The sequence below is a fragment of the Rhizorhabdus sp. GW822-FHT03C02 genome (assembly GCF_058801765.1).
The window spans coordinates 1-56,286 of record NZ_JBXANN010000008.1 but is presented as its reverse complement, the minus strand read 5'-3'; the positions used below and the strand labels follow the sequence as shown (position 1 = coordinate 56,286).

Here is a 56,286-nt window from a genome sequence, read left to right as displayed (position 1 = left end):
GAGACCCACAAGATGATGCTCGACCATTATCAGCAGACCAAGAATCTGCTAGTCAGCTACAGCCCCAAGGCGCTCGGCTTCTTCTGATCGTCCGGACTTCCCCGATGTGACGGGCTCATTCTCTTGCCCTTCACAAACTCGCGGCGGGCCTTCGGGTCCGCCGCACCCCTTCCGGGAGATCGTGATGGAGCTGCCACCCCGCGTCCTGGCCCGCGTCCTGGCTACCCCCGCGGCCGAGGCGCTGATGGCGACCCTCGCCGCCGCGCATGGACCGCTGATGTTCCACCAGTCGGGCGGCTGCTGCGACGGGTCGGCACCGATGTGCTACCCCGCCGACGAATTCCATGTCGGCACCCAGGACGTGCTGCTCGGTCATGTCGGCGCCGCGATCCCGGTGTGGATCGGCGCGGCGCAGTTCGAATATTGGCGGCATACCCAGGTGACGATCGACGTCGTGCCGGGCCGCGGCGCCGGCTTCTCGCTCGAGGGCCCCGAGGGTTTCCGTTTCATCGTCCGCAGCCGGGTGTTCAGCGACGACGAGGCCGCCCGGCTCGAAGCCGCCGGCCCGCCGGCGCGCGGCGCCTGACCGCCGATGCTCGACAACCATCCCTTACGCGAACGCGTCGTGCAGGAGATGTTGTTGCGGCGTTTTCCCGCGATCGAGCCGCCGGCGCGGGTCGTCCAGATCGTCCGCATCGTCGATCCCGCCGACCGCGCCGCCGAGACCATGCGGGTCGCGGCGATGCCCGATGCCGATATGATCGACGGTGGCGAGCGCCATGTAGCCGGCGTCTCGCGCACGGGCACGACGATGCTGTGGGAACGACACAGCGAAGCGAGCACCGCGACCCTGCTGCTCGCCGGCGATGCCGCCGACGAGGCCGCGATGGCGTGGGTCGAGGGATTGCCGGGTCGGGTGGTGCGCGCGATCGAGATCGGCATCGCCGCCGACGAGGCGGCCGCCCAGCCGGCGATCGAGGCGGCGTGCCTCGACGGCAGCGATCTCGTCACCTGCCATGTCGGAACATGCCGAATATGGTCGGATTTCCGCATGTCGCCCGACGGCTATGGCCGGATCGTGATCGCCGCCAATCGTTGTCCGCCCGCCGATCTCGGCCGGATCGTCCAGCGCCTTCAGGAACTCGGCAATTATCGCAACCTCGCCTTGCTCGGCCTGCCGATGGCGCAGCTTCATGCCGGCCGGCTCGACGCGCTCGAGGCCCTGCTCGCCGATCATGCCCAGGCGATCGCCGCGGTCGATGGCGACGACGAGGCGCTGCTCGACCGATTGTCCGACCTGTCGGCGGAGCTTGCGCATATCTCGGCGCTGACCGCGTTCCGGATGGGCGCGACCCATGCCTATGCGGCGATCGTCGCCGACCGTCTGGCATCGCTCGCGGTGGCGCCGATCGCCGGGCATCAGAGCCTCGCCGACTTCAACGACCGCCGGCTGGTGCCCGCGGTCAGGACCTGCGCCAATTTCTCGGCGCGGCTCGAAACCCTCGGCGGCCGCGCGGCGCGAGTGACCGCGCTGCTGCGCACCCGGATCGAGACCCGGATCGAGCGGCAGAATCGCGACCTGCTGCGCTCGGTCGAACGCGGCATCGGGCTGCAGATCCGCCTGCAGCATCTGGTCGAAAGCCTGTCGGTGCTGGCGATCAGCTATTATGCGGTCGGGCTGATCGCCTATCTCGCCAAGGGCGCGGCGAAGGCGATCCCCAGCTTTTCCGCCGAACTGGCGACCGCGGTCGCGGTGATTCCGGTGACGGCGGCGATCGCATTGTTCATCCGCCGCCGGCGCGACGGGCTATTCGCGCGTGACGATGGTCATGCCGCATGACATCATGACCGGCATGACGATCATCAGAGAGGATCGCGCCAGGCAGACCGCCCCGATAAGAGTGGCTGCGACGCGGATCGACGACCCCGAACTGGCCGCGCAGCATCTGTTTCGCGAACTCGATCCGCCGACGCTGTCGGGGATGCTGATCTTCGCGTCGAGCCGCTACGATCTCGCCGCGCTCGCCGATGCGATCGGGCGGCGCAGCGAGGGGGTGACGGTGGTCGGCTGCACCTCGTCGGGCGAGATCACTCCCGACGGCTTCGCCGAAGGGACGATCACCGCGATCGGGTTTCCGGCGAGCGATTTCACGCTGCAGGCGATCCGGTTCGAGGATCTCGATAATTTCGATCCCGGTGGGGCGCAGCGCCGGGTGCGCAGCCTGGTCGCCGAGGCGGCCGAGGCCTCGCACGGTTTCGGCCCGTCGCCGCACCGCGCCGCGCTGTTCCTGGTCGACGGGCTGTCGCACCGCGAGGAGATGCTGACGATCACCGTGCAGGACGCGCTGGGCGAGATCCCGCTGATCGGCGGATCGTCGGGTGACGGCCTTGCCTTTCGCGAGACCTTCGTCTTCCACGAAGGGCGGTTCCACCGCGATTCCGCGCTGGTCGCGATCCTGTCGACCTGGCGGCCGATGAAGGTGTTCCGGTCGCAATATTATGCGCCGGGATCGGTCAAGATGGTGATCACCGGCGCCGACCCGGCCAACCGGATCGTCACCGAGATCAACGCCGAGCCGGCGGTCGAGGAATATGCCCGGCTCGCCAATGTGCTGGTCGCCGACCTCAAGCCCACCGTCTTCGCCTCGCGGCCGCTGATGGTGCGTGCCGGCGGTGAATATTATGTGCGGTCGATCCAGAGCGCGAATGCCGATGGCAGCCTGACCTTCTACTGCGCGATCGACGAGGGGGTGGTGCTGACGCTGGGCGAGGCCGAGGATGTCGTCGGCGGGCTGCACGGCCTGTTCGACGGGCTCGACGCCGCGGTCGGCGGGATCGACCGGATCATCGGTTTCGACTGCGTGCTCAACAGCGTCGAGATCGAGCAGCGCCAGCTCAAGCGCATCGTCTCCGGCCTGTTCGCCGAGCGCCATGTCGTCGGCTTCAACACCTATGGCGAGCAATATCACGGGCTGCACGTCAACCAGACCTTCAGCGGCCTGGCGATCGGCGGCTGATGGCGAGCCGGTCGCACCCGATCGCCGACGACAGCGTGCGGATCGCCGAGCTCGAACGCGAGCTGGCGAAGATGAAGCGGATCAACGCCGCGCTGATGGACCGGGTCGAGCGGTCGACCGACCTGCAGGGCAACGCCTTCTCGCTGTTCGAGACCGCGATCGCGCTCGAGGGCAAGGTCCGCGAGCGCACCGTCGACCTCGAACAGGCGCTCGGCGAGCTGGCGACCAGCAACGCCGCGCTGTCGGTGGCGCGCGACGCCGCCGACGAGGCGCAGCGCCGGCTGCGCGACGCGATCGAGAGCATCAACGAAGGCTTCGCGATCTTCGATGCCGAGGACCGGCTGGTGCTGTGCAACCAGACCTATCTGAGCCTGTGGCCACAGGTCGCCGATCGCATATTGCCGGGGATGACCTTCGACGAGATCACCGCGATGGTCCGCGACGACGGCGGCGCGCTCGCCGAGATGATCGCCCCCGATCGCTGGCTGTCCGAACGGATGGCGCAGCATCTGGTGGCGTCGGGCGGGCATGTCCATGCGCTGGCCGACGGCCGCTGGATCCAGATCAACGAGCTGCGCACCAGCGAGGGCGGGATCGTCGGGGTCTATACCGACATCACCGAGGCCAAGGCCGAAGACGCCCGCGAGCGCGCCCGCGAACTCGCCGAAAAGAGCGTGATGCTCCAGTCGACCCTCGACAATATCCCGCACGGGGTGTGCGTCTATGACGGCCAGCGCCGGCTGGTCGCGTGGAACGATCCGCTGATGGCGCTGCTCGACCTGCCGAGCGACGTGATGGGGACGATCGGCGACCATGGCGCGCTGGTCGCCCGCCATGGCGAGACGATCGCCGGCTGGCTCGGCGAGGGATCGCCCGACGCGGTGGTGCGTCGGCTCGAGGTCGGCGACCATATGCTCGAGGTGCGGCGTTCGGCGATGCCGGGTGGGGGCATGGTGCTGAGCTTCAGCGACGTGTCCGAGGCGCTGCGCGCGGCGCAGGTGCTGCGCGAGGCGAACGAGACGCTCGAACGCCGGGTCGGCGAGCGCACCGCCGACATCGCTTCGGTCAATGTGAAGCTGCAGGAGGAGATCGCCGAGCGCCTGCTGGTCGAGGAGGCGCTGCGCGACGCCAAGACCGTCGCCGAACAGGCCAATATCTCGAAGACTCGCTTCCTCGCGGCGGCGAGCCACGACCTGCTGCAGCCGCTCAACGCCGCGCGGCTGTTCGTCGCGGCGCTCGCCGACCGGCGGCTGGCACTGCCGACCCGGGCGCTGGTCCACCAGACCGGATCGGCGCTCGATTCGGTCGAGGACCTGCTCGAGGCGCTACTCGAAATCTCCAAGCTCGACGCCGGGGCGATCGTGCCCGATGTCGGCGATTTCCGGATCGCCGACCTGCTCAGCAGCATGAAGGCCGAATTCGCGCCGTTCGCGCGCGAGCGCGGGCTGTCGCTGCTGGTCGAGGAAAGCGGGCTGTCGGCGCGCAGCGACCCGCGGTTGCTGCGCCGTATCCTGCAGAATCTGATCTCGAACGCGCTGCGCTATACCGAAGCGGGATCGGTGACGGTGACCTCTTCGGCGCGCGACGGGCAGCTGAGGATCGAGGTCACCGACACCGGACCGGGAATCGCGGTCGAGCATCACCAGGCGATCTTCGAGGAGTTCCGCCGGGTCGGCGACAGCGGCCGCGAGCGCGGCATGGGGCTGGGGCTGGCGATCGTCCAGCGCGCCAGCCGGATGCTCGGCCACCGCCTCGACCTCGCCTCGGCGCCGGGCCAGGGATCGCGCTTCAGCATCACCTTGCCGCTCGGGGTGGCGCACGACCTCGCCTCGCCGGTGGCCTGTCCGAGCCGCGGCGCGCCGACCGCGGGCAAGCTGGTGATGGTGATCGACAATGAGGCGTCGATCCTCGACGGCATGGCCGCCCTGCTCAACGGCTGGGGATGTCGGGTGCTGATCGCCGGCGACGAGGCGGCGGCGCTGCGGCTGCTCCATCAGGAGCGGCGCGCGCCGAATCTGATTATCGCCGACTATCATCTCGACGACGGGGTCACCGGCAGCGACGTCGTCCATGCGCTGCGCCGTCATGGCGGCTGCTCGACCCCGGCAATCGTGATCACCGCCGACCGCACCCCCGAACTGCGCGAGCAGATGCAGGGCGAGGGTTTCCATGTGCTGACCAAGCCGGTGAAGCCCGCGCAGTTGCGGGCCTTGATCAGCCGGCTGTCGACCTGATCGCAGACAGCGAGCCGAGCGTTAAAGGCCGAGTTGGAATTGGTGTTGGATGGTTTCATCAGGCGGTGGCCGATGCGATCGTCACCGTAAAAATTCGGGACTTCGCGCCAGCCGGGTGCCTATATATCGGGCTGAGCCGATCGAGCCTAACCGCCTCGAACGAGGAACGATGAGATGAGCAACTATCCTTTGCGACTGCCGGACCATGTGATGGCCGAGGCCAGGGCACTGGCCGAATTAAATGGTACGTCGCTCAATCAGTTCCTGGCATCGCTGATTGCCGAGCGGGTCGGGGAATTGCGCGCGACGGCCGAAATCCAGACGCGAGCGCAAGGCGCCAATCCCGCGGCGGCGCTGGCGATCCTCGCCCGCGCGCCGGATCGTCCGCCGCTTGCGGGCGACGAATTGCCCGGCTCGCATTGACAGCACGCGGCGTCTATCGCCGGGCGCCGCCCTTGGGCGGGCGCGCCACCGCGTACATCGCGTTCGCCATGTCCTTCCACAGCGCGGTGCGATCGCCGTTTCGGGCATATATCTCCGCCATCGCATGGGTCGCGTTCGGCACATAAATGAAGTCGGCGCGCCCGCCGACCTTGCGAAACGCGGCTTCGAGCCGGCGCGCCGAACCGTCGAGATAATAGGAATCGGCGGTTCCGACCGTCAGGTGGATCTTGCCGTCGAGATCGCGCCTGAGCCGCGGCCAGTCGGTTTCGATCCGATGGCCGATGTCGTAATGGTCGCGCCAATAGGCCGCCACCACGGGATCGACCGCGCCGGTTTCGCGATCGAACAGGAAGGCGGGGGTACCGTCGACGCGGCGTGGCGAGAACACCCAGTCGAACGAACGAAGCTGTCCGCCGTCATGGCCGAGCACGGTTTCGAGCCTGGCGGCCTGTTCGATGCCGGTCACGACCTTGTCATGGTCGCGTTCGAGCGGGCGCGGCGCGCCATGGGAATCGCGGTACATGTTCGCGCCGGGGGCGTAGAGATCGACGCCGATGAAGTCGTGGAAGTCGGCCGGGTCGGGCGAGGTCGGCCAGCTCCCGCCGAACAGCGCGGGATAGCGTGTCATCGCCCATAAAGCGAACCAGCCGCCCGAGCTGTGGCCGGTCAGGAAGCGGCCCGACGGTTTCGCGTCCATCCGGTATCGCGCCTCGATCGTGGGGATCACCTCGCCGACCAGCGCCTGGCCCCAGGGGCCATTGTTGACGCTGTCGGCGAACTCGGTGGTACCGGTCGACGTGCCATGGCCGAGCGCGACCCAGATCATCGGCGGGATCGCGCGGGTCTCCATCAGATGCCAGATCTGCGACAGCCTCTGCCCTTCGAGCTTGTGGGTCGTGCCGAAGGCGCCGGCGGTATAGACGGTCGGATAGGTGGTGCGCGCCTTCGGATCGTAGCCCGGTGGAGTCAGCACCCAGGCCGCGACCATTTGCGGGGTGCCGCGAAAGCGCGTCAGCACGGCCGAAGCGATGCGCTCCTCGTGCAGATGCGGCCGCGACGCGGCGATCTGTTCGGCCGCCCGTGGCGGCAGCCCGGCGACGTCGAACTGGTCGGGTTCCGCCGGGACGACATGGTCGAGCGCGATCGACGGCACCGACCCGAGCGGAAAATGGACGGTCATGATCTTCGAGACGAGATCGCCCGGTCCCCGGCCGCCATAGGCATAGTCGCCATCACGATCGAGCACCGCCTGCACGCGATAGTCGCCTGGGGCCATTGCCCCGAAGCCCGTCGGAAAGGCGGTTGCCTGCGTATCGATCGTGACCGCGCGCCCGGTGCCGAATCCGGCGACGTCGCGCGCCGCGATCGACAGGCCGGTCGTGCCGGACTCGTCGAGGTCGACCGCATCGGCCTTCGCATTGGCGGGCGTCGCGGGGGTGGCGAAGATCAGCAGCCGCCCGGCGGCGGCGTCGTCCAGGCCGGTCGGCAGCGACACCGCGAACCGCGTCTCGGGCATCGTCGCGCCGAGCAGGAATATGGCGGACAGGGGGACGAGGAGGCGGTGCATCATGATATGTTAGCCGACGCTGTCGGCATGGGGAAATGCGGCCTGCTCACAGCGAGGCCTTGTTCGTGGTGCGCCGGGCGTCGCCCACGGTGAGCCAGATCGCCGAGACGAGGAAATAGAAGGCGCCGAAGGCCGCATAAGGGGCGATGTCGGCGATGCCGACCGGAGCCGGTCCATAGGCTCCCTTGATCATGAAGAGTCCCGCAAGCATCGACTGGGCGCCGCTGAGGATCATCGCCCATTGCGCGCCATGAGCACGCCAGCGCCTTATGCCGGTGGCGAGCTGGAACAACCCGGCGAGCGCGGCCCAGACGCCGAATATCGCGAGGACGGCGTTCATGCTGCGGCCGAGCGCGATGCCGACGGCCATCGCGGTGAGGATGCTGACGACGACATTGAGCGCCTGGCTCGGGTTGCGGGCGAGGCCGCCGCTGCGACCGGCGTCGACATAGTTCGCGACCGCGTCCCATGCCGGGTAGGCGACGAACAGGATCGCCGCGAACGGCGGTGCGCTCCTGCCGATCATGAGCGCGGCTGCCACCCATGCCGCGGAGACCGCGAAACGGAGAAAATAATAGGCCTTGAGCCAGTTTCGGTTCGATGCGGGACTCTCGATGGACATGGTCATGGCGATTTCCTTTGCGGTGATGGAGGCGTGCGGGCCCGATCCCGGAATCCGGGGCGAGCGGGTGGCGAGGAAGATATCGGCGATGCCGGCGGCGGGTGATGCCGCCCGGTCGGTCCAAATGGCTTATAAGAGGAAGCGTCTGGGCAGGAACCATCGCGCGCCGGCGATCACCGCGGCGCATCCCGCCGAATACCAGACGACGATATAGAGCGGGTCGTTGATCGGGCAGCAGAAGGCGAAGACGAAGGCGCCGCACGTGCCCGCGGCAAGCCCTGCGGCGAGCGCGCTGGCTTCGGGATGGGTGGGGGCGGCGCCGCGCATCAGGACCGCCAGCATCGCCACCATCGGCATCGACAATAGAGCGATGGAGAAGGCGCAGAGCAGGCCGTGCACCGGTGACAGCCGATCGAGCAGGCCATGGGCGGTTTCGCCATCGGGGACGACCAACGCGCCGCCGATCATCGCCGCGGCGCCGAGGAGTGACGCGGCGGTCAGCCCCCGGCGAGGGCGCGCGGTCGGCGAAAAGGAGCGGATCGCGACCGCGCAGCCGACAATGGCCAGGATCGCCAGGCTGCCCAGCTTCCACAGCATATAGGGCGAGCCGATCATCCGCGCCATGTCGGGCCGCATCAGTCCGAGCCCGAGCAGCAGGCCGAGTTCGGTCGCGCCGAGCGTCAGCAGCAGAGCATATTCGCGCAGCAGGCTGCGCCGCCGGACCGGAGCGAGCCCGGCCGACAGGTTCAGGATCAGGCTGTCATTCGACATCATGGGTCTTCTCGATAAAGGCGGTCAGGCGGGCGAGCCCGCGATGGATGTTCATTTTCACGGCGGAGATGGACAGGCCGGTCTCGTGCGACGCGTCCTCGATGCTGTAACCCTGCAGCTTGACCAGCATGATCGCCTGCGCCTGTGCCGGCCGAAGCTCGTCGAGCAGGCTGGCGAGGACCGAGGCGCTCGTCACCGCCGCCTCATGATCGCCGACCGAAAGATCGTCGGACAACGCCTCGGTCGGGCGCCGTCCGAGGCTGCGCAACTGGTCGATCCATTTGCGCCTTGCGATCGCCGCCAGCCACGGCCCCAGCGGATATTGCGGGTCATAGGTGTGGCGCCGGCGGTGGACCGCGAGCAATGTCTCCTGCACGGCATCGTCGACGTCGCCATGGGGCAGGCGGCGCTGGAAATAATGCTGCAGCCACGTCGAGATCTCGCCCAGCAGGCGGCGATAGGCGCCGCCATGCCCGTTCTGGGCGGCGACCATCAATCCGCCCCATGCGTCCGGCCCCGCCGCGAACGGCGGTTGTGCGCCGCCATGTCGTGCCGCGCCCGGCGACGGCTTCGAAAAGAGTTTCGCGATGAGGTTGGAGCGCATGCTCTCCTATTCGCCGGTGATGCGGGCCGGGTCACCTCCGGCGAAAATATTTTCTATCGCATCGCCGTTTCTTGCCGGTCCACCGTCGAGCGATCATGGTGGCACGCGGTCGTCCGCGCGAGCGGCGCAGCGACCGTAGGGCTTCCGGGGGGATGATATGCTGATTTCCGATGCACAGCGCGATCTGAGACGCGCCTATGTCGGGGGTGGCCCCGGCGTCATGGTCTCCGGGCTGATATGGCTGGTGGCCACGGTCGTTCAGCAAAAGCAGGGAATCGGTGCCGGTTTCACCGCGCTGTTCTTCGGTGGCATGCTGATCTTCCCCATCACCAAGCTGCTGTGCCGTTTCCTGTTCCGTCGCGACAATGAGACCCCCGGCAACCCTTTCGGCCTGACGGTGCTCGAATGCACGATCGCGATGATCGGCGGGCTGTTCGCCGCCTGGCTGTTCCTTCCGTCGAAGCCGATGCTGACATTCCCGCTCGCGGCGGTCGCGGTGGGCACGCATTATTGCGTCTTCGCCACGGCCTATGGGAATCGCTGGTTCTGGCTGATCGCCGGGATCGTCACCGCGATCGGCTGCGGCGATATCTTCGTCGCGCAGATGCACGGCGCGACCGCGCTGCTCGTCACCGTCACCGAACTGGTCTTCGGGTTGGCGCTGACGATCGGCGCAACCCGTTCGGCCGGGGCGGCCGTCGCCACGACAGGATAGAAGAACGGCCGCCCTCGATCGTCGTTATCGCAGGGGCAGGAACAGGTCGGCGACCGTCTCATGCTCGGCCACCTCGGGGAAGAAGCTGAGCCGCTGACAATAGATCGGGAAGTCACGGGCTTCCTCGCCGCTCGCCGGAAGCCAGTCGCGATAGAGGAAGAGCGCGGCGGGTTCGAGATTATCGGTGTTGCCGACGACGCGCAGCACCGCGCAGCGGCCGCCCGGGATCTCGCCGGCCTTGACCCGCTGATCGGTCGCATCGATCGGCCGGTCGGTGCCGACGCAAAGATCGATGCCGTAATCGGCCGGCGAGGCGGGATGCCGCTCCGAATGCCAGACATTGAAGGTCGGGCTGGTGCTGGGATGGAGGCCGGCTGCCCGGCGCCAGGCGATGAACCGCTGGATGGTGGCGCCGAGCGTCGCCGGGTCGCCGCGATGCTCCATGATCGCCACCGGCGTTGCCGGCACGTCGCGGATCGTCACGTCGTCATGGGTAAAGATCGTCTGCATGAATCTGCTCCTCGCATTGTCGAGAGGCCCGAAGGCCGCGAGCCACGGCGCCCAGTCGGGCGACGTCCGGAACGACGACGGCGATTGCCCGAACCTTCGCCGAAAGGCGCGGGCGAAGGCATCGGGCGCGTCATAGCCGGCATCCATCGCTATGTCGGTGACGCTGTGGGCGTCGATATAGGCTAGCCGATGCGAAGCGCGCTTCATCCGGGCCAGCTGGACATAGCGATGCACCGACAGCCCGAAGGCCGCGATGAACTGCCGGTGGAAATGAAATTTCGAAAATGCGGCGACGCCGCTCACCGTCTCCAGATCCAGATCGTCTTCGAGATGCCGGTCGATATAGTCGAGCGCCCGCCGCATGCGAATCTGATGCTGTCGTACCGCCGCCTTCATCGTCCTTCCTCCGTGGCGGCTCCAGCTACGCGTTCACAGCCATGACGCGCTCGACCGATATTGCGGTTTTGCATGGAAATGGCCGTAGATCGTCAGCCTATCCTCCCAAATTTCAGCGCCTGCCCCGAAAAAATGCGCGCAGGTCATCCACGAACAGTTCCGGTTCTTCGGCGGGCGCGAAATGTCCGCCGGCGGGCATCTCGGTCCAGCGCTCGAGGGCATAATAGAGCTCGGCGCCGCGACGCGGGGCGAAGGTCAGTTCGGCAGGGAAGATCGCCAGCGCGGTGGGCGCCTCGACGACCGGGGTTCGTCGGTGCGACGGCCGCCAGGGGATATGGGCGCCTTCATGATAATAGCGCGCCGATGTGTGATAGCTCTGGGTCACCCAGTAGAGCATGACCGTATCGAGCAGATCGTCCTTGGTGAAACGGCGTTCGACCTCGCCGCCGCAGTCGCTCCAGTTCCGGCGCTTGTCGACGATCCAGGCGAGCAGCCCGGCGGGGGAGTCGTTCATGCCGATCGCCAGCGATTGCGGCTTGGTCGCCTGGATCGCGAAATGGCCGGACTCGCTCGCCCGGACTTGGCGCATGCGTTCGACGAAGCGCGCCTCCGCCGGCGCATAATCGGCCTCGTTCCATCCGCCGCCGGCCATGAACTCGAGCGTACCGGGGGTATGAAGATGGACGCCGATCACCCGGTCGGCATATTTGTGGCCGAGCTGTGCGGAGATGAACGAGCCGACGTCGCCGCCGGCGCACGCGAAGCGGGCATAGCCGAGCCGATCCATCAGCTCGACCCACAGGTCGGCGGTCTTCCACCAGTTGATGCCGGGGACGGTGAGCGGGGTCGAGAAGCCGAAACCGGGAAGCGACGGGACGATCACATCGAACGCGTCCGCTGGATCGCCGCCGTGCGCGGCAGGATCGGTCAGCGGGCCGATGACCTTGCGATAATCCCAGAAGGTCCAGGGCCAGCCATGGCTGAGGATCAGCGGTGCGGGTTTCGGTCCCTTGCCGCGTTCATGGATGAAGTGGATCGGTACCCCGTGCAGATCGGTGCGAAACTGTGCATGGCGATTCATCAGCCGCTCGCGCGAGCGCCAGTCATATCCGTTCCGCCAATAGGCCGCGAGCTCGCGGACATAAGCGGTGCTCGCGCCATATCGCCAATCGGCATTGGCGAAGTCGTCGGGCCAGCGCGTGTCGTCGAGCCGCCGGTGCAGATCGGCGATCGCGCTTTCGGCTATGTCGATGAAGAAGCGTTCCAATCCTGCTCTCCATGGCCGCGTCTTGCCGGTCGGGCTTCGCTGCTCAGCCGGCGGTCACGCCACCGTCGGCGGTCCAGATCGCGCCATGGACCGCGCCGGCGAGAGGCGACGACAGGAAGGCGACCACCGCCGCCACCTCGGCGACGTCGGCCGGCGGGCGCTCGCCCGAATAGCGCTTCACCTTGGCGTAATCGATGCCGGCGGGGCGGCTGGCTTCGGCGGCGATCTCGGTCAGCATCGCGCCGGGCGCGACGGCGTTGATACGGACCGGCTTGTCGACGAACTCGACCGCGAGCGATTTGGTGAGCTGCAGCAGGGCCGCCTTCGACATCGAATAGGGCACGAGATAGGGCGTGCCGATCAGCGCGCTCTGCGACAACACGTTGACGATATTGCCCTCGCTGGCGAGCAGGTGCGGAAGCGCCGCCTGGGCGAACCAGAACGGTGCCGCCATGTTGACCTGCATGATCCGCCAGAATTCCTCTTCGGGGACCTCGGGCGCATGGTTGAAGCGCATCAGCCCGGCCGCGTTGATCAGGATGTCGAGGCGTCCGAAACGGGCGACGGTCGCTTCGATGGCGGCCGTGCAATGGGCCTTGCCGGCAATGTCGGTGGCAAAGGTCGCGCAATCGGCGCCCCGGGCGCCCAGCTCGCCGGCGGTCCGTTCGAGCCGGTCGGCGAGGATGTCGACGAGCATCAGCGCGACGCCCTGTTCGGCCAGCGCCTCGGCGATCGCCCGGCCGAGGCCGCGGGCCGCGCCGGTGATCAGCGCCACGCGCGGCGCCGGTGTGTCGGTCATTGTCATGTCTCCCGGCTCAGTCGATTTCCGTCCGCCGCACGCGGGTCTGCGGCACGCCGGCCCCTGGCGCGCCGATGATCCGGCAGATCAGCGCGCCGCGTCGGCGGCCGAGCGTGTCGATGCGGTTGGCGGCGTCCCCGCCGGCCGAGGGACCGATCGCGATCCGGATGCGCCCATCGGCGTCCGCTATGCAACGATCGTCGCCCATTCCCGCGCCGGGGAGCGCTTCGCACCAGTGATTATAGGCATGAAGCGACCAGTAGCCGGGGATGCCCGCCGGCATCACGACCTCGAGCCACTCGTCATCGGCAAGATCATAGCCGCCGAGGAAATAGACGGTATCGGGATCGCCGACGACGCCTTGCGCCATCGCGGGCGCCTCCGCGTGGAAGCGGTTGGACGCGGCGCTCGTCACCGCGCTCCATTCGAGAAACTGGCGGACCGATCCGAGCAACGCCGTGGCCACCTGGTCGAGCGCGCCCTGCACGCTGCCGCGGGCGAGGGTCAGGTCGTGCGCCGCCGAGCCGCCGGTCAGCACCAGCCGGGCCGGGTCGCTGGCCGGATCGCGGTGAAGCGTGCGCGCCATGACGACGCGGGTCCCCGGCGGGATCGCCAGCGCGCCCTCGGTCGGCGCGTCGCCGGCGATGTCGAGGGTGAAGCGCCCGTCGGCATCGGCCGAGGCGCGGTCGAACGCCGCATAGCCGGTAAGATCGGCCGATCCGCCCGGGCCGAAGCGGTACAGGCCGATGCCGACCCGTTCGGATCCGTTGAGGCGGCCTTCGACGCGGTAGCGCCCGGCCGGATCGATGCCGGCATGGCCCATCCGATAATCGGGGTTGGGGCCGCCGCGGGTGGGCAAGGCGCGGGTCCAGCCATTTTCGGCGAACAGATGGCCGAGAAAGGCATCGTTCATGCAACCGGTCAGCACGCGCAGGACATAGGCTTCGCCCTCGGCGGCGGTGGCGGCATCGGGGGCCGCGGCGGCGACTTCGGCCTGCGCCGTCGCGAGCGCCGCACCGACCGCGTCCCAGCCGCCGGTCATGCCGCGGTCCTGTGCAGGCCCGCCTGCTCGCGGGGGATATCGAAGCGGCGCCTATAGTCGTCGAACCGGTCCGCTACGGCCGCGTCGTCGAGACCCCATTGCTCGAGCGTGTAATCGTTGCGCCCGCGCGCATTTTTGGGGTTGCCGCGGTGCCAGTCGCCGACCGCCTGCGCGACCTCGTCGGGCGTGTCGATGCCGATCCCCGCATGGATGCGGCGCATCTCCGCGACCGGATCGGCGACCAGCGCATAATAGTCGACATGGACGATCCGCCCGCCATGCGGGCCGCGGTCGAACGCCATGATCCGATCGATATGGCGCTGGATGAAGTGGAGCATGTCGCGCCCGACCTCGGCGGGATCGACCGATCCCCCGGCGCGGATGCCGCGCAGGTTGAAGCTCATCTTCGCGATCGAGGCGACGACCTGCACCGGGTCGCGATGCGTCATCACGAAGCGCGCATCGGGATAGACCGCCAATATCGCATCGAGCGCGATCACATGGTTGGGATATTTGAGCGCCCATGGCTTGCGCCCGGTGCGCCATTGCAGGAGCCGGAGCTGGCGCTTGTGGATCCGGTAGGTCTCGACCAGGTCGGCCTCGTCGAGCAGATAGTCGAAATAGTCGGGCACCCGGAAGAGATTGTTGAGGCCAGCCGCACCGAAGCTCTGCTCCAGATAGGCATGGCATTCGTCCGAGCCGTCCTCGTCATAGAGGTGCAGCGCCTCGAACCCGTCGAAGCTCGGATGGGTGTGGCGGCGGCGTTCGGCCCATCCGGCCTTTCTCACCCGCGCGGCCTCCGGATCGAAGCCGGGCGGGGGCGACGGCAGCAGCGATTGCCAGGTGCGGATGAGCCGGAAGCGGGGATCGCGATCGAACAGATATTGGAAATAGGTCGTTCCCGATCGCGGCAAGCCCATCAGGAAGACCGGGGCAGTGATAGGCTCGTCGGCGATCTCGGGGAAATCGCGCACCCATTTCAGGCCTTCGAGGCGGTTCGCGGTGTCGTGGATCAGGTGGTTGCGCGTCAGCTCGATCCCCGCATCGGTCAGTCCGCCGTCGCGATCGAGCGCGTCGACGAGCCGTTCGAGATTGGCCCGCACCGCGGGCTCGCTGTCGCGGATGCCGACGCGGCTTTCGGCTGCGGCGATGATGTCGGCGGCCACCAGCATGGACCCACTCTCCCTGTCGCGGGAAGCTTCGCGGCGCCGACGGTATCGGCACTTCGGCTTCCCTTCGGGCCTGTCATTGCATGGTCCCCGAAAAGCGTCCAATGCATATGAAACTCGATTTTCATGCAAATGGCGCCGATGGAATTCCGCAATCTCAGGCATGTCGTCGCGCTCGCCCGGCACCGCAACTATATCAAGGCGGGCGAGGAACTCGGCCTGTCGCAGTCCGCGCTGACCCGCAGCATCCAGGCGACCGAGCGCGACGCCGGCGTGCGGCTGTTCGATCGCGATCGCGGTGGCGTCCATCCGACGAGGGCGGGGCGCGCCTTCCTCGACCGCGCGGAAGCGCTGCTGGCGGATGCCGAGGAATTGCGGGTGGTGATGCGGCAGACCGCCAACAGCGAAGAGGGCGTGGTGGCGTTCGGCATCGAGGCGATGCCGGCGCGCGCCTTGCTTCCCGGCGCGCTGGCGGGGTCGATCAACCGGGCGCCGCGGCTGCGGACCCAGGTGATGATCCGCAGCATCGAAGCCCTGTCGGCCCGGCTGATCGATGGCGAGATCGAATTCTTCGTCAGCGCCGAGGGCCGCATCCCCGAAGATCGGCGCCTGGCGATCGCCCGGCTCGGATCGTTCCCGCTGTCGCTGCTGGTGCGTCCCGGGCATCCGGTCCTCGGGGGCATCCCGGCCGCCGATCCCTATCCGGTCCTGCTGTCGGGACCGGCGGGGAGCTTCGCGTTCCTGCCGCAGGATCTCCAGCGCTGGCTGTCCGGTCCGCGGCACATCGTCGAGGATTACGACCTGCTCGGCAAGCTCGCCCAATCGTCGGACGGGATATTGGTGACCTCGTCGCTCGCGATGGAAAGGGAACTTGGGGAGGGGCGTCTCGTCGAGCTTGGTTCGGCGACATCGCGCGCGCCGCTGCAGATCCCGATCGCGATCTACAGCCTGGCGCGCCGGTCGCTTTCGCCGGGCGCGGTCCGCCTCAAGGCCGAACTCGCGCGCGAGATGCAGGGCATCGCGGCTCCGCCGAAATCGGCGTCATGACCGTCGCGAAGCTCGCGCGGGTTCGCGCGGGGATTCCGTCAGCCGTGCGGCCGGCTCAGCAGCGGCGGCGCGGTGAAATTGACCTTGTTGACGAGGATCACCGCCTGGGTGCGGCTGTAGACGTTGAGCTTGCCGAGGATCGCCGAGACATGCGCCTTGACCGTCGTCATCGAGACATCGAGCTCATAGGCGATCTGCTTGTTGAGCTTGCCGCCGACGATGAAGCCCAGCACGACCTTCTGCTGCGGGGTCAGCAGATCGATCCGGCGCAGGATGTCGGTCTCCTCGCCATCTTGTTCGTCGCCGGCCTCGTCGAGCATGTCGGGGGCGAAGATCTCGCCGGCGAGGATCGATTTGAGCGCGTCGACGATCGCGCTTCGCCGCAGCGATTTGGGGATGAAGCCGGCGGCGCCATGCGCCAGCGCGGTCTTGACCAGGCCGCGTTCCTGCGCGGCCGAAACGATCACCACCGGCACCGACGGGAAACGGTCGCGGATCGTCATCAGCCCGGAAAAACCGGTGGTGCCCGGCATGTTGAGATCGAGCAGGACGAGGTCGAAATCGCCCTCGCGCTCGATCACCGCGGTCGCCTCGTCGATCGAGGCGGCCTCGAACAATTCGCACTGGTCGAACGCGACCGAGATCACCGTGCGCAGGCCGTCGCGCACCAGCGGATGATCGTCGGCGATCAATACTCGTTCCACGTAGTCAGACCCCCTCGATCCGGCCCTTGATCCGGTGAAGCGTAGCGCATGCGCGGCCGAGGCGGGAAGGGGGACGGCTGCCGCCGCCCCCCGCGCCATGCTCAGCTCCTGGGAAGCTTGAAGACCCACAGCGATCCACCCTGGTTGATATGTTGCACCGCCTTGGCGACCTCGCCGCCCCACAGCGGCACCGCGCCGCCCCAGCCCGACATCACCGCGACATATTGCTCGCCATCCTGTTCCCAGGTGACCGGCGATCCGACCACGCCCGAACCGGTGTTGAACTTCCACAATTCCTTGCCGGTCCTGGCGTCGAACGCCTTGAGATAGCCTTCGGGGGTGCCGGTGAAGACGAGGTTGCCCGCGGTCGACAGCACGCCGCCCCACAAAGGCGCCTTGTTCTTATATTCCCACATGATCTTGCCGGTCGCCGGGTCGATCGCGCGCAGCGCGCCGATATAGTCGGGATAGAGCGGCTTGATCGTGAAGCCCGCGCCCAGATAGGCCGCGCCCTTCTTGTAGGCGATCGGTTCGTTCCAGATGTCCATGCCCCATTCGTTGGCGGGCACGTAGAAATAGCCGGTCTGCTGGCTGTACGACATCGGCATCCAGTTCTTGGCGCCGAGGAAGGCGGGGGCGGCGAACACCGTCGAGCCCTTTTCGGTGGTCGGCGGGCCGGGGCGGTTGCTGTCGTCGTAGATCGGCCGGCCCTTGGGGGTGTAGCCCTTGGCCCAGGTGGTCCTGGTGACGAACGGGGTCGCCTGCAGGAACTTGCCGTTGGTGCGGTCGAGGATGAAGAAATAGCCGTTGCGATCGGCCTTGGCGCCCAGCTTCATCATCTTGCCGTCGCGCTTGGCGTCGAACGACACCAGCTCGTTGACCCCGTCGAAATCCCAGCCGTCATGCGGAGTGGTCTGGAAATGCCACTTGATCTCGCCGGTGTCGGGATCGAGCGCCAGCGTCGAGGCCGTGTAGAGATTGTCGCCGGGGCGCAGATGGCTGTTCCACGGCGCCGGGTTGCCGGTGCCCATGTAGATCAGGTTGGTTTCGGGATCATAGGTGCCGCCGAGCCAGGTCGCGCCGCCGCCGGTCTTCCACTGGTCGCCCTGCCAGGTCGCGTTGAGCTTCCCGGTCATGGTCGAGTCCTTGCCGTTGAGCTGACCCATATTGCCTTCGATGGTCGGACGCGACCAGATCAACTCGCCGGTGTTGACGTCGCGGGCCTCGACCTTGCCGGTGATGCCGAACTCGCCGCCCGAATTGCCGTAGATGATCTTGCCCTTCACGATCATCGGCGCGGCGGTGAAGCTGTAGCCGGCGTCATAGGGGGCGAGGGTCTTGTTCCAGATTACCTTGCCGGTCTTGCGGTTGAGCGCGACCATATGCGCGTCGAGCGTGCCGAAGATGATCTTGTCGCCATAGATGGCGGCGCCGCGGTTGACGACGTCGCAGCACGGCATGATCCCGTCGGGCAGCCGCGCGCTATATTCCCACTTCTCCTCGCCGGTGCGGGCGTCGAAGGCGAACAGCCGCGAATAGCTGCCGGTGACATAGATGATGCCGTCATAGACGATCGGCTGCGATTCCTGTCCGCGCTGCTTCTCGCCGCCGAGCGAGGCCGAGAAGGCGGGAACGAGCTTCGCCACCGTGTCGACGTTGATCTGGTTGAGCGGGCTGAAGCGCTGCGCCTTCGGGCCCATGCCATAGGTCAGCACCGCCTTGGTGTTGGTGTCCGACGCCATCAGATCGGCATCGGTCGGCCCGGCGGCCGGAGACGCGGGCGCCGCCGGCTCCTGCGCGATCGCAGTGGCGCCGGCAAGCGCGAGCGCGGCGACCGAGGCCAGGTGGAATAGCCTGTTCTTCATTTCTGTTTCCCCTCCAGGCGCCGTGCGGACTCCACGGCTCGGGAGGTGATGCTAGGCCGATGGGGGAAGCGGACAATTGGACCTAAGGAGGATGAGAAGCTTCTCAGCTTTGCTTCCGTGCGAGCATGGTTATGGGATCACCATCGAAAAGCCGCGCGCGCGGATCCGACGAGGGGAGGGGCGTGCGCCCGACGATCTGGATCGCGGCGATATCGCCGTTCCAGCCCTGCTCCTCGACCCTGTAGCCTCTGGCTTCGAGGGCCTTGACGAGGTCGGCGGAGAATCTGGCCCATGGCTCGTTGAAGATGACATTGTCGGGCAGGAGTTGATGGTGGAAGCGGAACTGGTCAGGCGACGTCGGCAATCGTGATATGCAGTTCCAGACCTGCTGCCGATGTAAGATTCACCAGCGCATCGAGCGAAAATTTGCCGAGCTTGCCACGCATCAGATCGTTGAGCCGTGGACGGGTTATGCCGAGCCGCTTGGCGGCACCCTCCTGGGGTAGATCCCACGACCCGATCCGGGTCCGCAAAGCCGACAGAAGTTCGGCGCGCGCCTTCATGTTTGCCGCTTCCGCAGGCGTATCCGCCAGCGCGTCGAAAACATTGTCGAAGGTCTGAACGTCCATTTTATTCATTCCAATCCCGCAGGCGGCGTGCCGCCAATTCGATGTCTTTCTGTGCAGTTTCTGGGTCTTCTTTTGGAAGGCATGCAGTACCAGCACCCGGTCCGGTAGCGTCGCCAGGTAGATCACCCGAAACGCGCCCGATGCCTCGCGAATTCGAATCTCTCGCACGCCCGGCCCGACCGTCTTCATCGGCTTCCAGTCGTCCGGGTCGTTTCCGAGCTGGACCTCGTTCAACTGATAACCGGCTTCCGATCTGGCTTCATCGGGGAAGTCGCGAAGCCGTGCGAGGCTGTCGCCAAGGAATGAGATCGGCTTCACTTGATCCAGTGTATCGTAATCGATACACTGGATCAAGGCAGGCTGGATCGGGCGTCGACGGCTTTCGATGCCGGAGAAGTGTCGACGTCAAAGAAGACTGTGAAGACGGCGCGGGTGCCTGGCGGCAAAGATCGGCTTCGAGGTTGAAGCTGTAGAGATCGCGCGCAGGCCATAAGGTCTTCGTGCGATTTGCACTATGGTCCCGCTAGGCCGCCAGCGGCGCCTTGTGGGCGACGCCATAGCCGGTAAAGACGGTCGCGATCTCACCGTTCGCCAGCATCCCGGCGATGATCGCGTCGATCTTGTCGGCAAGTTCGCGGGCGTCGTCCTTGACCGCGAAGCCGACGTCCCAGCCGGGGCTGGGGAGGGCGGGCAGCGGGCCATGGCGTTCGACCCCGCGGTCGCCCTGCGCGGTCTTGAGGCCATGTTCGATCTGGGCGCGGGTGGCGACCGCGGCGTCGGCGTCGCCGGTCACCACCGCGGTCACCGCCGCGGCGCCGCTCGGCAGATGCCGGACGTCGGGGCGCAGCACCCCGCCGAACGATCCCGACAGATAGAAATCGGGAACGCTGTCGAGCTCGGCGACCAGCCGTTTGCCCTTGAGCTGGGGCGGCTGGACCTCGCAATCGGTGGTCTCGCGGTTGCAGACCATCGCGAAGCCCTCGCGATAATAGGGCCCGGAGATCACCGCGCGGTCATTGTCGAGCTGCAGCTTGCGGTCGACGGGGACGTGCATCATCAGGTCGCACGGCAGTCCGCCGACCAGCGATCCGCGCCACACCATGTTGCGCAGATCGTCGTCGACCCCCTCGTCGGCGAGGAAATCGACGATCTCGACCCGCAACCCCAGCGCCTTGCCGATCGCATGCGCCAGATCGACGTCGATGCCGGTGAACTTGCCGTCCTTGCCCGCCCAGCTCCAGGGTTCGAAGTCGCGATAGACCGCGACGCGCAGCACCCCCGAGGCCATCAGCTTGGCGAGCGGCTGGGCGGCGAGCGGCCAGGCGGCGCCGGCGGCCAGGGCCGCGCCGAGCAGCGCGCGCCGGGTGAGCGCGCCTCGGTCGAGCGCGGTCATTCCTCGTGCTTGGTTTCGAGCCAGGCGCGGATCGCCCAGCCGGCCTTCTGCCCCAGCACCTCGCCCATCGGCGGCATATAGACCTTGCCGTCATGCGCGGAGCCATGCTGGAAGCGGTTGATGAACCATTCGTCACCGCTGTCGCCGGCCTCGAGATAGCGCAGGTCGGGGGCGATGCCGCCGCTGATCGCCTCGAGCCCATGGCAGCGCGCGCAATTCTGGCCATAGGCCGATTCGCCGATCTTGGCGGCCTCGGCATTGCCGCGATAGGGGTTCACCTTGACCCATTCGGTGCCGATATCGGGCAATGTGTGGGTGTCGACCGCCTGCGGGGTGACATTGCCATGGGCGAACAGGTTGCCCGACACCGACGCGACGCAGACCAGCCCCGAAAATACCAGTGTCAGCCGTCGATACTTCGCGTTCATCACTCTCTCCTCGGCGATGGCCGGCAACACGGGGTGCGCGACATGGCTGGGCCCCAGACCATCTTTGCGTCGAATAGACAGGGGCGCCGCGCCAGCGCCCATTGGACTTAGGTACAAGGGGACGATCGACCGGCCGGGGCCTATGGTCGGCGCATGCGCAAGGCCCTTTACCTGACCCTCCTGCTTGCCGGCCCCGCGTTCGGCGAGACGATCTATGTCACCAACGAGCGCGGCGCCTCGATCAGCGCGATCGACGGCGACAGCCTGAAGGTCGTCGCGACCTGGCCGGTCGGCAAGCGCCCGCGCGGGCTGCTGCTGTCGAAGGACGGCCGCCAGCTCTATGTCTGCGCGAGCGACGAGAATGCGGTGCAGGTGGTCGACCGCGCGACCGGCAAGGTCGTCGCCGACCTGCCGTCTGGCGAAGACCCCGAACAATTCGCGCTCTCGCCCGACGGGACGATGCTGTTCGCCGCCAACGAGCGCGACGCGGCGATCACCGCGATCGACGTTCCGGGCAGGAAGGTCGCCTTCCAGATCGCGGTCGGGGTCGAGCCCGAGGGGATGGCGACCAGCCCCGACGGCCGGATCGTGGTGTCGACCTCGGAGACCGACAACCAGGTCCACTGGATCGACATCGCCAGCCAGGCGGTGGTCGCGCAGACCCCGGTCGACATGCGCCCGCGCCATGCCGAATTCAGCGCCGACGGCCGCTGGCTGTGGGTGACCGCGGAGATCGGCGGTACGCTGGCGATCGTCGACACCACGACCAGGGCGGTGGTCGACACGCTGCATTTCGCGCCGCCGGGGGTGGCGGCCTCGAAGGTGATGCCGGTCGGGGTGCGCTTCACCCCCGACGGCAAGACCGCGCTGGTAGCGCTCGGGCGCGGCAACCATGTCGCCTTCGTCGATGTCGCGACCCGCAAGGTCACCGGCTATGTCACCGTCGGCCAGCGTGTCTGGCATCTGGCGATCGAACCCGACGGCAAGCGCGCCTTCGCCGCCAACGGGCTCACCAACGATGTCTCGGTGATCGATATCGCCAGCCGCAAGGTCATCGCCACCATTCCGGTCGGTACCGCGCCATGGGGCGTCGTCATCGCGAAATAGGGCACGGGTCGCGTATCGGCCCTTTCCTTCGTCATCCTGATGAAAATCAGGATCCAGAACCCGCAGTCTCGCAGCAGGAAGCGCGACGTTGCGGCTCTGGATCCCAAATCGAGTTTGGGATGACGAAGAAGAAAAGAGTGCCATGTCGCTCTCCCCGAACGCGCCGTCCCAAAGTCCAATATCGCACTGCGGCGAACAGGATCAGCCTCTGATCACCGGCGCGCCAGACAGGACGCGCTCAACGGGAGGATCAGGATGACTGGAACGAGAAAGTGGCTCGCCGCCACGGCCATAGCCATGTCCATGCTCGGTGCGGTGGCGCCGGCCCATGCGGACACCACCGACGATCTATTGCTGCGGCTGAAGGAAAAGGGGATCCTGACCGACGCAGAATATCAGGCGCTTGTGCAGCGCAAGAGCGCCGAACCGGCGGTCGCCAACGCTGCAGCACCATCGGCGAGCTGGCTCGACGAGCAGCATGTCGTTCGCGCCACCGAGAGCGGCGTCGGGCTGCAGATCGGTGCGGTCGCGCTCAAATTCTCGGGGCAGATCAACGGATTCTATGTCCATGACGACGCCGCCACGCCCAGCGCCGCCAACACCGTCGTCGGCGGGCTCGCCAGCCAGGGTTCGAAAAGCTCATCGATCCGCAACGGCCTGCTGCCGGGCTTCCTCAAGATCGAAGCGAGCACGAACCAGGGTGGCTGGGACGTCGGCGCCCATTTCGGCATCTATCCCGGCATCAACAGCGTCCTGACCGCGGGCGGCGCCAATTCGCCGGGCACCCCGCAGGCGTTGGCGACCGCAGGCATCGATTTCCGCCAGACCTACCTGACCTTCGGGCGCGCGGGCTTCGGCGAGGTCAAGATCGGCCGCGACATCGGCCTGTTCGGGCAGGAGGCGATCCTCAACGACATCACCCTGTTGTCGGTCGGCAGCGTCGCCGACAATACGGGCCCGTCGAACACTTCGCTCGGCCGGATCGGCATCGGCTATCTCTACACCGATTTCCAGCCGCAGATCACCTACACCACCCCGAAGTTCGGCGGTTTCCAGGCGGCGATCGGCGCCTTCCAGCCGCTGGTCACCGTCGGCAATGCCGAGGTCAACAAGACCCCCGGTTTCCAGGCCAAGATCAGCTACGACTTCAAGGCCGGCGGTTTCGGCGGCAAGCTCTGGGTCAATGGCATCACCCAGAAGCATGACGGGGTCGGCGCCGCGCCCGACTATACCGGCAAGGGTTTCGACGTCGGCACCAAGCTCAGCTTCGGCACCGCCAGCCTGGTCGGCTATTATTACGCCGGCTCGGGGCTCGGCACGACCGGCCTGTTCATCCTGTCGACCGATGCGCTCGGCCGCAAGCGCGACAGCGACGGCTTCTACGTCCAGGGCACCTATGGCATCGGCAAGCTGACGGTCGGCGCGAGCTATGGCGAAAGCCATCTCGATCTGGCGAAGGGCGAGGTCAACCCGACCCTGCTCGACACCAACAGCAGCTGGGTGGGGCAGTTGCGCTACGGGCTGACCGACTGGCTGACGCTGGTGGGCGAATATACCCATTCGCGCGCGGAGGCGCATAACGGCAACGACGCGTCGTCGAACGCGATATCGACCGGCGCCATATTGTTCTTCTAGAAGCCAGATATCGAGGCGGTCGACCCGGTCGACCGCCTCAGTCTTTCCGGTCGATCCGCGGCAGCAGCCGGGTCTCGGCCGACGCGTAAAGATGCGATACCGACCGCTGCAGCTCGTAGCGTGCGGCGGCCATCGCCGCGAAGCGCGGTGGGATCGGCAGGGCGCCGGTCTCGACCGGCCCCAGCCCGTCGAGTACCGCCTGGTCGATCGTCGCCGCCAGCCAGTCGATCCAGTCGTGGGTCTGGTCGATCGCCGTCGCCGGGGTCGGATCGAACCGCCCATGGCCCGGCACCACCCGGCCATGGCCAATCGCCTTGAGCGTATCGAGCGAACTTCGCCAGCGCGCGAGATCGGCATTGGGCGTGCTCGGCGCGCGATCATGGAACACCAGGTCGCCGGCGATCAGCGTGCCGCTCGCCTCGTCGAGCAGCGCGAGGTCGGCGACGCTGTGCCCGGCGAGCGGCAGCAGGCGGATGCGGCGGCCGCCGAAATCCTCGGCGTCACCCGCCAGGACATGGCCGGGCAGGGCGAGTTCGGTGCCGCGCATCCAGTCGCCGAGCAGCCGGTACATGCCGTCGGAAAAGCCTTTGCCCGCCGCCGCGAGGTCGTCGATCTGCGGCCGGGTCGCGGCGACGATCGCCGGATCGAAGGCGCCGTCGCCATAGACATGGTCGGGATGGAGATGGGTCAGATAGACCCGGATCACCGGCTTGCCGGTCAGCGTCTCGGCGACCGCCTTGAGCGCGGTGCCGTAGCGCAGCGACGGGCCGCAATCGACCAGGATGGTGCCGGCGGGGGTGGCGATGATCGTCAGATTGGCGATCGCTCCGCCATTGTCGCGGGCGACCGGCGCGTCGGCGCCGCGGACGATCCAGATGCCGTCACCGATCGGCACGGGCGCGATGCGATAGGCGAGCGGCTGTGCGCACAACGGCGGCGCGACCGCGGCGGCACCCAGGCCTGCCAGCAGTCCGCGACGGCTGAACCCCGTGGGCATCATGGCGCGGGGCTCGATCGCGGCGCCGGCGGCGACACCAGCAGCCGGGCGGCATAGTCGATGCCGTTGGTGTCGCGCCCGCGGATCGTCAGCGCTTCACCGGGCGCCGCGGCGACGATCAGGCCGAATTCGGGATCCTCGGCGACCGACGCCTCGATCGTCAGGGTGGCGGCGGGGGTGCCGTCGGCGCCGAGCAGCGCGACTTCCTCGAGATGATAGGTCGGGATATTGGCGACGAAGCCGGTGTCCATCGGATGGCGGAAGCCGACCCGGACGCGCGCGCCGGCCGGCGTCGCCCAGGCACCGCCGCGAATCTCGCCGAGATGCTCGGCCCAGTCGCCGCGCGCGCGGCTGAGCGGCGGCATCGAGCAGCCCCCGCCGGCGGCATCGACCCAAGCGCCGCCGACCAGCCAGCTGCCGTCGGCGAGCTCGACCGCGCCGCGCACCGGGGTGCGCTGGTCGAGCTTGATGCTGGTCGAGACATAGGCCGCGGCGCGCAGCGGCCGGAAGTCGACCGCGAGCGGGATCGGGTTGAGATCGGCGAAGATCAGGATCCGCCGCACCCCGGCGATGCCGCGCGCGTCGATCGCGACCGGAAAGCTGCGCTGATTCTCGGCGATCGACGGGATGCCGACCCTGACCCGATCGTCGAAGCGCACCGGCGCCGTGCCGAAGAAACTGCGGGCGAGCGCGGGCCAGTTGGGCGATCCCAGCGGATCGGCCGGCGCGGCGACGACGTGCGCCGCCGACAGCGTCAGCAGCGCGATGGCGATCAGGCGGATCATCCTCTTCTCCCAAAGGAGGAGGGTAAAGCGATGCGCGCGCCGCTAATATGGCACCTTGGGCCAATGCCGGACCGGGCATCGGCAGGGAGGATGTCGCATGATGCTCGTCGCCTGGCTGCTGCTGGCAAGCGTTTCGCCGGCGGACGATGCCGCCAGCTTCGATCCGGCGACCGGATATCGCATCGCGCATTATCGCGGCGTGGTGCCGGCCGCACCCGAAGGAGTCGGGCGGATCGGCATCGACGCGGTGGCGAAGAGCGCGCGGGACGGTGCGATCCTGATCGACGTCACCCCGGCCGAAGGCGGCGTGCGCGATGCCGCCACCGGACGCTGGCGGCTGGCGACGCCGCACGCTTCGATCCCGGGGGCGCACTGGTTCCCCGAAGCCGGGCGCGGGACGCTCGCCGACGGGATCGAGCCCTGGTTCCTGGGTGGAGTGCGGCGGCTGGTCGGCCGTCACCGTGGCAAGCCGGTGGTCGTCTTCTGTCTCGCCGACTGCTGGATGAGCTGGAATGCGGCGATGCGCCTGCACCGTGCCGGCTACCCGGATGTGCTATGGTTTGCCGAGGGGATCGACGGCTGGCGCGAGGCGGGCAAGCGCCTGAAGAACATCAGCCCGCAATGACCCCGGACCGAATTCGCTTTCGCGCCTCCGATACTTGCCCCACATAGGGCGCGATATGGGTGAGGCGGCGCCGGGAATGAGTTGGTACGCGCGGCAGGAAAGCTGGCAGGCCCAGCGCGAGGATGCGCGCAACGAGGCCGACATCGATTATGCGCGGGTCATCCATTCGGCCTCGTTCCGGCGGCTGCAGGGCAAGACCCAGATCCTCAATCTCGGCGACAGCGATTTCTACCGGACCCGGCTGACCCATTCGCTCGAGGTCGCGCAGATCGCCGGCGGCATCGCCCGCCAGTTCCGCCAGGATTTCCCCGATCATCCGGCGATCGCCCATCTGCCCGACCACAGCCTGATCCAGGCGATCGGCGCGACCCACGATCTCGGCCATCCGCCGTTCGGCCATGGCGGCGAGGTCGCGCTCAACTATTGCATGCGCGAGGCCGGCGGCTTCGAGGGCAACGGCCAGACGCTGCGCATCCTGTCGAAGCTCGAGAAATTCTCGGCGCATGCCGGGGCGAACATGATGCGGCGCACCTTGCTCGGCGTGCTCAAATATCCGGTGCCCTTCTCGCGCGCCTATAACCCCGCCTGCGCGCCGCGGCTCAATCTCAGGCCGACCGCGATCAGCATCATCGATCGGCATGTGTCGAAGCCGCCCAAGGCCTATCTCGACTGCGAGGCGGAGGTCGCGGCCTGGATCCTCGCACCTTTGTCGAGCGCCGACCGCGAGGGCTTCACCGCGCTGAAGACCGAGACCGGCCGGCACCACAAGGCGCTCCACAAATCCTTCGACTGCAGCATCATGGACGTCGCCGACGATATCGGCTTCGGCGTCCACGACCTCGAGGATGCGCTGGCGCTCCGGCTGATCGGCGAGGACGCATTCCGGACCCTGGTGCCCGAGGCGGCCTGCGCCTCCTTCCTCGTCCGGTTGAAAGAGAAATATCCCGGCGAGTCCGAAAACAACGTCTATGAACGGCTGGTCGAGACGCTGTTCGGCGAGGATGGCGAGCGCAAACGCTGCATCGGCCGGATGGTCCACCATCTGATCACCCATATCCGGATCGACACGCTCGACCAGTTCGACGAGCCGCTGATCCGCTACCGGGCGGCGATGCAGGACGGGCCGGGGCGCTTCCTCGCCGCGCTCAAGGAGGCGGTCTACCAGAGCGTGATCCGCAGCGCCGGGGTCCAGCAGCTCGAGTTCAAGGGCCAGAAGATGGTGGTCTCGGTGTTCGAGGCGCTGGCGTCCGAGCCCGAGACGCTGTTGCCGCCCGAACAGCGCGCGCTGCTGGGCGGCGAGCACGGAGGCGGCGAGGTCGGCCGGGTGATCTGCGACTATATCGCCGGCATGACCGACGGCGCGCTGCTGAAAGCCTATGACCGGCTGTTCAGCCCGCGCATGGGATCGATCTTCGACCAGTTCTGAGCGGCTTCCCCGGCATCCTGCCCAAGGTGCTAACTTGCCTTCTTCTGAAGCCTTCTCCCGCTTGCGGGAGAAGGTTTGGATGAGGGTCTTCTTCTTCTTTTTTCACAAGAGAAACAGAAGAAGACCCTCACCCGGCCTCTCCCGCGAAGAGCGGGAGAGGGGCACAAGAGGCAACCTTGCGGCTATTCCGGATCAGCTTTCCGCCGGCGCCGCCTCCCGGCGCAGGGCGATGTAGCGCGCGAGATGATGATCCTCGTCGCCGAGCTGATGGTCGATCATGATCGCGCGCTTGGCATAATGGGCGAGCGGCATTTCCCAGGTCATGCCGATCCCGCCATGCATCTGGATCGCCTCCTCGGCGACCAGCGTGCCCGCGCGGCCGACGGTATATTTGGCCGCCGAGCCGGCGCGGTCGCGCGTCCGCGGATCGCCGCCGAGCGCGGCGGCGGCGTTGATCGCCGCCGATCGCGCCTGCTCGATCTCGATCAGCAGCGTCGCCATGCGGTGCTGGAGCACCTGGAACTTGCCGATCGGGGCGCCGAACTGGGTGCGGGTCTTGAGATAGTCGAGCGTGTCGCGCTTGAGGATCTCCATCACCCCGACCGCTTCGGACGACAGCGCCAGCAGCCCGGCCGCGAGCACCGCCTCGACGATCGGCAGCGCTGTGCCTTCGGTACCGAGCAGCGCGTCGCCGGGCAGCAGCATATCGTCGAGCAGGATCTCGCCGCCGCGACCGCCGTCGACCATCGGATAGTCGCGCACCGTCAGGCCCGGTTTCGCGCGCGGTACCGCGAACAGCGACAGCGCGTCGCCGTCACCCTCGGCGGTGCCGGCCGACAGGATGAACAGGTCGGCGGTTCCCGCATGCGGCACCACCGCCTTGGTGCCGGTCAGCCGCCAGCCATCGCCGTCGCGCCGGGCACGGGTGGCGATGTCGCGCGGGTCGTAGCGGCCCTGCGGTTCGTAATGGGCGAAGGCGGCGATCGTCGTGCCCGCGATCAGATCGGCGAGCAGATCCTGGCGGCCGCCGGCGGCCGCCAGCGCCCGGCCGGCGAGCAGCGTGCCGAGTAGCGGCTCGACCATCAGCGCGGCGCCGGCGGCCTCGAACAGGACGAGGATGTCGAACGGGTCGCCGCCGAGCCCGCCATCCTTGTCCTCGAACAGCGCGGCGAGGATGCCGAGATCGGCCATCTGCCGCCAGAGCGGGCGGCTGAAGCCGTCGGCCGATCCGGCGATCCGCTGCCGTTCGTCGAAGCCATAGCGTTCGGACAGGAAGCGCCCGAACATGTCCACGAGCATTTGCCGGTCAGGGCCATGTTCAAAATCCATTGTCGGTCTCTCTCAAAGATCGAGGATCGCTTTCGCGATGATGTTGCGCTGGATCTCGTTCGATCCGCCGAAGATGGTGAGCTTGCGGTTGTTGAAATATTCGGACGCCACGGGCGCGGCATAGTCGGGGCCGATCGCCTCGCCATTATAGCCGGCCTCGAGCGCCTCGGGGACGAAGGGCTGGGCATAGGGGCCGAGCGCGCGGCGGGTCAGGCTGGTGATCTCCTGGCGGATCTCGGTGCCGCGGATCTTGAGCATCGAGCTTTCGGCGCCGGGCGCCCCGCCGCGCGCGGCGGCGGCGATCACCCGCAAATTGGTCGTCTCCATATTTTCGAGGTCGATCCGCACCTTGGCGAGCCGCGCCGCGAAATAGGGATCCTCCGCCAGCGGCCGGCCGTTCTTACGCTCGCGCCGGGCGATATCCTCGAGCCAGTCGAGCGCCGCGAACGACCCGCCGATCCCGGCGATGTTGGTGCGCTCATAGGTCAGCAGATATTTGGCATAGGTCCAGCCGAGACCCTCGGTGCCGACCAGATTGGCGACCGGCACCCGCACGTCGGTGAAGAACACCTCGTTGACCTCATGCTCGCCCTCGATCGTGATGATCGGGCGCACGTCGATCCCCGGGGTCTTCATGTCGATTAGCAGGAAGGAGATGCCGTCCTGCTTGCGCGCCTCGGCCGACGTCCGCACCAGGCAGAAGATCATGTCGGCGAAATGGCCCATCGTCGTCCAGGTCTTCTGGCCGTTGACGATATAATGGTCGCCGTCGCGCACCGCGGCGGTCTTGAGCCCGGCCAGGTCGGAGCCGGCGCCGGGTTCGGAGAAGCCCTGGCACCACCAGTCGGATCCATCGAGGATGCGCGGCAGCCAGTGCGCCTTCTGCGCGTCGCTGCCATATTTGATCAGCACCGGGCCGAGCATGCTCGGGCCGAACGGCACCACCCGCGGGGCGCCCGCCAGCGCGCTTTCATTCTCGAAGATGAAGCCTTCGACCACCGACCAGCCGGTGCCGCCATAGTCGACCGGCCAATGGCTGGCGAGCCAGCCGCGCGCGTTCAGGATCGCGTGCCATTGCTCCATATCGGCCTTGGTCAGGCGCTTGCCCGACCGCACCTTGTCGCTGAGCGCCGCGGGCAGTTCGGCGCGCAGGAACGCGCGGACCTCCTCGCGGAAAGCCTCTTCTTCGGGTGTGAAGTTCAGATCCACTTCATTCTCCTGATCGGGATCGGTCGTCGGTGAGGCGGGCCAGGCTGGTCCGCCAGCTGTCGGGGATCGGGGCCGGCCGGCGATCGGCGCGCCCGACATAGACATGGGTGAAATGGCCCTCGGCGGCGGCCGCGTCGGCGCCCTCGCGGAAGATGCCGAGATGATAGGTCACGCTCGACCGGCCGATGCTCGCGACCGCGAGCCCGACCTCGATCGCATCGGGAAAGGCGAGCGGGCTGGCATAGCGGCAGCCGGTCTCGACGACGAGGCCGATCGGATCGCCCTGCGCGATGTCGAGCAGCCTGGCGGCGATCAGCCAGCGGTTCACCACGGTGTCGAACCACTGATAATAGATGGCGTTGTTGACATGGCCATAAGCGTCGTTGTCGAGCCAGCGCGTGCCGATCCGGTCCCAGTGGCGATAGGCGGCGCGGTCGCGAAAGGCCGGCTTGCTCACAGGGCTGCTCCATAGATGCGCGTGGCATCCTCGCAGCTTATCGGCACGGGGTTGTTGCGCAGCAGCCGCTCCTGGCGCATCGCGTCGTCGGCCAGCCCGGCGATGTCCGCCGCGCCGATGCCGATGTCGCGCAGCCGCCGTGGCAGGCCGATGCCGGCGGCGAGGGTGCCGAGCGCCGCGACCAGCCCCTCGGCGCGCGCCGGCGCGGGAAGGCCGGCGAGCGCCGGGTCGACCAGCGACGCGAGCTCGGCATAGAGCGGGGTCGCCGCGGCGAGGTTGTGCGCGAGCACATGCGGCAGCATCACGACATTGGCGACGCCATGCGCGACATGGAAACGGCCGCCGAGCGGATAGGCGAGCGCATGGACCCCGCCGACCGGGGCATTGGCGAAGGCTACCCCGGCGAGATGCGCGCCGAGCTGCATCGCCGATCGCGCGGCGATGTCGCCGGGGTTGGCGCAGGCGGTGGCGATATGCCCGACCAGCAAGGTCAGCGCCTCGCGCGCGAGCATGTCGGAGAGCGGGTTCTTGCGGTGGCGCGAAGTGAAGGCTTCGATCGCGTGGACGATCGCGTCCATGCCGGTGGCGGCGGTGACCGCGCGGGGCAGGCCGAGGGTGAGCAGCGGATCGAGGATCGCATCGCCGGCGATCAGCGCGGCGCTCGCCACCGCGCGTTTCTCGCCGTCGGGCAGGCTGATGATCGCGACCCCGGTCGCCTCCGATCCGGTGCCGGCGGTGGTCGGCACCATCACCAGCGGCAGGCCCTGGCCGCGGGTCCGGTCGACGCCCCACAGATCGTCGAGCCGCTCGCGCGATCCGAGCAGATAGGCGGCGAGCTTGGCGACATCCATCGGACTGCCGCCGCCGAACCCGATCACCGCCGAGACGCCGGCCTGCGCCCCGGAGACCACCGCCGCCATCAGCGTCGCACGCGACGGATCGGCCTCGACCTCGTCGAACAGGATCACCGTCCGCCCGCTCGCCTCGATTCCGGCGATCACCGGCGCGAGCAGGCCGAGCGCGCCGATCTGGCGGTCGCTGACCAGCAGGATCCGGCCCGGGGGCAGCAGCGCCGCGAGATCGGCCGCCGCGCCCGCGCCGCTGCGCAGCCGCGGGCCATAGCGGAAATCGAACGGTAGCGTCATCAGTTCGAAGCGACCGCGACGGCGGGCGCGGTGGCGCCGAACTGCGCGCGCAGCGCCTTCTTGTCGGCCTTGCCGACGCTGGTCACCGGGATGCGGTCGACCAGCTCGATCCGGTCGAGCCGGGCATAGCTGCTGATCTCGCCGCGCGCGATCGCGGTCTCGATCCGGGCGCCGACCAGCGCTTCGGTGACGACGCGGTCGGGCGCCGCCACGATCACCGCGATCGGCCGTTCCCCCCAGCGTTCGTCGGGAACGCCGATCACCGCGATGTCGGCGATCTCGGGCAGTTCGTTGAGCATGTCCTCGATCGTCAGCGAGCAGATCCACTCGCCCCCCGATTTGATCACGTCCTTGAGCCGGTCGCGGATCTGCAGCCGCCCGGACCGGTCGATGGTGGCGACGTCCTGGGTGTGGAGCCAGCCGCCGCGCCACAGCGCCTCGGACGCCGCGGCATTGCCGACATAGCAGGGAGTGAGCCAGGGCGCGCGCAGGACGAGTTCGCCGCGGGTCTTGCCGTCATGCGGCAGCTCGTTCATCTCGGCATCGACGATCCGCGCCGACACCAGCGGGATCGGCACCCCGGACATCGTCATCGCATCGGCGAGCGCGTCGTCGTCGGCTTCGTCGTCACCCGCCATCGGCCGGGCGAGGCTGATCGTCGGCGCGGTTTCCGACATGCCATAGCCGGCGCCGACATGCATGCCGAAGCGCCGCGCCTCATGATAGAGATGATGGGTGAGCTGCGAGCCGCCGATCGTCATTTTCCAGCCGGTCAGGTCGGCCTGGCGCCGGTCGGCGGCGGCGAGCAGCATCTGCAGGATCGTCGGCACGCAGTGCGAATAGCTGACGCCCTCGCGTTCGCGCAGGTCGAGCAGCATGTCGGGATCGTAGCGGCCGGGATAGACCTGCTTCACCCCGAGCATCGTCGCGACATAGGGCATGCCCCAGGCATGGACATGGAACATCGGCGTCATCGGCATATAGACGTCGTCGATCCCGAAACCGGGCCGCCGCTGGCTGCCGAACGGCGCGTTGATCGCCAGCGAGTGGAGCACGAGCTGGCGGTGGGTAAAGCACACGCCCTTGGGCTTGCCGGTGGTGCCGGTGGTGTAGAAGGTCGTCGCCACCGCATTCTCGTCGAAATCGCAAAAGGCGAAATCGGCCGGGGCGGCGGCAAGCAGCGCCTCATAGTCGCCGATCGTCCAGGGCGGCGCGCCGCCCCCGCTCTTGTCGTCGCCACCTTCCATGATCGCGAGGACCGCCTTCACCTGCGGCAGATTGGGCAGCAATTGTTCGACCAGCGGCAGGAAATCGCGGTGGACGATCAGGATTTCGGCGCGCGCGTCCTGCAGCGTATAGGCGATCTGCGCGGGCGACAGGCGGATGTTCACCATCTGCAGCACCGCGCCCATCATCGGCACCGCGAAATAGGCCTCGAGATAGCGATGGCTGTCCCAGTCCATCACGGCGACCGTCACCCCCTGGTCGGCGCCGGCCTGGGTCAGCAGCGAGGCGAGCCGGCCGATCCGTGTGCGGAATTCGCGATAGGTCAGCCGGACCTGGTCGCGATAGACGATCTCCTGATCGGCGGCGCTGATCGTCGCCGAGTCGAGCAGATGCCCGATCGTCAGCGGGAAATCATGGGTCTGGCTCGCTTTTTCGGCAAAACGCAGTGGCATGACAGTCTCCATGATCCCGAAAAAGCCGGCCCGCCGCGGCGGGCCGGTACCGACTAGAACTTCGAACGAACGGTGAGGCCGTAGGTGCGCGGCTCGGCGAGGAAGGCGCCGAACAGCTGGGTGGCCGGGGTGCCGAACGCCGCGGTCTGCGCCATCGAGGTGTTCGACCCCTGCAGGGTCGCGTTGAAGGCGACCTGCTTATATTTGGCGTCGAGGATGTTCTGGCCCCAGAATTCGACCGCCCATTTGCCGCTCGCCTCGCCGATGCCGACCCGGGCATTGACGGTCAGCACCCCCTGCTGGCGCTTCTCGGTGAAAAGGTCCGAGCCGGTGTTGAGTTCGGACATGTAGCGATAATCGGCGTAGAACAGCCCGCGCAGCTTGCTGCTCACCGGCGGCGTCCAGCTTGCCGATCCGGTGACGACATAGGCCGACGAGTTGGACAGCCGGCCGCCGGGCAGCAGGAAGAGCGCGGGTTGCAGCGAATTGTTGCCGCTGGCGTCGGCGGTGCCCGCGAGGTTCTTGCGGTAGCGGCTGTCGGCATAGGTGAAGCCGGTGGCGATCGTCACATCGGTCGCCGGATAGAGGAAGGCCTCGACCTCGACGCCCTTCGAGACGACGCCGCTGCGCGGATCCGAACAGGCGCTGTTGCCCGCGACCAGATCCTGGTCGGTGGTGCCGAGGTCGGTCTTGCAGCCGCGGATATCGGTGACGAAGAAGGCGGTGCCGTTGAAGGTGTTGAGCTGGAAGCTCTTGAACATCTGGTAGAAGGCCGCGACGTTGAGGTCGAAGCGGCGGCCGTCGAACTTCACCCCGAGTTCGAAGGCGTCGACCTTCTCGGGCTGGAATTTGAGGATATCGGTGCTGGTTGATGCCGTCAGGGTCGCGCTGTTGAACAGGGGTGCGCGGTCGAGGTTGAAGCCGCCCGCCTTGTAGCCGCGCGAATAGCTCGCATAGGTCAGCAGCCGGTCGGTCGGGCGGTAGCTCAGCACCGCGGTGCCCGACCATTCGCCTTCCTTCTTGCGGCTGTCGAACTGGCCGTTGACGCCGTTGATGACGCAGGCGAGCCCGGCGAACGGCGCGAGCACCGAATTGGCGAGGCCGTTGGCGAGCGCGGCGAGCGCCGGCACCGCGGTGGCGAGCGCGCGCAGCCGGGCGATATTGGCGGCATAGGTGCCGCACGGGCTGGTGCTCGCCAGATTGGCGTTCAGCGTCTTGCGTTCGTCGGTGTAGCGCGCGCCCAGGGTCAGCGACAGCCGGTCGGTGACCTTGACGATATTGTGGGTGAAGGCCGCGAAATTGCGGCTGGTCTGGTCGAAACGGTCGTTGAGCCCGGTGCCGTTGAGCGGCACATTCTGGACCTGCCCCGCGATCGTGTCGATGATCGTCGCCCGGCCCGGCGTTGCCGCCGGTAGCTGCCCGCCGGCAAAGGCGCGGGCGAAGCCGTTGAGATTGGCGAAGCCGAACAGCGGGAAGGCGGCGAGCGCGGGGCTGGCGAGCGCGACCCGGCCCGATGCGAACGCGTCATAGTCGACGCCGTAGCGCAGATTGTCGAGCGTGGTCAGCTTCTCATGCGCATAATAGCCGCCGACCAGCCAGTCGAGCCGGTCGTCGAACGCCGACCCCTGCAGCCGCAATTCCTGGCTGAAGGTCTTGAACTGGGTATAGCGGCCGCCGTCGCCGGCGCGGGCGAGGATGTCGAGATTGGTGAAGTCCGAATCCTGGCCGCTGATATATTTCCAGTCGCGATAGGCGGTGATCGACGTGATCTTCGCGGCGCCGAGCTCGTAGTTGATTTCGCCCGACAGCCCCCAGTCGCGCACGTCGGAACGATAGTCGCGCCCCGGGGTGACCGCGATGCGGCGGGCATAGGTGTCGTCGGGCACCTGGCCGCGGCCGCTGCCCGGAACCGCCGAAGTCAGGCTGCGGATGAAGGCGGCGATCGACGACGGCGCCTCGACGAGGCTGCCATTGGCGGCGCGGGTATAGTCGCGCGCGGCGAGATAGGTCGCCGCGCAGCATTGTTCCTGGCGCTTGGCATAGTCGCCGATCAGCAGCACCGAGAGGTCGTCGCTGGGTTTGAACAGCAGCTTGCCGCGCACCAGATAGCGATCGCGGTCGTTGAAATCCTTGCCCGAGATGACGTCCTTCAGGAAGCCGTCGCGCTTGGTGTAGATGCCGTCGACCCGTGCCGCGATCTTCTCGGAGAGCGGGCCGGTGACGCCCGCGGCGAGGCGGTAATAATCATAATTTCCGTAGCTCGCCTCGCCATAGCCGCCGAGATCGAATTTGGGCTGGGCGGTGACGATGTTGATCAGGCCGGCCGAGGCGTTGCGGCCGAACAAGGTGCCCTGCGGCCCGCGCAGCACCTCGATCCGTTCGAGCGGCCCCAATTCGGTCAGGCCGACGCCGGCGCGGCTGCGATAGACGCCGTCGATGAAGGTGGCGACCGAGCTTTCGAGCCCCGGATTGTCGCCGACCGTGCCGATGCCGCGGATGCGCGCGCCGCCGGCGCCGGCCTCCGACGAGGAGGACGACACCAGCAAGGACGGCGACAGCTGGTTGAGCTGGCGGATGTCGGTGGCGCCCGAATTCTGCAGCGCCTCGGCGCCGATCGCCGAGACCGCGACCGGCACCTGCGACAAGGCGCTGGCGCGGCGGGTGGCGGTGACGATGATCTCGTGCGGATCGACGACGGTGTCGGCAGGCGCGGCGGCCTGGGCGGCGTCCGCGGCCGGTGCGGTGTCGGTGGTCTGCGCGGCGATCGCGGCCGGCCAGACGGCCATGGCGGCGGAGGCCAGAAGCACTGCCCTGTACATAGTCATCCCCTCACTCCCGTATCATTTGTGATTTTCGGTTGTCGGACTCACGCAACTTCGAACAGGCCGGCGGCGCCCATACCGCCGGCGATGCACATCGATATGACGACGTAGCGGACGCCCCGCCGCTTGCCCTCGATCAGCGCGTGGCCGATCAGGCGGCTGCCGGTCATTCCGAACGGATGGCCGAGCGCGATCGCGCCGCCGTCGACGTTGAGCAGGTCGGGATCGATGCCGAGCCGGTCGCGGCAGTAGACGAGCTGCGAGGCGAAGGCCTCGTTGATCTCCCACAGGCCGATATCCTTGACGGCGAGGCCGGCGCGATCGAGCAGTTTCGGGATCGCGTAGACCGGGCCGATCCCCATTTCGTCGGGGGCGCAGCCCGCGACCTGGCAGCCGCGATAGAGGCCCAGGATCGGCAGCCCCTCGCGCTCGGCGAGGCCGCGATCCATCAGCAATTGCGCCGAGGCGCCGTCCGAAAGCTGGCTGGCGTTGCCGGCGGTGACGTGGCGGCCCTCGGCGACCCAGGTCCCGCCCTTCCACACCGGCTTGAGCGCGGCGAGCGCCTCGGCGGTCGTGCCGGCGCGAACCCCCTCGTCGTCGGCCAGGGTGACCGATTGCCGCCCGGCGAGCGACCCGTCCTTTTCGTGGAGCTGCTTCTCGACGGTGATCGGGACGATCTCGTCGGCGAACCGCCCGGCGGCGATCGCCGCGGCGGCGCGCCGATGGCTTTCGGCGGCCAGCGCGTCCTGCGCCTCGCGGCTGATCCCATAGCGCTCGGCGACGATCTCGGCAGTCTCGATCATCGGGATATAGGCGGTCGGTTCGACCGCCAGCACCGCCTGCGACTGGGCGCGGTAGGTGGGCATATGTGGTTCGATCGTCAGCGAGATCGACTCGCCGCCACCGGCGACCGCGACGTCGATATCGCCGGCGACGATCGACCGGGCCGCCAGCGACACCGCGGTCAGCCCCGATCCGCATTTGCGATCGAGGGTGAAGGCGGGGATGCCGTGCGGAAGGCCGGCGGCATGGACCGCGAGCCGGCCGAGATTATAGCTCTGGGTCCCCCATTGCGACCCCGCGCCGAAGAAGACGTCGTCGATCCGCGCTGGATCGATACCGGCGCGATCGACCACCGCCCTGAGCACATGCGCGGCGAGCACCGGCGCCTCGGTATCGTTAAATGCCCCGCGATAGGCGCGACCGATCGCGGTCCGTGCCGTGGCGACGATGGCTGCTTCCCCCATCCGCTCCTCCTGCAGCGAGTCTGTCTCGCCTGATATCGTTGTTAGAAGATTGGGTACGCTTTTTATGCTGGTCTTGGCAAGCCGATTCTTGGCAGTATCCCGGGTTTTTCAAGCCTGAAAACGGACCTATCACCGGCGTGTCGACGAACGCTGTCAAATCCAGCAAAGTTGTAACGGTATGGAAATGGGGCGGCTATGCGGACAAAAGTTCGCCGGCGGCGGCCTTGTTCGCGAGCAGTGGTGCGATCGTGAAATCGGGGCCGAGCCGGTCGCGAAAGGCGGCCAGGCCGTCGATCACCGTCTGCAGCCCGACGGTGTCGGCCCAGAACATCGGCCCGCCGGTCACCGCCGGCCAGCCATAGCCGTTGACCCACACCACATCGATGTCCGACGGCCGCTGCGCGACGCCTTCCTCGAGGATCTTCGCGCCTTCGTTGACCATCGCGAACAGCAGCCGGTCGCGGATCTCGTCGTCGGAAATGCTGCGCCGGGCGATGCCGTGGCGCGCGGCGAAGCCGGCGATCATCGCCTCGACCTCGGCCGAGGGGGTGCGGTTGCGGTCGGCATCATAGTCGTAGAAGCCGCGGCCGTTCTTCTGGCCGCGGCGGTCGGCCTCGCACAGCAGGTCGCGGATCGTCGCGCCCGACGAGGTCGCGGCGTTCCAGCCGAGATCGAGCCCGGCGAGATCGGCCATCTGGAACGGCCCCATCGGAAAGCCGAAGTCGAGCAGCACGCGGTCGACATCGGCGGGCCGGGCGCCTTCGAGGATCAGCGCATTGGCCTGGTCCTGGCGTGGCTTGAGCATGCGGTTGCCGATGAAGCCGTCGCACACGCGGGCCACCACCGCGATCTTGCCGATGCGGCGCGCCAGCGCCATCGCAGTGGCGAGCACCGCCGGCGCGGTTCGCGCGCCGCGCACCACCTCGAGCAGCCGCATGACATTGGCGGGCGAGAAGAAGTGCAGCCCGAGCACCCGTTCGGGATGCGCGCCGGTCGCGGCGATCGCGTCGATGTCGAGATAGCTGGTGTTCGACGCCAGGATCGCATCGGGGCGGACGATCCGGTCGAGCCGCGCGAACAGCGTCTTCTTGACCTCGATCTCCTCGAACACCGCCTCGATCACCAGATCGGCGTCCGAGAGCGCCTCGAGCGCGAGGGTCGGGGTGAGCAGCGCCATCGCGGCCTCGACCTGGTCGGTGCTGAGCCGGCCGCGGCGCGCGCTGCGTTCGTAATTGGCGCGGATCGTCGCGACGCCACGGTCGAGCGCGGCCTGGTCGCGCTCGACGATCGTCACCGGGGTGCCGACCGACAGGAAATTCATCGCGATCCCGCCGCCCATCGTCCCCGCGCCGACGATGCCGACCCGATCGACCGGCAGCAGCGGCGTGCCCTTGGGCAGATCGTCGATCTTCGCCGCGGCGCGCTCGGCGAAGAAGATATGGCGCAGCGCCTGCGACTGGCGGCCGGTCATCAGCCGGAGGAACAGCGCGCGTTCGAGCGCGAGCCCCTCGGCGAGCGGGAGGGTGGTGGCGGCGGTGATCGCCTCGATGCAGGCGGCCGGGGCGTCGCGGCCGTGCAGCGCGCGGCCCTGGCGCGCGACGAAGGCGGCGATGGCGTCGGGCTGCGGGGCGATTGCCCGCGTTCCGCTGCGCGGCAGCGGCCGCATGTCCGCGACCTCGCGGGCGAAGCCGATCGCCGCGGCGAGCAGATCGCCCTCGGCCAGCCGGTCGACCAGTCCGGTCGTATGCGCCTGGGCGGCGGCCACCGGATCGCCCGACAGGATCATCGCCAGCGCCGGCTCGACCCCGATCAGCAGCGGCAGCCGCTGGGTCCCGCCGGCGCCGGGCAGCAGCCCGAGCTTGACCTCGGGCAGGCCGATCCGCGCGCCGGGCGTGGCGATGCGGTAATGGCAGGCGAGCGCGAGCTCGGTGCCGCCGCCCAGCGCATTGCCCTCGATCGCGGCGATCACCGGCTTTGTCCCGGCCTCGATCGCTTCGAGCAGTTCGGGCAGTCCCGGCGACACCGCCGGGCGGCCGAATTCGGTGATGTCGGCGCCGGCGCTGAACAGTCCGCCATCGCCGCGAATGACGATCGCGGCGACGCCGTCGTCGGCTCCGGCCGCGGCGAGCGCGGCCTGCAGCCCCTGGCGCACCGCGCCGCCGAGCGCGTTGACCGGCGCGTTGGCGATGGTGATCAGGCGAACCGCGCCGTCGGTGCTGGTGTCGATCATAGGGTCTCCACGGGGATCATCTGGGTCTCAGAAATGGGTCTTGCCGGTCTCGCGCGGGCGGCCGAACGGGTGCGAGCTCGACAGGCCGCCATCGACCACCAGCGCATGGCCGGTGACGTAGCTGGCGTCGTCGGACGCGAGGAAGGCGACCGCGGTCGCGATCTCATGCGGCTCGCCGCCGCGCCGGAGCGGGGTGAACTGGCCGATCTGGCTGGTCTTCCCGGTCTCGCGGGCGCGATCGTAGACGAAGCGGGTCATGCCGGTCTCGATCAGCCCCGGGCACACCGCGTTGATCCGGATATTGGTGCGGGTGAGCTGCTGGGCCGCGGTCTCGACGAGGTTGATCACCCCGGCCTTCGACGCCGAATAGGCGATGCCGCCGGCGCCGGCACGCAGCCCCGCGACCGAGGCGGTGCAGACGATCGCGCCGCCGCCGCGCCTGATCAGGTGCGGCACTGCATATTTGACCGCGAGGAACGGCCCGATCAGATTGACCCGGAGCACGTCGGCGAACCCCTGCGCATCCTGGTCGAACAGCCCGGCGAGTCCATCGCCGATCCCGGCATTGGCGAAGACGATGTCGATCCCGCCATGCCGCGCCGCCGCCTCGTCCATGAAGGCCTCGACATCGGCCTCGCTGCCGCAATCGCCGCGGCGCGGTATGATGCTGCCGCCGCCCGACGCCAGCGCGGCGGTCTCCTCGACGCCGTCGCTGAGGTCGACCGCGAGCACCTGCGCGCCTTCCTGCGCGAACAGCAGGGCGGTGGCGCGGCCGATCCCCGATCCGGCGCCGGTGACGACCACCGACTTGCCCTGAAAGCGCGCCATCAGACCGTCGCCCCGCCGTCGATCACGATCGCGTGACCGTTGACATAGGAGGCGGCGCGCGACGCGAGGAACACCGCGGCGCCGGCGATCTCGTCGGGCTCGCCGATCCGCCGCAGCGGGTTGGTCCGCACCAGCGCCGCCTCGGCGGCGGGATCCTCCCACAGCGCCCTGGCGAAGTCGGTGCGGATGACCCCGGGGGCGATCGCGTTGACCCGGATATTGTGCGGGCCATATTCGATCGCGAGATTGCGCATGAGCTGCAGGTCGGCGGCCTTGGAGATGTTGTAGGCGCCGATCACGTCGGAACCCTTGAGCCCGCCGATCGACGAGATCAGGATGATCGCGCCGTCGCGGCGCGCGACCATCTCGGGGGCGACCATCGCGATCAGCCAATGGTTGGCGAGGAGGTTGTTCTCGAGGATCTTGCGGAACTGCTCGTCGGCGATCCCGGCCATCGGCCCATAATAGGGATTGCTCGCGGCGTTGCAGACGAGGATGTCGATCGGCCCGAGCGCCTCGCGGGTCGCGTCGACCAGTGCCTGCAGCGCCTCCTTCGACGCGATGCTCGCGGCGATGCCGATCGCCCGCCCCGGGCCGTGGCGGGCGACGATGCCGGCGGCGGCATCGTCGCAGGCCTGCTGCTTGCGGCTCGATATCACCACATTGGCGCCGGCGGCGGCCATCGCCTCGGCAATTGCGAGGCCGATGCCGCGGGTCGAGCCGGTGATGACCGCGGTCTTTCCCGAAAGGTCGAACAGATCCATGTCGCTCTCCTGAAAATTCATGCGGGGGCGCCGGCCTGCCGCGCCTGCGCCCAGGCGGCGTCGGCGAGCGGCACCACCCGCGCCGCGGCGGCCTCGGCGTCGAGGCTCGAGGCGTTGCCGTCGGCGATCCGCTTGCGGATGCCCTGGACGATGCCCACCAGCCGGAACAGGTTGAACGCGAAATACCAATGAAGATCGGGCACGCCGTCGCGGCCGGTCAGCCCGCAATAGAGCGTGGTGATCTCGTCGAGCCCGGGGATGCCGGCGGCGGCGAGGTCGATCCCGCCGATCCCCGAACGGCCGTCGGCGGGCATCACCCAGTTCATCGCCATATAGGCGAAGTCGGCGAGCGGATCGCCGATCGTCGCCAGTTCCCAGTCGAGCACCGCGCGGACCCGGGGGGCGTCATCGGCGAAGATCAGATTGTCGATGCGATAGTCGCCGTGAAGGATCGCGCTGCGCTCCTGCGCGGGCACGCTGTGCGGCAGCCATGCGATCAGCCGTTCGACGGCGGGAATGTGATCGGTCTCGGCGGCGCGGTACTGGCGGGTCCAGCGTTCGACCTGGCGCGCGAAATAATTGCCGGGCTTGCCGAAATCGCCCAGGCCCAGCGCGACGGGATCGAGGCTGTGCAGCCGGGCGAGGGTCTCGACCATCGAACAGGTGAGCGCGCGCCGTTCGGCGGCGGTCGCGTCGGGCAAAGCGGCGTTCCAGAACAGCCGGCCCTCGACCAGCTCCATCACATAGAAGATCGATCCGATCACCTCGGGGTCGGTGCACAGCGCCAGCGGCCGCGCGACCGGGAAGCCGGCGGGGTGGAGCGCCGAGATCAGCCGAAATTCGCGGTCGACCGCGTGCGCCGAGGGCAGCAGCGGGCCGAACGGCTTGCGGCGCAGCACATAGGCGCCGCCCGGCGTGTCGATCCGGTAGGTCGGGTTGCTCTGCCCGCCGGCGAATTTGGTCAGCGTCATCGGCCCGGCGAAGCCGGGCAGATGGGCGTCGAGCCAGCGCGACAGCCGCGCTTCGTCGATCGTGTGCGCCTCGCTCACGCCGCGGTCCGCGCCGGCAGCGAGACGGCGTCGTAGCGGCGGAATTCGGCGCGGGCGATCGCACGGTTGTGGACCTCGTCGGGGCCGTCGGCGAGCCGCAGCGTGCGGATGTTCGCCCAGGCGGCGGCGAGCTCGTGATCGTCGGACACGCCGGCGCCGCCATGCGCCTGGATCGCATCGTCCAATATCGCCAGCGCCATCCGCGGCGCCTGGACCTTGATCATCGCGATCTCGTCGCGCGCGGCCTTGTTGCCGAGCCGGTCCATCATGTCGGCGGCCTTCAGGCACAGCAGGCGCGACATCTCGATGTCGATCCGGGCGCGGGCGACCCGTTCCTCCCACACCGAATGGTCGGCGATCCGCTTGCCGAACACCAGCCGCGACACCAGCCGCTTCGCCATCGCCGCCAGCGCTTCCTCGGCGACGCCGATCGTGCGCATGCAATGGTGGATGCGGCCGGGGCCGAGCCGGCCCTGGGCGATCTCGAAGCCGCGGCCTTCGCCGAGGATGATGTTGGCGGCGGGCACCCGCACGTCGGTCAGGCTGATCTCGGCATGGCCGTGCGGGGCATGGTCATAGCCGAACACCGGCAGCAGCCGTTCGATGCGCACGCCGGGGGCGTCCATCGGCACCAGGATCATGCTCTGGCGGCGATGCGGTTCGGCGTGCGGATCGGTCTGGCCCATCAGGATCGCGATCCGGCAGCGCGGATCGCCCGCCCCCGACGACCACCATTTGCGGCCGTTGATCACATAGTCGTCGCCGTCGCGGACGATCGCGGTGCGGATGTTGGTCGCGTCCGACGAGGCGATGTCGGGTTCGGTCATCAGGAAGGCCGAACGTGCCGCGCCGTCCATCAGCGGGCGCAGCCAGTCTTCCTTCTGCGCGCGCGATCCATAGCGGTGGAGCACCTCCATATTGCCGGTGTCGGGGGCCGAGCAGTTGAAGATCTCGGCGGCCCAGTGGATCCGCCCCATCTCCTCGGCGCACAGCGCATATTCGAGATTGCTCAGCGGCTCGCCTTCGAAGGCGAAATCGTCGCTGGCGTCGACGCCGGCGGGCGAGGGCGGCATGAACAGATTCCACAGCCCCGCCGCGCGCGCCTCGGCCTTCAGCGCCTCCATCACCGGCAGTGGTTCCCAGCGCGGGCCGCTGGCCAGTTCGCGATCGTGCAGCGGGATCGCAGGGCGGATCCGCTGGTCGATGAAATCCCGTACCCGATCTTTGAACAGGGTTTCGCGGTCGCTGAGCGAGAAATCCATGGCGTCGAGCCCTTCTTATGTGATTCGGCGTCTCTCCTGTGGCGTTTCTAACCATACTCAAATTATGAATCCAACCCATTGTCAGCATTTTGATGGAAATAAAAAGAAACCCGATATTCAAATCATCGGCTGATGACGGACGCCGCGCGACCGGTTAAGAAGCGCCATGTCCACCGCGCCGCCAGACCCTTCGAAGCCGACTCCGCGCTTCCAGGCCAAGCGCACCGCCATCCTCAATGCGGCATCGGGGCTGATCAACGAGCATGGCGTGCGCGGGCTGACGCTGGCCCAGGTCGCCGAGGTGGTCGGGCTGAGCAACACCAGTGTGACCTATTATTTCAAGCGCAAGGAGCAGCTGGCGGCGGCCTGTTTCCACCATGCGCTCGATCATCTCGAACGCCAGCTCGCCGAGGCCGGCACGCGCCCCGATCCGCAGGCGCGGATGATCGCCTTCGTCGACCTGAGCTTCGACGCGATCCGCGCGGCGCAGGACGGCACCGCCTTTTCGGTGGTGCGCCTCCACGATCTGCGCGCGACCGAGGAGCCGGCGCGCGCCGAGCTGATCGCGCGCTATTTCGGCATATTGCGCCAGGCGCGCACGATGTTCGGCGACGATCCCGCCGACGATGCGCGGCGGCTCCGGCTGGTGCGCGCGCATGTCCTGCTCGAGAATATGTTCGCGCTGCCGACCTGGCTCGAACGCTATGCGGTCGAGGAATATGGCCGGGTGCGCGACCGGCTGATCGACCTGTTCGTCCATGGCTTCGCGCTGCCCGAGGCGGGCTGGCGGCCGGTGCCGCTCGACCTGCCCGAAGAGGGCACCCCGGCGCGGCGCAATTTCCTGGGCGCGGCGTCGCGGCTGATCAACGAGCGCGGCTATCGCGGCGCCTCGGTCGAGCTGATCGCCTCCGAGCTCAACGTCACCAAGGGCAGTTTCTACCATCATCTCGACGCCAAGGACGACCTGGTGCTCGAATGCTTCCTGCAGAGCCTCACGACGATTTCGAAGGTGCAGGATGCCAGCTTCGCGATCGGCGGCGACCATTATGCCGGGCTGGTCTCGGCGCTCGCATCGCTGCTCAAGGTCCAGTTCAGCGACGCCGCGCCGCTGGTCCGGACCACCGCGCTGCTGGCGCTGCCGCAGGAGCTGCGGCGCAAGGTGATCGACCGGTCGAACCAGATCGCGCGCCGTTTCGCCGGCATGCTGATCGACGGGATTTCGGAAGGGTCGGTCGCGCCGATCGACCCGCTGATCACCGGGCAGGTGCTGATGGCGACGGTCAACGCCGCCTATGAGCTGCGCGCGCCGAGTAAGGCGCTGCCGCTCGACCGGGCGGTCGAACTCTATGCGTCGACGATCGTCACCGGGCTGTTCGACGATCGGGCGATGCACCGCTGATCGCTGCCGCCGCAACCGCGCCACGCGGTCAGGCGGGCGTCGATGTGGAACCGCGCCGCGCCATCGCGCGCGAGACCAGCAGCAACAGTCCGCCGAGTGCGGCGGCGAGCAGGATCGATGCCGCCATCCCGACGAAATCGGCGGCCCGCTGGATCGCCTCGATCGTGCCCACCGTCAGCAGCAGCATCATCGCATTGTTCACCACGAGCGGCAGCCAGCCCATCACCAGCGCATAGATCGCCGCGCAGATCGCCAGCAGCGCGACCGCGAACCCCGCGGTGCCGAGCGCCGGCGGCAGCGCATAGAGCAGGAAAGCGAGCGCGACCCCGCCGAGCGCGCCGAGCAAGGCCGGCGGATATTCGCGCGCGGCGGCCTGTTTCACCCCGGTCCAGTAGAACAGGAACAGGAAGCCGGCATAAGGCGAGGCCAGTCGAAGCTGGGTGCACAAGGCGAGATAGGCGACGATCGCGACGATCACCGCCGCGACGATGAGCAGCCCCTGGAGCGGGGTCGGCGTGGACGATGGCGTCGCGGAGGGGCCGGTTTCGGCCATGATCGTCGGTTCGCTCGCCATGTTCATCTCTCCTGCCTTGTCTGCCGGCTTTTCCGGGAGTTTTCCGCGCTTTTGCGGTGTCGCGGAGTGCGTATTCCGATATCCGGTTCATTACGCACTGCGGCGATGAAATCGGATTTTTCGCAAGTTTGTGTGGACAATCCGATGTTGCGACGCCATTTGCGCGGCGCAATATGATTCACGAGAGGCAAGCTATGCGTCGGACTTTCACTGCTCTTCTGCTGGCCGCGGCGCTGGCATCCTCGGCGGCTCCGGGCTTCGCCGCCGACGCGAAGTCGGATGCGGGCAAGATGATCTTCACCAGCGACGGCAAGCGCGTCGGCCGCATCGACCGGGTCGTCGCCGACGCCGCCGGCGCGCCGGAATCGGCCGCGGTGATCTATGATTCCAAGTTCATCCACGTCCCCTATGCGACGCTGACCCCGGGCGATAACGGCCGGCTGGTGACCAGCCTCACCCAGAAGGAACTGCGCTCGCTGCGCTGAGTCGGGGCTGGCGCCAGGCGCGCTCATATCGCGCTGACCCCGGCTTCGGCCGGGGTCAGCGCGAAGCCGCGATAGCCGGCCGCGGCGACCTCCTCGCAGGTCGCGACATAGCCGGGATAATCGAGATAGGGCATGAACATCCGCGGTTTTCCGGGTATGTTGGCGCCGAGATACCAGCTGTTGCCGGTCGCCCATAGGGTGCCGGCCGCCATCGCATTGGCCTGCGCGACCCAGCCCGCCTGCGCCGCGGGGTCGACCTCGATCCGGTCGATGCCGCGGTCGCGCAGCGCGGCGAGGCAGGCGGCGATCCAGTCGACCTGCTGCTCGATCGAATAGACCATGTTGGTGAGCACCGACGGGCTGCCCGGCCCCGAGACGATGAACATATTGGGAAAGCCGGCGACCCCGAGCCCGAGATAGTTGGCCGGGCCCTCGGCCCAGGCGGTGGCGAGCGGGACGCCGCCCGATCCCCTGATGTCCATCCGCAGCAGCGGCCCGGTCATCGCGTCGAAGCCGGTCGCCATGACGAGGACGTCGAGCGGGTGGTCGGCGTCGGCGGTGCGCACCCCGTGCGCGTGGACGGTCTCGATCGGGGTGGCGCGAAGGTCGAGCAGGGCCACGTTCGGGCGGTTGAAGGTCGCATAATAATCGGTGTCGATGCACAACCGCTTGGTCGCGAACCGATGCTGCGGGACGAGCTTCGCGGCGGTCGCGGGGTCGGCGACGATCTCATGGATCTTGTCGCGGAAATAGGCCATCGCATGATCGTTCGCGGCGAGATCGTAGGAGATGTCGTAGAAGGCGCCCTGGAACGACAGTCCGCCTGCCGCCCAGGCGGCGTCGAACCCCGCGCGCCGCTCGGCATCGTCGACCGCGAGCGCGCTCTGCGGGCCGGGCGCCGCCGCCATCGCCCCGAACTGCCGGCCGCAATGGTCGCGGAAGCCCTTGTAATCGGCCTTGATCGTCTCGGCATAGGCCGGGTCGATCGGCCCGTTATGCGCGGGCACGCAATAAGCGGCGGTGCGCTGGAACACCGTCAGTCGGGCGGCGTCGCGGGCGAGATGCGGAATGACCTGCACCCCCGATGATCCGGTGCCGATCACCCCGACCCGAAGGCAGGCGACATCGATCCCTTCGGCGGGCCAGTTGCTGGTGTGGACGATCCGGCCGGCGAAGTCGCCAAGTCCGGCGATGTCGGGACGGTTGGCGGCGGAAAGGCAGCCGACCGCGCCGATCAGGAAGCGGGCAGTGGTGCGCCGGCCGTCGTCGGTCTCGACCGTCCAGCTCCGGCGCGTCTCGTCATAATGCGCGGCGCGCACGCGGGTGTCGAAGCGGAAATGCCGGCGCAGGTCGAAGCGGTCGGCGACATGGCCGATATAGCGCAATATCTCTGGCTGGGCGGCATAGCGCTCGCTCCACGCCCAATCCTGCTGCAGTTCCTCGGAGAAGCGATAGGAATATTGCATGCTCTCGACGTCGCAGCGCGCGCCGGGATAGCGGTTCCAATACCAGGTGCCGCCGACATCGCCGCCCGCCTCGAAGCCCTGAATGGTCATGCCGAGCCCGTGCAGCCGGTGTGCGAGCGCGAGGCCGGCAAAGCCGGCGCCGATGACGATCGCGTCGACCATTGCGGCGTCGGGATCGCGGGATTCGCTTCGGTATATCGGGCTGTGGTCCGCCATCATCTCTCCCCCTCGTTCGATTCGTGCGGCCGCGGACAGGCGTGGGCGCAGATCATCGATTCCCGCGGCGCGTCGGCGCCGTCATTGGCTATCGCATACGCAAAATATCATAACATGGCCGTAAATGACGATATGCGCATGAATAGCGCGGTTATTGAATACGCAAAACGATAAAATTTCTCGACCGCATCCGGGGTGGGGGGTAGAGGAGGATGACAGCGACAGGGTGCGGACCAGCGCCCGGCGGGAGGGTGACGCGATGCGCGGGGGCAAGGCCGAATCCGATGACGAGGTGGTGGCGATGCTAACCGGCGCGGGCGCGCCGTTCGAGCTGGTCGACATCGCCGTCGACGGCGTGGCGATGCGCGGTTTCCGCCGCGCCGAGACCGGGCTCGCCGCGCTGTTCGCGGGTTTCGAAACCCACGCCACGCAGATCTTCATCGTCGATGGCGCGCGCCGCCTGACCTATGCCGGATGCGCCGCCGCTGCCGCGCGGCTCGCCGCCGATCTGACCGCGCGGGGGATCGCGCCGGGCGACCGGGTGGCGCTGGCGATGCGCAACTCGGCCGAGTGGATGGTCGGCTTCACCGCGATCGTCGCGTGCGGGGCGATCCCCGCGCTGGTCAACAGCCGCGGCGCCGCGCGCGAGATGCGCGACGCGATCGACTTGGTGGGGGCGGTGCTGGTGCTGGCGGACGATCGCCGCGCCGAGATGCTGGCCGAGGGCGATGTGCCCTGCGTCGTGCCGGTCATCGACGGCACGCCCGGCGGCCCGGCCTTGCCGATGCCGGTCGCGCGGCCCGACGATCCGGCGATGATCCTGTTCACCTCGGGCACCACCGGCCGGGCCAAGGGGGCGACCCTGACCCACCGCGCCGCGCTGACCGGGCTGCTGCTGTCGCAGATGGCGGGCGCGATGATCGCGATCCGGATGATGGGCGCGGCGGCGCTGGCCGGGCCGCGGCCGCAATCGGTGACCTTGCTCGCCTTCCCGCTGTTCCATGTCAGCGGCTGCCACGCGGTCTTCCTCGCGGGGCTCGCCTCGGGCGGGCGGGTGGTGGTCGCCCCGAAATGGGAGGCGGCGACGATCCTGCGGCTGATCGAGCGCGAGCGGGTCACCAATGTCTCGGGATCGCCGACGATGATCTGGGATCTGCTGCAGGCGCGCGATGCGGTCGGCGCCGACCTGTCGTCGCTGGTGTCGGTGTCGACCGGCGGCCAGGCGCAGCCGCTCAACCTGCTCGATGCGGTGGTCGCCGCCTTTCCGCGCGCGATCGTCGGCACCGGCTTCGGATCGACCGAGACCGCGGGCGCGATCGCGATGCACACCGGCGCCGATTATCTCGCGCATCCCCGCGCTGCCGGCCGGGTGCTGCCGCTCGCCGAGATCCGCATCCGCGACGCCGACGGCGCCGACCTGCCGTCTGACAGCGCCGGCGAGATCGCCGTGCGCGGACCGATGGTGATGGCGGGTTACTGGAACGACGAAGCGGCGACCGCGCGGGCGATGCGCGGCGGCTGGTTCCACACCGGCGATGTCGGCCGGCTCGATACCGATGGCCATCTGACGATCCTCGACCGGCTCACCGACATGGTGATCTCGGGCGGCGAGAATATCTATTGCGCCGAAGTCGAGGCCGCGCTCCAGCAGGACGAGGCGATCGTCGAGGCGGCGGCGTTCGGGGTGGCCGACGCGCGGATGGGCGAGCGGCTGGTCGCGGTGGTGCGCTCGTCGGGCGGCTATGACGAGGCGCGGCTGCGCGCCTGCCTGTGCGACGCGCTTGCCGCCTACAAACACCCCGGCGAAATCCTGGTCATCGCCGAGAGTCTGCCGCGCAACGCGCTCGGCAAGGTCGACAAGCGCGTGCTGCGCGCCACCCATTTCCGCGAGAGGAGCGACGCCCATGCGGCCGCGTGACATTGCCGTGATCGATACGCTGCTCGGGATCCCGAGCGGCGAGGACCGGTCCGACTGGTTCGCCGCGTTCAAGCCGCTGCTGATGGACGAGCAGAGCCTGTCGCAGTTCGCGATGCCGGCCCAATATATGTTCAAGGATATTCCGACCGGGGCCGGGGTCAGCGACTATCTCGCCTGGACGGTGGCCGAGATGGACAAGGTCGGCATCGAACGCGCGATGGTCGGCTATTATGAGGGATCGGAGACCGCGCTCGCCGCGCGCGACCGTTTTCCCGACCGCTTCTTCTTCGACATGCCCGCCGACCCCAATCGCGGCATGGAGACGGTCCGCGCGATCCGCCGCGCGCACGCCGAATTTGGGATCAAGGCGGTGAGCGTCTTCCCGTGCGGCTGCGTGCCGCAGGTGCCGATCAACGACAAGAAGATGTACCCCTTATATGCAACCTGCGTCGAACTCGACATCGCGGTCGCGGTCAATGTCGGGGTGCCGGGGCCGCGGGTGCCGATGGCGCCGCAGCATTGCGAACTGGTCGACGAGGTCTGCTGGTTCTTCCCCGAGCTGCGCTTCGTCATGCGCCACGGCGCCGAGCCGTGGGAGGCCTTGGTGGTCAAGCTGATGCTGAAATATCCGAACCTCTATTATTCGACGAGCGCCTTTTCGCCGAAACATTATCCGAAGGCGATCATCGATTATGCGAACAGCCGCGGCGCCGACAAGATCATCTATGCCGGCTATTTCCCGATGGGCCTGAGCCTCGAGCGGATCTTCGCCGAGCTCGACCAGGTGCCGTTCAAGGACGCGGTCTGGCCCAAATTCCTGCGCGACAATGCCCGCCGCGCCTTCAAGCTCGATTGAGAGGGACCGCCATGAGCGACACTGATCCCAGGCTCGATGCCGCCACCGATGCGCGCACCGCGCCGGTCGCGGTCCACCATGTCCTGTCGGGGCTGAAAGGCGAGGCGCTGACCGCCTGGCGGGTCGCCGAGGTCCGCAACCGGCCGAGCGCCGACGAGCGCGGGATCGACCTGCCGTTCCCGCTCGGCTGGTTCGCGATCGGCTATTCCGACGAGCTGCCGGCGGGCGAGGCGCGGCCGATCCGCTATTTCGGGCGCGAGCTGGCGATGTGGCGCGGCGAGGACAAGCAGGTGCGGCTGCTCGACGCCTATTGCCGCCATCTCGGCGCGCATCTCGGCCATGGCGGACGGGTGGTCGGCAATCTGATCGAATGCCCGTTCCACGCCTGGCGATACGACGGCACCGGGGTCGTCCACGAGATCCCTTATGCCCGCGCGATCCCGCCGCAGGTCAAGCGACCCTGCGCGCACCAGTGGGTGGTCGAGGAGGCCAATGGCTTCATCTGGACCTGGTATCATCCCTATGGCGAGGCGCCGAAATGGCCGCTCGACGCCTATCCCGAGGCGAGCGATCCCGACTGGACCCCCTATCAACGCCACGAATGGTTCGTCTACGCGCCGCTCCAGTCGATGGCGGAGAATGGCGTCGACTCGGCGCATTTCCAGTTCGTCCACGGCACCGCCGGCTTCCCCGATGCCGAGATCGTCTGGGACGGGCATCGCCGCTCGGGGGTGGTGAGCGCGAAGATGGGCACCCCGACCGGCGAGGTCGACGGGCGCATCGTCAACGGCCAGAACGGTCCCGGCCAGGCCTATACGCGCTTCGAGGGGATCTCGGAGACGCTGCTGGTCGCGGCGATCACCCCGATCGACCGCGACCGGGTCCATGCCCGCTTCGCCTTCACCCAGCCGCGCGCGCAGGCCGAGGGGCCGGGGGCGGGGCTCGCCCGCGCGCTGATCCGCGACATCTGCAAGCAGTTCGACCAGGACAAGGTGATCTGGGATCGTCAGGCCTATCTCGCCAACGCGATCATCTGCGACGGCGACGGGCCGATCATCCGTTATCGCCGCTATTACGAGCAATTCTATGCCGAGCGCATGCCTGCGCCGGTGGCGCGCCAGGCCTGATCCGCGGCCGATGCAATTCGCCCTGACCGCCGAGCAGCGGCTCATATCCGATAGCGCCCGCGGGCTGTTCGACGATTTCGCGCCCGCGCTGCGCGCGACGATCGCATCGGCCGATGGTTTCGACCGCCGCCAGTGGACGACGATGGTCGCCGATATGGGGCTGGGCGGGCTCGCCACCGAGGCGCGCTTCGGCGGCTCGGGGCTCGGCTCGGTCGAGCTGGCGCTGGTGATGATCGAGATGGGGCGCACCTTGTTGCCCTCGCCCTTCCTTTCGAGCATCGCCACCGCGCTGCCGGCGATCCGGCTCGCGGCGGACGCGGCGCAGGCGGCGCGGCTGATCCCGCCGATCGCGCGCGGCGATTTGATCGCGGCGATGCTGGTCGGCGGCGACGTTACGATCGAGCCGGACGGCGATGGCGTCCGGCTGCGCGGGAGCGGACTGGTGCCGTTCGGCCATGCCGCCGATCTGTTCGTGATCCCGGCCGGGGATCGGCTGGCGGTGGTGCCGGCAGCCGGCGTCACGGTGGTCCGGCATGTGACGATGGACCAGACTCGGCCGCTGGCGACGCTGCGCTTCGACCTGTCGGTGCTGGCGGAGGACATGCTGGCAGGCGGTGGCATCGGCCAGGCGCTCGATCTCGCGCGGGTGGCGCTGGCGGCCGAATGCGTCGGCGGCGCCGATGCGGTGCTCGCTATGACGGTCGATTATGCCAAGCAGCGGATTCAGTTCGGGCGGCCGATCGGCAGCTTCCAGGCGATCAAGCATCGGCTGGCCGACACGATGGTCGCGGTCGAGGCGGCGCGCACCGCGGTCTATTATGCCGCCGCCGCGGCCGACGAGGATGATCCGGCCTTCGCCGAGGCGGCGGCGATCGCCCATGCGACCGCGGTCGAGGCGTTCGCGATGTGCGCGGGCAACGCGATCCAGCTCCATGGCGGGATCGGCTTCACCTGGGAGCATGACGCGCATCTGTTCTTCAAGCGCGCGCGGGGTGTCGCGACGCTGCTCGGCACCGCCGCGCAGTCGAACGAGCGGCTGGCGACGCTGATCGGGCTCGACGCGGTGGAGGGTTGAGATGAAACTGGGCTTCACCCCCGAACAGGAGGCGTTCCGCCGCGAGGCGGCGGCCTGGCTCACCGCCCAACTCGATGGCCCGTTCGCGATGCTGCGCGGCCTGCGCAGCCAGAGCGCGCTCGCCGACGAGCGGCGCGCCTGGGAGCGCGCCTTGTTCGACGCCGGCTGGAGCGTGATCGGCTGGCCGCGCGAACATGGCGGGCGCGGCGCCTCGCTCGCCGAACAGGTGATCTTCGCCGAGGAATATGCCCGCGCCGGGGCGCCGGGGCGGATGAGCCATATCGGGATCGAACTGGCCGGGCCGACGCTGATCCATTTCGGATCGCCCGCGCAGCAGGCGCGCTTCCTGCCGCGGATCGCCTGCGGCGACGAATATTGGGCGCAGGGCTATTCCGAACCCGGCGCCGGGTCCGATCTCGGCAATGTCCGCACCCGCGCCCGGTTGGAGGGCGACGAATGGGTGATCGATGGCCAGAAGATCTGGACCTCGCTCGCGCAATTCGCCGACTGGATCTTCGTGCTGGTGCGCACCGAGGAAGGGAGCGCCGGCACCAGGGGCCTGTCGTTCCTGCTGGTGCCGATCCGCCAGCCCGGCATCACCATCCGGCCGATCCGGCAGATGAACGGCCAGGCCGAGTTCAACGAGACCTTCTTCGACGGCGCGCGCACCGCCGCCGACAATGTCGTCGGCGGGGTCGGCAATGGCTGGCAGGTGGCGATGGGGCTGCTCGCCTTCGAGCGCGGGGTGTCGACGCTCGGCCAGCAGATGGGCTTCATCGCCGAATATGACGCGCTGGTCGCCGCCGCCAGGGCGAACGGTGCCGCGCGCGATCCGCTGATCCGGCAGCGGATCGCGAAAGCCTATGGCGGGCTCAGGATCATGCGCTACGCGGCGCTGCGCACCTTGTCGGCCGAGGAGGGGCACAGCCTGTCGCGCGAAGCGTCGACCCACAAGATCTACTGGGCGAGCTGGCACCGCGCGCTCGGCGAACTGGCGATGGACGTGCTGGGGCAAGGGGGCGAGGTTGCAGATGGGGATGGCCAAGAAGCGAATGGCTATGATTTCCCGCTGCTGCCGAACCTGTTCCTGTCGAGCCGGGCCGATACGATCTATGGTGGGACGAACCAGATCCAGCGGAATTTGATTGCCGAACGCGCGCTGGGGTTGCCGCGCGAGCCGAGGGGCGATCGGTGACTGCATTATAGCCCCTCCCCTTCAGGGGAGGGTTTGGGGGTGGGGTGCGACTGAAGCGGCTCGATGCCGCTGAAGGCGCTCTCGGTTCCAGCGCGGACGCTCGCTACGCTCGCGACCCACCTTCGTCAGGTCAACCATGCCCCCGGCATGGTTGAGGGAGTGCCGGGGGCACTCCCGACCTGACGAACCCTCCCTTGAAAGGGAGGGGCTCAGAAAATTAGCTGTACCGTCCCAGCTCCAGCTTCCCCACCTGCGCGCGGTGCACCTCGTCCGGGCCATCGGCGAAGCGCAGCTTGCGGGCATGGGCGTAGCTTTGCGCCAGCACCGTATCCTGGCTGACCCCGGCGGCGCCATGCGCCTGGATCGCCCAGTCGATGACCTGGCACGCCATGTTGGGGGCGACGACCTTGATCATCGCGATCTCGGCGCGGGCGGCCTTGTTGCCGTGCAGGTCCATCATATGCGCGGCCTTCAAAGTGAGCAGCCGCGCCTGGTCGATTGCGATGCGCGCCTCGGCGACGCGTTCGAGCTGGACGCCCTGTTCGGCGAGCGGCTTGCCGAACGCGACCCGGCTCTTGAGCCGCCGGCACATCAGTTCGAGCGCGCGTTCGGCGAGGCCGATCAGCCGCATGCAATGGTGGATGCGCCCGGGTCCCAGCCGCGCCTGGGCGATCTCGAAGCCGCGGCCTTCGCCGAGCAGGATGTTCGCCGCCGGCACCCGCACGTTGTCGAATAGAATCTCCATATGGCCGTGCGGGGCGTCGTCATAGTTGAACACCGTCATCGGCCGCAGGATGGTGATGCCGGGGGTGTCGCGCGGTACCAGGATCATCGATTGCTGGCGATGGCGCGGCGCGTCGGGGTCGGTCTTGCCCATCAGGATGAAGATCGCGCAGCGCGGATCGCCCGCGCCCGAGATCCACCATTTGCGGCCGTCGATCACATAATCGTCGCCGTCGCGGCGGACGGCGCAGGCGATGTTGGTGGCGTCGGACGAGGCGACCGCGGGCTCGGTCATCGCGAACGCCGATCGCATGCTGCCGTCGAGCAGCGGCGGCAGCCAGCGCGCCTGCTGGTCGGGGGTACCGAAATGGGCGATCGTCTCGATATTGCCGGTGTCGGGCGCCGAGCAGTTGAACGCCTGGCTCGACCAGTGGACGCGGCCCATCTCCTCGCACAAAGGCGCATAATCGGCGTTGGACAGGCCGGGGCCGTGCGGCGCCGACAGGAACAGGTTCCACAACCCCGCCGCCTTGGCCTGGTCGGTCAGCCGGTCGAGGATCGGCGGATGCGTCCAGCGATCGGCCGCGACCTGCTCATGGTAGAGCATCTCGTTGGGGTGGATATGCTCCGCCATGAAGGCGCGCAGCCGCGCCAGCAGATCCTCGGCGCGCGGGCTGATGTCAGGCGCCATCCCGCGGTCAGGCCGCCTGGTCGAACCAGGTGATCAGATGGCCGATGTCGCCGCGCTCATGCGCCTTGCGGCCGACCTTGGCGAGATGGTGGACGGTGATCGCCATGTCGGCCTTGAGCGGCTGCACCACCTCCATGATCCGGTCATATTCGGTGTGGGCGATCTTCCAGGTGCCGTCGATCCGGCGATAGCGGTCGCGGTAGATCGCGCTGCCGGTGGTGACGTCGTTGCGCTCGAGCGAGATATAGATGTCCTCGAGATACCAGATGCCCTCGGCCTCGTCGTCGCCGGTCAGGGTGATCTCGGGCATATGGCCCTGGTGCATCGCCACCGAATCGGCGTGGAAGCTGTTCATCAGGAAGTCGAGCATCGGCTCGCGCCCGGCGAGGCGGACCAGATAGCCGCCGCCGCGATACTCGACGGTGACGTCCTCGGCGAACAGCGGGGCGAGCAGCGCCTGGTCGGCGGTGTCGATGCCGCGGAAATAGCGATGCTTGACGGTGCGGATATCCTCGAAATCGGACAATTGCTGGAGGGTGTAGGGCATGTCTCTCTCCGAATGCGGAGACCGATCGGGTGTCGGTCTACGCATATCGTTAGCGAGTCGTTCGATCGCAGGGAAGATGCGGTCGATATCTTTGTTCGCGGCAATGACCGAAACCCCATCCGTTCGTGTCGAGCGTAGTCGAGACATATGTGGACGGCCCCCACTTGCAAGAGGTTTGAGCGGACAGATTGATCG

At 68.0% G+C, this 56,286-nt stretch carries 52 protein-coding genes (1 of these 52 only partly in view); 19 read left to right on the top strand and 33 right to left on the bottom strand.

Translation table 11 applies throughout. The features are described 5' to 3' along the window. The 6 genes from adh to AC1RM6_RS19355 form a co-directional block, all read left to right on the top strand. Positions 1-87, top strand: partial view of an aldehyde dehydrogenase gene (adh, locus tag AC1RM6_RS19380; RefSeq protein ID WP_493104215.1) — the 3' end only. Its footprint begins 1,434 nt before the window's first position; 87 of the gene's 1,521 nt are visible here — the last part of the coding sequence; the start codon falls outside the window, past its left edge; the stop codon is at positions 85-87. Positions 88-184: 97 nt separating this feature from the next. After that, a complete protein-coding gene (locus AC1RM6_RS19375) occupies positions 185-586 on the top strand; it encodes a DUF779 domain-containing protein (RefSeq protein WP_493104213.1) in 402 nt (133 codons plus the stop codon). Positions 587-592: 6 nt separating this feature from the next. Further along, on the top strand, positions 593-1,840 hold the full coding sequence (locus AC1RM6_RS19370) for a DUF3422 family protein (RefSeq protein ID WP_493104211.1): 1,248 nt from the start codon (positions 593-595) through the stop codon (positions 1,838-1,840). A 13-nt stretch (positions 1,841-1,853) separates the two neighbouring features. Further along, positions 1,854-3,017, top strand: coding sequence for an FIST N-terminal domain-containing protein (locus AC1RM6_RS19365; protein ID WP_493104209.1), 1,164 nt, complete (start codon positions 1,854-1,856; stop codon positions 3,015-3,017). After that, a complete protein-coding gene (locus AC1RM6_RS19360; protein WP_493104207.1) occupies positions 3,017-5,251 on the top strand; it encodes a hybrid sensor histidine kinase/response regulator in 2,235 nt (744 codons plus the stop codon). Before AC1RM6_RS19365 ends, AC1RM6_RS19360 begins: the two co-directional genes overlap by 1 nt. Before the next feature lie 174 nt (positions 5,252-5,425). Next, the gene (locus tag AC1RM6_RS19355; protein WP_493104205.1) at positions 5,426-5,674 is read left to right on the top strand and encodes a pilus assembly protein HicB; all 249 of its coding nucleotides are present in this window, start codon (positions 5,426-5,428) and stop codon (positions 5,672-5,674) included. A gap of 13 nt (positions 5,675-5,687) precedes the next feature. Here the strand turns inward: AC1RM6_RS19355 and AC1RM6_RS19350 are convergent, their stop codons facing one another. The 4 genes from AC1RM6_RS19350 to AC1RM6_RS19335 all read right to left on the bottom strand — a co-directional run bounded on the left by AC1RM6_RS19350 (position 5,688) and on the right by AC1RM6_RS19335 (position 9,148). Next, a complete protein-coding gene (locus tag AC1RM6_RS19350) occupies positions 5,688-7,265 on the bottom strand; it encodes an alpha/beta hydrolase-fold protein (protein WP_493104203.1) in 1,578 nt (525 codons plus the stop codon). 43 nt (positions 7,266-7,308) lie between these two features. Further along, positions 7,309-7,890, bottom strand: a complete 582-nt coding sequence (locus tag AC1RM6_RS19345) for a DUF308 domain-containing protein (protein ID WP_493104202.1) — start codon at positions 7,888-7,890, stop codon at positions 7,309-7,311. 123 nt (positions 7,891-8,013) lie between these two features. After that, on the bottom strand, positions 8,014-8,655 hold the full coding sequence (locus AC1RM6_RS19340; RefSeq protein ID WP_493104200.1) for an NrsF family protein: 642 nt from the start codon (positions 8,653-8,655) through the stop codon (positions 8,014-8,016). Then, positions 8,645-9,148, bottom strand: coding sequence for a sigma-70 family RNA polymerase sigma factor (locus AC1RM6_RS19335; protein ID WP_493104590.1), 504 nt, complete (start codon positions 9,146-9,148; stop codon positions 8,645-8,647). The genes AC1RM6_RS19340 and AC1RM6_RS19335 overlap by 11 nt, the downstream gene beginning before the upstream one ends. A gap of 268 nt (positions 9,149-9,416) precedes the next feature. Between AC1RM6_RS19335 and AC1RM6_RS19330 the strand changes: the two genes are divergently transcribed. Next, the gene (locus AC1RM6_RS19330; RefSeq protein ID WP_493104198.1) at positions 9,417-9,974 is read left to right on the top strand and encodes a DUF7010 family protein; all 558 of its coding nucleotides are present in this window, start codon (positions 9,417-9,419) and stop codon (positions 9,972-9,974) included. Positions 9,975-9,998: 24 nt separating this feature from the next. On the opposite strand, the gene AC1RM6_RS19325 is transcribed toward AC1RM6_RS19330, so the two are convergent. The 5 genes from AC1RM6_RS19325 to AC1RM6_RS19305 form a co-directional block, all read right to left on the bottom strand. Next, complete coding sequence (locus AC1RM6_RS19325) at positions 9,999-10,847, bottom strand: AraC family transcriptional regulator (protein ID WP_493104196.1); 849 nt, start codon at positions 10,845-10,847, stop codon at positions 9,999-10,001. Between the two features lie 145 nt (positions 10,848-10,992). Further along, positions 10,993-12,147, bottom strand: a complete 1,155-nt coding sequence (locus AC1RM6_RS19320) for an epoxide hydrolase family protein (RefSeq protein ID WP_493104194.1) — start codon at positions 12,145-12,147, stop codon at positions 10,993-10,995. A gap of 43 nt (positions 12,148-12,190) precedes the next feature. Further along, positions 12,191-12,946 (bottom strand): SDR family NAD(P)-dependent oxidoreductase, encoded by a 756-nt coding sequence (locus AC1RM6_RS19315; protein ID WP_493104192.1) that lies wholly within the window; start codon positions 12,944-12,946, stop codon positions 12,191-12,193. A 16-nt stretch (positions 12,947-12,962) separates the two neighbouring features. Next, entirely contained in the window at positions 12,963-13,988 is a 1,026-nt protein-coding gene (locus tag AC1RM6_RS19310; protein ID WP_493104190.1) for a hypothetical protein, read from the bottom strand. Further along, positions 13,985-15,160 (bottom strand): sulfotransferase family protein, encoded by a 1,176-nt coding sequence (locus AC1RM6_RS19305; RefSeq protein WP_493104188.1) that lies wholly within the window; start codon positions 15,158-15,160, stop codon positions 13,985-13,987. The genes AC1RM6_RS19310 and AC1RM6_RS19305 overlap by 4 nt, the downstream gene beginning before the upstream one ends. 123 nt (positions 15,161-15,283) lie before the next feature. On the opposite strand from AC1RM6_RS19305, the gene AC1RM6_RS19300 reads away from it, so the two are divergent. Then, a complete protein-coding gene (locus tag AC1RM6_RS19300) occupies positions 15,284-16,204 on the top strand; it encodes a LysR family transcriptional regulator (protein WP_493104186.1) in 921 nt (306 codons plus the stop codon). A 38-nt stretch (positions 16,205-16,242) separates the two neighbouring features. Here AC1RM6_RS19300 and AC1RM6_RS19295 read toward each other — a convergent pair whose 3' ends face one another. The 6 genes from AC1RM6_RS19295 to pedF all read right to left on the bottom strand — a co-directional run bounded on the left by AC1RM6_RS19295 (position 16,243) and on the right by pedF (position 21,223). After that, a complete protein-coding gene (locus AC1RM6_RS19295) occupies positions 16,243-16,908 on the bottom strand; it encodes a response regulator (protein ID WP_493104184.1) in 666 nt (221 codons plus the stop codon). A 101-nt stretch (positions 16,909-17,009) separates the two neighbouring features. Next, entirely contained in the window at positions 17,010-18,773 is a 1,764-nt protein-coding gene (locus tag AC1RM6_RS19290; RefSeq protein WP_493104182.1) for a methanol/ethanol family PQQ-dependent dehydrogenase, read from the bottom strand. Positions 18,774-18,876: 103 nt separating this feature from the next. Next, positions 18,877-19,137 (bottom strand): gamma-glutamyltransferase, encoded by a 261-nt coding sequence (locus AC1RM6_RS19285; RefSeq protein ID WP_493104181.1) that lies wholly within the window; start codon positions 19,135-19,137, stop codon positions 18,877-18,879. Next, a complete protein-coding gene (locus AC1RM6_RS19280) occupies positions 19,121-19,756 on the bottom strand; it encodes a type II toxin-antitoxin system RelE/ParE family toxin (RefSeq protein ID WP_493104179.1) in 636 nt (211 codons plus the stop codon). Before AC1RM6_RS19280 ends, AC1RM6_RS19285 begins: the two co-directional genes overlap by 17 nt. Positions 19,757-19,925: 169 nt before the next feature. Beyond that, on the bottom strand, positions 19,926-20,795 hold the full coding sequence (locus AC1RM6_RS19275) for a substrate-binding periplasmic protein (protein WP_493104177.1): 870 nt from the start codon (positions 20,793-20,795) through the stop codon (positions 19,926-19,928). Continuing rightward, positions 20,792-21,223 carry a cytochrome c-550 PedF gene (gene pedF / locus AC1RM6_RS19270; RefSeq protein WP_493104175.1) on the bottom strand — a complete coding sequence of 144 codons (432 nt, stop codon included), beginning with the start codon at positions 21,221-21,223 and terminating at the stop codon, positions 20,792-20,794. The genes AC1RM6_RS19275 and pedF overlap by 4 nt, the downstream gene beginning before the upstream one ends. Before the next feature lie 153 nt (positions 21,224-21,376). Between pedF and AC1RM6_RS19265 the strand changes: the two genes are divergently transcribed. After that, positions 21,377-22,330, top strand: coding sequence for a PQQ-dependent catabolism-associated beta-propeller protein (locus AC1RM6_RS19265; RefSeq protein ID WP_493104173.1), 954 nt, complete (start codon positions 21,377-21,379; stop codon positions 22,328-22,330). Between the two features lie 255 nt (positions 22,331-22,585). Next, positions 22,586-23,965 (top strand): porin, encoded by a 1,380-nt coding sequence (locus AC1RM6_RS19260; RefSeq protein ID WP_493104171.1) that lies wholly within the window; start codon positions 22,586-22,588, stop codon positions 23,963-23,965. Positions 23,966-24,002: 37 nt separating this feature from the next. Here the strand turns inward: AC1RM6_RS19260 and AC1RM6_RS19255 are convergent, their stop codons facing one another. Further along, entirely contained in the window at positions 24,003-24,965 is a 963-nt protein-coding gene (locus tag AC1RM6_RS19255; protein ID WP_493104169.1) for a quinoprotein relay system zinc metallohydrolase 1, read from the bottom strand. Continuing rightward, on the bottom strand, positions 24,962-25,747 hold the full coding sequence (locus tag AC1RM6_RS19250) for a quinoprotein dehydrogenase-associated SoxYZ-like carrier (RefSeq protein WP_493104167.1): 786 nt from the start codon (positions 25,745-25,747) through the stop codon (positions 24,962-24,964). The genes AC1RM6_RS19255 and AC1RM6_RS19250 overlap by 4 nt, the downstream gene beginning before the upstream one ends. Positions 25,748-25,844: 97 nt before the next feature. Here AC1RM6_RS19250 and AC1RM6_RS19245 point away from each other — a divergent pair, with 97 nt between their 5' ends. Together AC1RM6_RS19245 and AC1RM6_RS19240 are read left to right on the top strand one after the other, a co-directional pair. Next, positions 25,845-26,372, top strand: a complete 528-nt coding sequence (locus AC1RM6_RS19245) for a rhodanese-like domain-containing protein (RefSeq protein WP_493104165.1) — start codon at positions 25,845-25,847, stop codon at positions 26,370-26,372. Positions 26,373-26,448: 76 nt separating this feature from the next. Beyond that, positions 26,449-27,798 carry an anti-phage deoxyguanosine triphosphatase gene (locus tag AC1RM6_RS19240; protein ID WP_493104162.1) on the top strand — a complete coding sequence of 450 codons (1,350 nt, stop codon included), beginning with the start codon at positions 26,449-26,451 and terminating at the stop codon, positions 27,796-27,798. A 192-nt stretch (positions 27,799-27,990) separates the two neighbouring features. On the opposite strand, the gene AC1RM6_RS19235 is transcribed toward AC1RM6_RS19240, so the two are convergent. From AC1RM6_RS19235 to AC1RM6_RS19180, 12 genes are all read right to left on the bottom strand, one after another. Continuing rightward, positions 27,991-29,097, bottom strand: a complete 1,107-nt coding sequence (locus AC1RM6_RS19235) for an acyl-CoA dehydrogenase family protein (RefSeq protein ID WP_493104158.1) — start codon at positions 29,095-29,097, stop codon at positions 27,991-27,993. Positions 29,098-29,139: 42 nt separating this feature from the next. Then, positions 29,140-30,336 carry an acyl-CoA dehydrogenase family protein gene (locus AC1RM6_RS19230; RefSeq protein ID WP_493104156.1) on the bottom strand — a complete coding sequence of 399 codons (1,197 nt, stop codon included), beginning with the start codon at positions 30,334-30,336 and terminating at the stop codon, positions 29,140-29,142. 1 nt (position 30,337) lies between these two features. Continuing rightward, positions 30,338-30,793, bottom strand: a complete 456-nt coding sequence (locus AC1RM6_RS19225) for an acyl-CoA thioesterase (RefSeq protein WP_493104154.1) — start codon at positions 30,791-30,793, stop codon at positions 30,338-30,340. Beyond that, the gene (locus tag AC1RM6_RS19220; RefSeq protein WP_493104151.1) at positions 30,790-31,938 is read right to left on the bottom strand and encodes an iron-containing alcohol dehydrogenase; all 1,149 of its coding nucleotides are present in this window, start codon (positions 31,936-31,938) and stop codon (positions 30,790-30,792) included. Before AC1RM6_RS19220 ends, AC1RM6_RS19225 begins: the two co-directional genes overlap by 4 nt. Beyond that, entirely contained in the window at positions 31,938-33,617 is a 1,680-nt protein-coding gene (locus AC1RM6_RS19215) for a long-chain-fatty-acid--CoA ligase (protein ID WP_493104147.1), read from the bottom strand. The genes AC1RM6_RS19220 and AC1RM6_RS19215 overlap by 1 nt, the downstream gene beginning before the upstream one ends. 53 nt (positions 33,618-33,670) lie before the next feature. Next, positions 33,671-36,403 carry a TonB-dependent receptor gene (locus AC1RM6_RS19210; RefSeq protein WP_493104142.1) on the bottom strand — a complete coding sequence of 911 codons (2,733 nt, stop codon included), beginning with the start codon at positions 36,401-36,403 and terminating at the stop codon, positions 33,671-33,673. Positions 36,404-36,483: 80 nt separating this feature from the next. Further along, a complete protein-coding gene (locus AC1RM6_RS19205; protein WP_493104140.1) occupies positions 36,484-37,686 on the bottom strand; it encodes a thiolase family protein in 1,203 nt (400 codons plus the stop codon). A 193-nt stretch (positions 37,687-37,879) separates the two neighbouring features. Next, positions 37,880-39,916 (bottom strand): 3-hydroxyacyl-CoA dehydrogenase NAD-binding domain-containing protein, encoded by a 2,037-nt coding sequence (locus tag AC1RM6_RS19200; protein WP_493104136.1) that lies wholly within the window; start codon positions 39,914-39,916, stop codon positions 37,880-37,882. A gap of 27 nt (positions 39,917-39,943) precedes the next feature. Further along, positions 39,944-40,744 carry an SDR family NAD(P)-dependent oxidoreductase gene (locus tag AC1RM6_RS19195; RefSeq protein ID WP_493104134.1) on the bottom strand — a complete coding sequence of 267 codons (801 nt, stop codon included), beginning with the start codon at positions 40,742-40,744 and terminating at the stop codon, positions 39,944-39,946. After that, positions 40,744-41,508, bottom strand: coding sequence for an SDR family NAD(P)-dependent oxidoreductase (locus tag AC1RM6_RS19190; protein ID WP_493104130.1), 765 nt, complete (start codon positions 41,506-41,508; stop codon positions 40,744-40,746). The genes AC1RM6_RS19195 and AC1RM6_RS19190 overlap by 1 nt, the downstream gene beginning before the upstream one ends. Before the next feature lie 17 nt (positions 41,509-41,525). Continuing rightward, complete coding sequence (locus tag AC1RM6_RS19185; RefSeq protein ID WP_493104128.1) at positions 41,526-42,557, bottom strand: phosphotransferase family protein; 1,032 nt, start codon at positions 42,555-42,557, stop codon at positions 41,526-41,528. After that, the gene (locus tag AC1RM6_RS19180; protein WP_493104126.1) at positions 42,554-43,819 is read right to left on the bottom strand and encodes an acyl-CoA dehydrogenase family protein; all 1,266 of its coding nucleotides are present in this window, start codon (positions 43,817-43,819) and stop codon (positions 42,554-42,556) included. The genes AC1RM6_RS19185 and AC1RM6_RS19180 overlap by 4 nt, the downstream gene beginning before the upstream one ends. Positions 43,820-43,985: 166 nt before the next feature. On the opposite strand from AC1RM6_RS19180, the gene AC1RM6_RS19175 reads away from it, so the two are divergent. Continuing rightward, complete coding sequence (locus tag AC1RM6_RS19175; RefSeq protein WP_493104124.1) at positions 43,986-45,218, top strand: TetR/AcrR family transcriptional regulator; 1,233 nt, start codon at positions 43,986-43,988, stop codon at positions 45,216-45,218. A 28-nt stretch (positions 45,219-45,246) separates the two neighbouring features. Here AC1RM6_RS19175 and AC1RM6_RS19170 read toward each other — a convergent pair whose 3' ends face one another. After that, the gene (locus tag AC1RM6_RS19170) at positions 45,247-45,792 is read right to left on the bottom strand and encodes a hypothetical protein (RefSeq protein ID WP_493104122.1); all 546 of its coding nucleotides are present in this window, start codon (positions 45,790-45,792) and stop codon (positions 45,247-45,249) included. A 194-nt stretch (positions 45,793-45,986) separates the two neighbouring features. Here AC1RM6_RS19170 and AC1RM6_RS19165 point away from each other — a divergent pair, with 194 nt between their 5' ends. After that, entirely contained in the window at positions 45,987-46,277 is a 291-nt protein-coding gene (locus AC1RM6_RS19165) for a hypothetical protein (protein ID WP_493104119.1), read from the top strand. A gap of 23 nt (positions 46,278-46,300) precedes the next feature. Here the strand turns inward: AC1RM6_RS19165 and AC1RM6_RS19160 are convergent, their stop codons facing one another. Beyond that, a complete protein-coding gene (locus AC1RM6_RS19160) occupies positions 46,301-47,959 on the bottom strand; it encodes a flavin-containing monooxygenase (protein ID WP_493104118.1) in 1,659 nt (552 codons plus the stop codon). A 259-nt stretch (positions 47,960-48,218) separates the two neighbouring features. On the opposite strand from AC1RM6_RS19160, the gene AC1RM6_RS19155 reads away from it, so the two are divergent. From AC1RM6_RS19155 to AC1RM6_RS19135, 5 genes are read left to right on the top strand one after another with little or no spacing between them, the layout of a single operon-like run. Then, a complete protein-coding gene (locus AC1RM6_RS19155) occupies positions 48,219-49,877 on the top strand; it encodes a class I adenylate-forming enzyme family protein (RefSeq protein ID WP_493104114.1) in 1,659 nt (552 codons plus the stop codon). Beyond that, positions 49,864-50,733, top strand: coding sequence for an amidohydrolase family protein (locus AC1RM6_RS19150; RefSeq protein ID WP_493104112.1), 870 nt, complete (start codon positions 49,864-49,866; stop codon positions 50,731-50,733). The genes AC1RM6_RS19155 and AC1RM6_RS19150 overlap by 14 nt, the downstream gene beginning before the upstream one ends. A gap of 11 nt (positions 50,734-50,744) precedes the next feature. Next, positions 50,745-51,860, top strand: a complete 1,116-nt coding sequence (locus tag AC1RM6_RS19145) for a Rieske 2Fe-2S domain-containing protein (protein WP_493104110.1) — start codon at positions 50,745-50,747, stop codon at positions 51,858-51,860. Between the two features lie 10 nt (positions 51,861-51,870). After that, positions 51,871-52,935, top strand: a complete 1,065-nt coding sequence (locus AC1RM6_RS19140) for an acyl-CoA dehydrogenase family protein (protein WP_493104108.1) — start codon at positions 51,871-51,873, stop codon at positions 52,933-52,935. A gap of 1 nt (position 52,936) precedes the next feature. Further along, positions 52,937-54,130 (top strand): acyl-CoA dehydrogenase family protein, encoded by a 1,194-nt coding sequence (locus AC1RM6_RS19135; protein ID WP_493104106.1) that lies wholly within the window; start codon positions 52,937-52,939, stop codon positions 54,128-54,130. 217 nt (positions 54,131-54,347) lie between these two features. Here AC1RM6_RS19135 and AC1RM6_RS19130 read toward each other — a convergent pair whose 3' ends face one another. Both AC1RM6_RS19130 and AC1RM6_RS19125 read right to left on the bottom strand, forming a co-directional pair. Beyond that, positions 54,348-55,544, bottom strand: a complete 1,197-nt coding sequence (locus tag AC1RM6_RS19130; protein WP_493104104.1) for an acyl-CoA dehydrogenase family protein — start codon at positions 55,542-55,544, stop codon at positions 54,348-54,350. Positions 55,545-55,551: 7 nt separating this feature from the next. After that, a complete protein-coding gene (locus AC1RM6_RS19125; protein ID WP_493104102.1) occupies positions 55,552-56,091 on the bottom strand; it encodes a nuclear transport factor 2 family protein in 540 nt (179 codons plus the stop codon). Between the last annotated feature and the right edge of the window lie 195 nt (positions 56,092-56,286).

Coding starts and splice junctions, on each gene's coding strand:
- AC1RM6_RS19240 (WP_493104162.1), top strand. CDS start 26,449: ATGAGTTGGTACGCGCGGCAGGAAAGCTGGCAGGCCCAGCGCGAGGAT.
- AC1RM6_RS19215 (WP_493104147.1), bottom strand. CDS start 33,617: ATGCCACTGCGTTTTGCCGAAAAAGCGAGCCAGACCCATGATTTCCCG.
- AC1RM6_RS19360 (WP_493104207.1), top strand. CDS start 3,017: ATGGCGAGCCGGTCGCACCCGATCGCCGACGACAGCGTGCGGATCGCC.
- AC1RM6_RS19305 (WP_493104188.1), bottom strand. CDS start 15,160: ATGCTGGTGGCCGCCGACATCATCGCCGCAGCCGAAAGCCGCGTCGGC.
- pedF (WP_493104175.1), bottom strand. CDS start 21,223: ATGAACGCGAAGTATCGACGGCTGACACTGGTATTTTCGGGGCTGGTC.
- AC1RM6_RS19155 (WP_493104114.1), top strand. CDS start 48,219: ATGCGCGGGGGCAAGGCCGAATCCGATGACGAGGTGGTGGCGATGCTA.
- AC1RM6_RS19235 (WP_493104158.1), bottom strand. CDS start 29,097: ATGCTCGTGGACATGTTCGGGCGCTTCCTGTCCGAACGCTATGGCTTC.
- AC1RM6_RS19220 (WP_493104151.1), bottom strand. CDS start 31,938: ATGACGCTACCGTTCGATTTCCGCTATGGCCCGCGGCTGCGCAGCGGC.
- AC1RM6_RS19180 (WP_493104126.1), bottom strand. CDS start 43,819: ATGGATTTCTCGCTCAGCGACCGCGAAACCCTGTTCAAAGATCGGGTA.
- AC1RM6_RS19250 (WP_493104167.1), bottom strand. CDS start 25,747: ATGATCCGCCTGATCGCCATCGCGCTGCTGACGCTGTCGGCGGCGCAC.
- AC1RM6_RS19195 (WP_493104134.1), bottom strand. CDS start 40,744: ATGGCGCGCTTTCAGGGCAAGTCGGTGGTCGTCACCGGCGCCGGATCG.
- AC1RM6_RS19375 (WP_493104213.1), top strand. CDS start 185: ATGGAGCTGCCACCCCGCGTCCTGGCCCGCGTCCTGGCTACCCCCGCG.
- AC1RM6_RS19160 (WP_493104118.1), bottom strand. CDS start 47,959: ATGGCGGACCACAGCCCGATATACCGAAGCGAATCCCGCGATCCCGAC.
- AC1RM6_RS19340 (WP_493104200.1), bottom strand. CDS start 8,655: ATGTCGAATGACAGCCTGATCCTGAACCTGTCGGCCGGGCTCGCTCCG.
- AC1RM6_RS19325 (WP_493104196.1), bottom strand. CDS start 10,847: ATGCGGCGGGCGCTCGACTATATCGACCGGCATCTCGAAGACGATCTG.
- AC1RM6_RS19175 (WP_493104124.1), top strand. CDS start 43,986: ATGTCCACCGCGCCGCCAGACCCTTCGAAGCCGACTCCGCGCTTCCAG.
- AC1RM6_RS19370 (WP_493104211.1), top strand. CDS start 593: ATGCTCGACAACCATCCCTTACGCGAACGCGTCGTGCAGGAGATGTTG.
- AC1RM6_RS19345 (WP_493104202.1), bottom strand. CDS start 7,890: ATGACCATGTCCATCGAGAGTCCCGCATCGAACCGAAACTGGCTCAAG.
- AC1RM6_RS19275 (WP_493104177.1), bottom strand. CDS start 20,795: ATGACCGCGCTCGACCGAGGCGCGCTCACCCGGCGCGCGCTGCTCGGC.
- AC1RM6_RS19170 (WP_493104122.1), bottom strand. CDS start 45,792: ATGGCGAGCGAACCGACGATCATGGCCGAAACCGGCCCCTCCGCGACG.
- AC1RM6_RS19290 (WP_493104182.1), bottom strand. CDS start 18,773: ATGAAGAACAGGCTATTCCACCTGGCCTCGGTCGCCGCGCTCGCGCTT.
- AC1RM6_RS19165 (WP_493104119.1), top strand. CDS start 45,987: ATGCGTCGGACTTTCACTGCTCTTCTGCTGGCCGCGGCGCTGGCATCC.
- AC1RM6_RS19335 (WP_493104590.1), bottom strand. CDS start 9,148: ATGGTCGCCGCCCAGAACGGGCATGGCGGCGCCTATCGCCGCCTGCTG.
- AC1RM6_RS19330 (WP_493104198.1), top strand. CDS start 9,417: ATGCTGATTTCCGATGCACAGCGCGATCTGAGACGCGCCTATGTCGGG.
- AC1RM6_RS19190 (WP_493104130.1), bottom strand. CDS start 41,508: ATGGATCTGTTCGACCTTTCGGGAAAGACCGCGGTCATCACCGGCTCG.
- AC1RM6_RS19145 (WP_493104110.1), top strand. CDS start 50,745: ATGAGCGACACTGATCCCAGGCTCGATGCCGCCACCGATGCGCGCACC.
- AC1RM6_RS19205 (WP_493104140.1), bottom strand. CDS start 37,686: ATGGGGGAAGCAGCCATCGTCGCCACGGCACGGACCGCGATCGGTCGC.
- AC1RM6_RS19265 (WP_493104173.1), top strand. CDS start 21,377: ATGCGCAAGGCCCTTTACCTGACCCTCCTGCTTGCCGGCCCCGCGTTC.
- AC1RM6_RS19315 (WP_493104192.1), bottom strand. CDS start 12,946: ATGACCGACACACCGGCGCCGCGCGTGGCGCTGATCACCGGCGCGGCC.
- AC1RM6_RS19245 (WP_493104165.1), top strand. CDS start 25,845: ATGATGCTCGTCGCCTGGCTGCTGCTGGCAAGCGTTTCGCCGGCGGAC.
- AC1RM6_RS19350 (WP_493104203.1), bottom strand. CDS start 7,265: ATGATGCACCGCCTCCTCGTCCCCCTGTCCGCCATATTCCTGCTCGGC.
- AC1RM6_RS19355 (WP_493104205.1), top strand. CDS start 5,426: ATGAGCAACTATCCTTTGCGACTGCCGGACCATGTGATGGCCGAGGCC.
- AC1RM6_RS19310 (WP_493104190.1), bottom strand. CDS start 13,988: ATGACCGGCGGCTGGGACGCGGTCGGTGCGGCGCTCGCGACGGCGCAG.
- AC1RM6_RS19210 (WP_493104142.1), bottom strand. CDS start 36,403: ATGGCCGTCTGGCCGGCCGCGATCGCCGCGCAGACCACCGACACCGCA.
- AC1RM6_RS19200 (WP_493104136.1), bottom strand. CDS start 39,916: ATGATCGACACCAGCACCGACGGCGCGGTTCGCCTGATCACCATCGCC.
- AC1RM6_RS19255 (WP_493104169.1), bottom strand. CDS start 24,965: ATGATGCCCACGGGGTTCAGCCGTCGCGGACTGCTGGCAGGCCTGGGT.
- AC1RM6_RS19135 (WP_493104106.1), top strand. CDS start 52,937: ATGAAACTGGGCTTCACCCCCGAACAGGAGGCGTTCCGCCGCGAGGCG.
- AC1RM6_RS19140 (WP_493104108.1), top strand. CDS start 51,871: ATGCAATTCGCCCTGACCGCCGAGCAGCGGCTCATATCCGATAGCGCC.
- AC1RM6_RS19130 (WP_493104104.1), bottom strand. CDS start 55,544: ATGGCGCCTGACATCAGCCCGCGCGCCGAGGATCTGCTGGCGCGGCTG.
- AC1RM6_RS19300 (WP_493104186.1), top strand. CDS start 15,284: ATGCAAATGGCGCCGATGGAATTCCGCAATCTCAGGCATGTCGTCGCG.
- AC1RM6_RS19260 (WP_493104171.1), top strand. CDS start 22,586: ATGACTGGAACGAGAAAGTGGCTCGCCGCCACGGCCATAGCCATGTCC.
- AC1RM6_RS19125 (WP_493104102.1), bottom strand. CDS start 56,091: ATGCCCTACACCCTCCAGCAATTGTCCGATTTCGAGGATATCCGCACC.
- AC1RM6_RS19150 (WP_493104112.1), top strand. CDS start 49,864: ATGCGGCCGCGTGACATTGCCGTGATCGATACGCTGCTCGGGATCCCG.
- AC1RM6_RS19365 (WP_493104209.1), top strand. CDS start 1,854: ATGACGATCATCAGAGAGGATCGCGCCAGGCAGACCGCCCCGATAAGA.